Source organism: Clostridium sp. AF17-21AC (assembly GCF_003461365.1).
GTDB classification, from domain to species: domain Bacteria; phylum Bacillota; class Clostridia; order Lachnospirales; family Lachnospiraceae; genus Coprococcus; species Coprococcus ammoniilyticus.
The window spans coordinates 346028-403698 of the sequence record NZ_QTWY01000002.1 but is presented as its reverse complement, the minus strand read 5'-3'; the positions used below and the strand labels follow the sequence as shown (position 1 = coordinate 403698).

Annotated in this window: 54 protein-coding genes (1 of these 54 cut by a window edge); 52 read left to right on the top strand and 2 right to left on the bottom strand. The window is 39.8% G+C overall.

Features of this window, described 5'->3' with window-relative positions; translation table 11 throughout:
• On the top strand, positions 1–623 hold the 3' portion of the coding sequence (locus DWW85_RS04780) for a leucine-rich repeat protein (protein ID WP_117807692.1). 517 nt of this gene lie to the left of the window's left edge; 623 of the gene's 1140 nt are visible here — the last part of the coding sequence; its start codon lies beyond the left edge, outside the window; the stop codon is at positions 621–623.
• A gap of 37 nt (positions 624–660) precedes the next feature.
• Here the strand turns inward: DWW85_RS04780 and DWW85_RS04775 are convergent, their stop codons facing one another.
• The gene (locus DWW85_RS04775; RefSeq protein WP_117807691.1) at positions 661–1185 is read right to left on the bottom strand and encodes a hypothetical protein; all 525 of its coding nucleotides are present in this window, start codon (positions 1183–1185) and stop codon (positions 661–663) included.
• 153 nt (positions 1186–1338) lie between these two features.
• Here DWW85_RS04775 and DWW85_RS04770 point away from each other — a divergent pair, with 153 nt between their 5' ends.
• From DWW85_RS04770 to DWW85_RS04520, 49 genes are all read left to right on the top strand, one after another.
• The gene (locus tag DWW85_RS04770; RefSeq protein WP_117807690.1) at positions 1339–1524 is read left to right on the top strand and encodes a hypothetical protein; all 186 of its coding nucleotides are present in this window, start codon (positions 1339–1341) and stop codon (positions 1522–1524) included.
• Between the two features lie 153 nt (positions 1525–1677).
• Entirely contained in the window at positions 1678–2070 is a 393-nt protein-coding gene (locus DWW85_RS04765; protein WP_242996033.1) for a hypothetical protein, read from the top strand.
• 23 nt (positions 2071–2093) lie between these two features.
• The gene (locus tag DWW85_RS04760) at positions 2094–2966 is read left to right on the top strand and encodes an acyl-CoA thioester hydrolase/BAAT C-terminal domain-containing protein (RefSeq protein ID WP_117807689.1); all 873 of its coding nucleotides are present in this window, start codon (positions 2094–2096) and stop codon (positions 2964–2966) included.
• A 312-nt stretch (positions 2967–3278) separates the two neighbouring features.
• A complete protein-coding gene (locus DWW85_RS04755) occupies positions 3279–4280 on the top strand; it encodes a calcium/sodium antiporter (protein WP_008402794.1) in 1002 nt (333 codons plus the stop codon).
• A gap of 15 nt (positions 4281–4295) precedes the next feature.
• Positions 4296–4988: a TMEM165/GDT1 family protein gene (locus DWW85_RS04750; protein WP_117807688.1), complete on the top strand. Its 693-nt coding sequence runs from the start codon at positions 4296–4298 to the stop codon at positions 4986–4988.
• Between the two features lie 194 nt (positions 4989–5182).
• A complete protein-coding gene (locus DWW85_RS04745; protein WP_117807687.1) occupies positions 5183–6505 on the top strand; it encodes an MATE family efflux transporter in 1323 nt (440 codons plus the stop codon).
• 8 nt (positions 6506–6513) lie between these two features.
• Positions 6514–7383: an AraC family transcriptional regulator gene (locus tag DWW85_RS04740; RefSeq protein ID WP_117807686.1), complete on the top strand. Its 870-nt coding sequence runs from the start codon at positions 6514–6516 to the stop codon at positions 7381–7383.
• A 6-nt stretch (positions 7384–7389) separates the two neighbouring features.
• A complete protein-coding gene (locus tag DWW85_RS04735) occupies positions 7390–8790 on the top strand; it encodes an MATE family efflux transporter (RefSeq protein WP_330584409.1) in 1401 nt (466 codons plus the stop codon).
• Between the two features lie 137 nt (positions 8791–8927).
• A complete protein-coding gene (locus DWW85_RS04730; RefSeq protein WP_117807684.1) occupies positions 8928–9392 on the top strand; it encodes a GNAT family N-acetyltransferase in 465 nt (154 codons plus the stop codon).
• A 199-nt stretch (positions 9393–9591) separates the two neighbouring features.
• On the top strand, positions 9592–10008 hold the full coding sequence (locus tag DWW85_RS04720; protein ID WP_117807683.1) for a GNAT family N-acetyltransferase: 417 nt from the start codon (positions 9592–9594) through the stop codon (positions 10006–10008).
• 100 nt (positions 10009–10108) lie between these two features.
• On the top strand, positions 10109–10531 hold the full coding sequence (locus DWW85_RS04710; RefSeq protein WP_117807682.1) for a PPC domain-containing DNA-binding protein: 423 nt from the start codon (positions 10109–10111) through the stop codon (positions 10529–10531).
• Positions 10532–10600: 69 nt separating this feature from the next.
• The gene (locus tag DWW85_RS04705) at positions 10601–10840 is read left to right on the top strand and encodes a hypothetical protein (protein ID WP_242996032.1); all 240 of its coding nucleotides are present in this window, start codon (positions 10601–10603) and stop codon (positions 10838–10840) included.
• Between the two features lie 83 nt (positions 10841–10923).
• Positions 10924–11721 carry a PfkB family carbohydrate kinase gene (locus DWW85_RS04700; RefSeq protein ID WP_117807681.1) on the top strand — a complete coding sequence of 266 codons (798 nt, stop codon included), beginning with the start codon at positions 10924–10926 and terminating at the stop codon, positions 11719–11721.
• A gap of 198 nt (positions 11722–11919) precedes the next feature.
• Positions 11920–12225 (top strand): hypothetical protein, encoded by a 306-nt coding sequence (locus DWW85_RS04695; protein ID WP_117807680.1) that lies wholly within the window; start codon positions 11920–11922, stop codon positions 12223–12225.
• A 46-nt stretch (positions 12226–12271) separates the two neighbouring features.
• The gene (locus DWW85_RS04690) at positions 12272–12496 is read left to right on the top strand and encodes a DUF3791 domain-containing protein (protein WP_117807679.1); all 225 of its coding nucleotides are present in this window, start codon (positions 12272–12274) and stop codon (positions 12494–12496) included.
• Positions 12489–13055, top strand: coding sequence for a DUF3990 domain-containing protein (locus DWW85_RS04685; RefSeq protein WP_117807678.1), 567 nt, complete (start codon positions 12489–12491; stop codon positions 13053–13055). Before DWW85_RS04690 ends, DWW85_RS04685 begins: the two co-directional genes overlap by 8 nt.
• Positions 13043–13279 (top strand): hypothetical protein, encoded by a 237-nt coding sequence (locus DWW85_RS04680; protein WP_117807677.1) that lies wholly within the window; start codon positions 13043–13045, stop codon positions 13277–13279. Before DWW85_RS04685 ends, DWW85_RS04680 begins: the two co-directional genes overlap by 13 nt.
• 36 nt (positions 13280–13315) lie before the next feature.
• On the top strand, positions 13316–14140 hold the full coding sequence (locus tag DWW85_RS04675) for a YwqG family protein (RefSeq protein WP_117807676.1): 825 nt from the start codon (positions 13316–13318) through the stop codon (positions 14138–14140).
• A gap of 74 nt (positions 14141–14214) precedes the next feature.
• Positions 14215–14430, top strand: a complete 216-nt coding sequence (locus DWW85_RS12880; RefSeq protein WP_181986498.1) for a DUF4143 domain-containing protein — start codon at positions 14215–14217, stop codon at positions 14428–14430.
• Between the two features lie 19 nt (positions 14431–14449).
• On the top strand, positions 14450–14770 hold the full coding sequence (locus tag DWW85_RS12875; RefSeq protein ID WP_242996030.1) for a DUF4143 domain-containing protein: 321 nt from the start codon (positions 14450–14452) through the stop codon (positions 14768–14770).
• A gap of 29 nt (positions 14771–14799) precedes the next feature.
• Complete coding sequence (locus DWW85_RS04660; RefSeq protein WP_117807673.1) at positions 14800–15252, top strand: GNAT family N-acetyltransferase; 453 nt, start codon at positions 14800–14802, stop codon at positions 15250–15252.
• 56 nt (positions 15253–15308) lie between these two features.
• Positions 15309–15746 (top strand): GNAT family N-acetyltransferase, encoded by a 438-nt coding sequence (locus DWW85_RS04655; protein WP_117807672.1) that lies wholly within the window; start codon positions 15309–15311, stop codon positions 15744–15746.
• An 80-nt stretch (positions 15747–15826) separates the two neighbouring features.
• A complete protein-coding gene (locus DWW85_RS04650) occupies positions 15827–16336 on the top strand; it encodes a hypothetical protein (RefSeq protein ID WP_117807671.1) in 510 nt (169 codons plus the stop codon).
• A 74-nt stretch (positions 16337–16410) separates the two neighbouring features.
• Positions 16411–17169: an EFR1 family ferrodoxin gene (locus DWW85_RS04645; protein WP_117807670.1), complete on the top strand. Its 759-nt coding sequence runs from the start codon at positions 16411–16413 to the stop codon at positions 17167–17169.
• A gap of 71 nt (positions 17170–17240) precedes the next feature.
• On the top strand, positions 17241–17903 hold the full coding sequence (locus DWW85_RS04640) for an alpha/beta hydrolase (RefSeq protein ID WP_117807669.1): 663 nt from the start codon (positions 17241–17243) through the stop codon (positions 17901–17903).
• Between the two features lie 20 nt (positions 17904–17923).
• Positions 17924–18334, top strand: coding sequence for a peptide deformylase (locus DWW85_RS04635; RefSeq protein WP_117807668.1), 411 nt, complete (start codon positions 17924–17926; stop codon positions 18332–18334).
• Positions 18335–18409: 75 nt separating this feature from the next.
• Entirely contained in the window at positions 18410–19633 is a 1224-nt protein-coding gene (locus DWW85_RS04630) for an ATP-binding protein (RefSeq protein WP_173783587.1), read from the top strand.
• A 144-nt stretch (positions 19634–19777) separates the two neighbouring features.
• Positions 19778–20509, top strand: coding sequence for a hypothetical protein (locus DWW85_RS04625; protein ID WP_117807666.1), 732 nt, complete (start codon positions 19778–19780; stop codon positions 20507–20509).
• Positions 20510–20689: 180 nt separating this feature from the next.
• A complete protein-coding gene (locus DWW85_RS04620) occupies positions 20690–21439 on the top strand; it encodes a helix-turn-helix transcriptional regulator (protein WP_117807665.1) in 750 nt (249 codons plus the stop codon).
• 157 nt (positions 21440–21596) lie between these two features.
• Complete coding sequence (locus DWW85_RS04615; protein ID WP_008402823.1) at positions 21597–21944, top strand: P-II family nitrogen regulator; 348 nt, start codon at positions 21597–21599, stop codon at positions 21942–21944.
• A 27-nt stretch (positions 21945–21971) separates the two neighbouring features.
• Positions 21972–23108: an ABC transporter ATP-binding protein gene (locus DWW85_RS04610; RefSeq protein WP_117807664.1), complete on the top strand. Its 1137-nt coding sequence runs from the start codon at positions 21972–21974 to the stop codon at positions 23106–23108.
• Between the two features lie 13 nt (positions 23109–23121).
• Positions 23122–23988 carry an ABC transporter permease gene (locus DWW85_RS04605; RefSeq protein ID WP_117784924.1) on the top strand — a complete coding sequence of 289 codons (867 nt, stop codon included), beginning with the start codon at positions 23122–23124 and terminating at the stop codon, positions 23986–23988.
• A 3-nt stretch (positions 23989–23991) separates the two neighbouring features.
• Complete coding sequence (locus DWW85_RS04600) at positions 23992–24792, top strand: ABC transporter permease (protein WP_117807663.1); 801 nt, start codon at positions 23992–23994, stop codon at positions 24790–24792.
• A gap of 74 nt (positions 24793–24866) precedes the next feature.
• The gene (locus tag DWW85_RS04595) at positions 24867–25931 is read left to right on the top strand and encodes a spermidine/putrescine ABC transporter substrate-binding protein (protein ID WP_117807662.1); all 1065 of its coding nucleotides are present in this window, start codon (positions 24867–24869) and stop codon (positions 25929–25931) included.
• 51 nt (positions 25932–25982) lie between these two features.
• Positions 25983–27461 (top strand): aldehyde dehydrogenase family protein, encoded by a 1479-nt coding sequence (locus DWW85_RS04590; protein ID WP_117807661.1) that lies wholly within the window; start codon positions 25983–25985, stop codon positions 27459–27461.
• A gap of 435 nt (positions 27462–27896) precedes the next feature.
• Positions 27897–29249 carry a putrescine aminotransferase gene (locus tag DWW85_RS04585; RefSeq protein WP_008402829.1) on the top strand — a complete coding sequence of 451 codons (1353 nt, stop codon included), beginning with the start codon at positions 27897–27899 and terminating at the stop codon, positions 29247–29249.
• 295 nt (positions 29250–29544) lie between these two features.
• On the top strand, positions 29545–30108 hold the full coding sequence (locus DWW85_RS04580; protein WP_117807660.1) for a rhomboid family intramembrane serine protease: 564 nt from the start codon (positions 29545–29547) through the stop codon (positions 30106–30108).
• A gap of 33 nt (positions 30109–30141) precedes the next feature.
• Entirely contained in the window at positions 30142–31407 is a 1266-nt protein-coding gene (locus DWW85_RS04575) for a glycerate kinase (protein ID WP_226801000.1), read from the top strand.
• Positions 31408–31514: 107 nt separating this feature from the next.
• On the top strand, positions 31515–32219 hold the full coding sequence (locus tag DWW85_RS04570; protein WP_117807659.1) for a response regulator transcription factor: 705 nt from the start codon (positions 31515–31517) through the stop codon (positions 32217–32219).
• The gene (locus DWW85_RS04565) at positions 32197–33756 is read left to right on the top strand and encodes a HAMP domain-containing sensor histidine kinase (RefSeq protein WP_181986497.1); all 1560 of its coding nucleotides are present in this window, start codon (positions 32197–32199) and stop codon (positions 33754–33756) included. Before DWW85_RS04570 ends, DWW85_RS04565 begins: the two co-directional genes overlap by 23 nt.
• A gap of 340 nt (positions 33757–34096) precedes the next feature.
• Positions 34097–34513 carry a cytidine deaminase gene (locus DWW85_RS04560; protein ID WP_021943733.1) on the top strand — a complete coding sequence of 139 codons (417 nt, stop codon included), beginning with the start codon at positions 34097–34099 and terminating at the stop codon, positions 34511–34513.
• 13 nt (positions 34514–34526) lie between these two features.
• On the top strand, positions 34527–37457 hold the full coding sequence (locus tag DWW85_RS04555; protein WP_117807657.1) for an insulinase family protein: 2931 nt from the start codon (positions 34527–34529) through the stop codon (positions 37455–37457).
• A gap of 121 nt (positions 37458–37578) precedes the next feature.
• Entirely contained in the window at positions 37579–38484 is a 906-nt protein-coding gene (gene era, locus DWW85_RS04550; RefSeq protein ID WP_008402838.1) for a GTPase Era, read from the top strand.
• Entirely contained in the window at positions 38481–39224 is a 744-nt protein-coding gene (recO, locus tag DWW85_RS04545) for a DNA repair protein RecO (protein WP_117807656.1), read from the top strand. The genes era and recO overlap by 4 nt, the downstream gene beginning before the upstream one ends.
• A 65-nt stretch (positions 39225–39289) precedes the next feature.
• Positions 39290–40687, top strand: coding sequence for a glycine--tRNA ligase (locus DWW85_RS04540; RefSeq protein WP_021943736.1), 1398 nt, complete (start codon positions 39290–39292; stop codon positions 40685–40687).
• Between the two features lie 279 nt (positions 40688–40966).
• Positions 40967–43603 (top strand): pyruvate, phosphate dikinase, encoded by a 2637-nt coding sequence (gene ppdK, locus DWW85_RS04535; RefSeq protein ID WP_021943737.1) that lies wholly within the window; start codon positions 40967–40969, stop codon positions 43601–43603.
• A gap of 207 nt (positions 43604–43810) precedes the next feature.
• Positions 43811–44779 (top strand): cation diffusion facilitator family transporter, encoded by a 969-nt coding sequence (locus DWW85_RS04530; RefSeq protein WP_242996028.1) that lies wholly within the window; start codon positions 43811–43813, stop codon positions 44777–44779.
• Positions 44780–44785: 6 nt separating this feature from the next.
• The gene (locus DWW85_RS04525) at positions 44786–45730 is read left to right on the top strand and encodes an SGNH/GDSL hydrolase family protein (protein ID WP_117807655.1); all 945 of its coding nucleotides are present in this window, start codon (positions 44786–44788) and stop codon (positions 45728–45730) included.
• A 510-nt stretch (positions 45731–46240) separates the two neighbouring features.
• A complete protein-coding gene (locus tag DWW85_RS04520; RefSeq protein ID WP_117807654.1) occupies positions 46241–53881 on the top strand; it encodes a fibronectin type III domain-containing protein in 7641 nt (2546 codons plus the stop codon).
• A gap of 113 nt (positions 53882–53994) precedes the next feature.
• Here DWW85_RS04520 and DWW85_RS04515 read toward each other — a convergent pair whose 3' ends face one another.
• A complete protein-coding gene (locus DWW85_RS04515; protein ID WP_242996026.1) occupies positions 53995–54696 on the bottom strand; it encodes a DUF6198 family protein in 702 nt (233 codons plus the stop codon).
• Between the two features lie 282 nt (positions 54697–54978).
• On the opposite strand from DWW85_RS04515, the gene DWW85_RS04510 reads away from it, so the two are divergent.
• Positions 54979–55887, top strand: coding sequence for a LysR family transcriptional regulator (locus DWW85_RS04510; protein WP_117807653.1), 909 nt, complete (start codon positions 54979–54981; stop codon positions 55885–55887).
• Between the two features lie 120 nt (positions 55888–56007).
• On the top strand, positions 56008–57660 hold the full coding sequence (locus DWW85_RS04505) for an alpha-amylase family glycosyl hydrolase (RefSeq protein ID WP_117807652.1): 1653 nt from the start codon (positions 56008–56010) through the stop codon (positions 57658–57660).
• The last annotated feature ends 11 nt before the right edge of the window (positions 57661–57671 follow it).

Below are 57671 nucleotides of genomic sequence, written 5' to 3'. Positions count from 1 at the left end.
CAACAAAATATGCTTATAACGGAAAGGCGAAGAAGCCTTTGGTAAAATCTGTAACTTTTGCTGGAAAGAAATTGAAGGCAGGAACTGATTATACAGTTACCTATAAGAAGAATAAGAATATTGGAAAAGCATCCGTGATCATCAAGGGAAAAGGCAAATATACCGGAGGCATAACCAAGAACTTTATAATATATGCAAAGAAAGGAACAACAGTAACATCTGGTGCATATAAGTATAAGTTTACCAGTGGTTCTGAAGTTGCCTTTGCAGGTATAAAGAGTACAAAAACCACAAAAGTAGTGATTCCAAAGACTGTGAAGCTTGGTGGAAAGACCTTTAAGGTAACTTCGATCGCAAAGAAAGCGCTGTACAATAAGACTAAAGTAAAGAGCGTAACGATGGGAGGAAATGTAAAGACGATCGGAGCATCTGCATTCCAGAAATGTAATAAGTTATCTACGATAACTGTAAAGACAACAAAATTAAAGAGTGTCGGCAAGAATGCATTTAAGGGAATAAAAGCAAATGCAAAGATCAAAGTGCCATCTAAGAAATTAAAAGCATATAAGAAGATCCATAAAAATAAAGGACAGGGAAACAAGGTTAAAATTGTAAAGAAATAAAAACGGGAGCTTTTTAATGGAATATAAAGTGCGTAGGTTATAAGCAACAATTTACACACTTTATATTCCACTTTTTTACGGATTCGCCATTTCGGGTGAGCGGAAGCCTGGATACAGTAGTGTCAAACCAGCTCTGCTCACCGATCACATCTACAGGCATATAACCCTGTCCGGTTACGATCTTGAGCCGTGCTTCCTGTATTGTATCGGCAAAGAGAAATTCTCCATGCAGTCCGATGATTGTTTCATAGTATTCCTGTTCTTCCTTTTGACTGGTCTGATTCATGACGAGGATGCATGGAGTTTTTTTCAGATCGATGATTTCCAGGCCAGGCAATTTGCTGAGTGGATTTTTCGTGGATATTTCAATGTAGAGTGTGCTCTCAGCAAGAACCATATTGTTATATGCATCGGAGAATGCACGACGCCTGTCATTTAAAGAAAGATCGATTACGCCATTTTCCATAGCGTGATATAATTCTTCATGACTTCCGACAGAGATCTGAACATCAACAGCCGGGATATTTTTCTGAAAATAAAGAAATTGCTTCAGATAATTCATTTCCGTTATATCCCTTATAATAGCCGATTCTTAATAGTTTATTGTCGTTAGCAGCAATACGTTTTGTTTCTCTGAGCATCTGGACTATGTCACTGGTAATGACAAGACTTTTTTCGATAGAAATGTTCCCCGGCAGGTGTGAGAGAAAAGGTAATGGCACTTATGACACATGAGGGCAGCGGACTTGGGAACAGTGAACGTGATCTCAGAAAGATCTGTCAAGGTGCAGAGATCATAAAGCCAATGGAGATCAAATTTGACTCACAAGGCGGTCCGGTACTGCAAACAGCAGAGAACAAAATTAATGATTGGATCGCAGAGGTGAAAAGAAGCCTATAGAGAGAGTTAATATTTATTTTCCACTTTTATGAGCAGTGTGCTATAATGACATGGATTAGAAATGACTAACTTGATGTTTTCAATTCTTGTGTTCTGGCGAAATTGTGCGCCATATGAATGTGAAAAATACAAAGTCGTCAGCTTCCATGGATCGTGACACGTTTTATTGCATTGAAAGATTATCTTATGATGATGATCGGAAGAGCAGGCGGAGTGGGTTTATTGAAAAAGGCATTTGCAACAGATGATTATACGAAGGAAGATCTGCAGTATGTGCCAGATGTTTTAAGGCATTGCAGCAGAAAGACATTATGGCGGACATTTGATTCCTGCAATAATTATAAAGTTCCCGAACCAGTTCCTCAAATAGATACGAAGCTTCACTACTGGTACACAAAGGATGAGGAAAAAGAGAGAAAAAAGGATATTGAATATGTGAAACGTCAATTTCCACAGACAGAATTTGAAGTACTGCCTGAATTAGGTCATGTAGGACTGGTTCTGCTGAAACCGGAATTGTTTGAGATAATGATACAGGTGCTTTGATAAAGGAGAGGAGTTAGACAGCTATGAAAAAACAGAGATATACATATCTGAACGATGGATTTGAGGGAGTTTTATATGAGGCAGAAAACAAGGATGACAGGCTACTGATCGTCATTCAGGGACTTAAGGGATTGGAACTGCCTGAGAAGTACGCGGAGTTATTTTCAGGGAAAGGGTATTCAGTTCTTGCCATGACTTATTATGGCGCACCCGGACAGCCGGATCAGATGCGGGCAATTCCTTTGGAGATGTTTCAGACTGCGGTTGACCGTATGAAAGAGTATGGAGATGGCAGATTTAGGCATTTTGGTATGTATGGTAATTCCAAAGGCGCAGGAATGGCGTTGCTTGCTGCATCAGTTGTTCCGGATATCAGTCTTGTTATAGCTGCATCTTCCTTTGGACATATTATGCAGGGCAGTGGTAAGTCAGATGCAGATCCATGTAAGGCTATGGTTTCATATCGTGGAAATGATTTCCCTTATGTTTCAAATAAGCATATGTTCTCCAACTTCCTGAAAAAATGTATAAAGGAACATCATGTGCGGCTGTTGTACTTTTTTGAGGAATGGGAGAAAGAGGGAACGATTGAGAATGAGATACCGGTAGAAAAGATCTGTGGAGATATTCTTTTTCTTACCTCTACACATGATGAATCTGTTCCGGCAAAGCATGATGCAGAATTATTGACAGCACGGTTAAAGCGGGAGAACTTCAGCTACGGCTTCAAACACATCAATTCAGAGACTGGCAGTCATAATCTCGGATATTTTCCGGTAAATAATGGTGCGCTCCCAAGAGAGAAGAAATATCCACAGGAATGTCAGAAAGCAAGAGAAGATACACTTGAAATCATTTTAAAGACATTAAATGCGTGGAGCGTAGCTGATTTGTAAAGAAAAAATATTTCTAGAATAAGATGTTGACACACATGGTTACATTTGATAATATTTATCGAGTAACTTAATATTCCATGAGGGAGTAGTTAGCGCGAAAGTGTGATTTGTCAACATTCTGATTATAATAAGAGAGTATAATCTGGCAAATCTTAAATAATGAGACTCATGTATATCGATTAATAGCTCGTGTAATACACACTGGCAGATAATTGATATACATGAGTCTTTTTTAATCTGTTGGACATACTTTATAGTGGCAGACAGTTCGGCTGACGGCACTGGTATGGATCGAGAAAAAAGGAGAAAAACATGGAAAAATTCATTAACAACGCCCCGTTTGCTCTTGTAATTGTAATTCTTGTGATCGGTTTTGTACTGCTGATCAAAGGAGCGGATTTTTTTGTCGAGGGAAGCTCGAGTGTAGCAAAGAGACTGCATGTTCCATCTATAATTATTGGACTTACAATCGTTGCGATGGGAACATCACTTCCGGAGACAGCGGTCAGTGTATCAGCATCAATAGCAGGTAATAATGAACTTGCAGTTAGTAATGTAGTTGGTTCTAATATTTTTAATCTGATGGTTGTTATCGGAGTATGTGCAATATTAGCCACAGTAAATGTTGCAGGAGAAACGATAAAGAGAGATATTCCGCTTTCACTTATATGTGCCGGACTCTTAATGCTTTTAGGAATAATCGGCCTTGGAGACAAAACAGGCATGACGTTGGGACATATGGATGGTGCTATATTTATTGGTTTATTTGCAGGATACATTTTTTACATGATCAGGATTGCATTAAAGGCCAACAAAGAAGGAAAGAAAGTTGAGATTGAAGGTGGCTCGGATGAGGAAATTAAGCTTGTATCCGTTCCGGTCAGTATTCTGTTTATCGTTGGCGGAGCAATAGCGATTGCAGTCGGAGGGGATGTGACCGTTGATGCGGCATCAAGAATTGCAAGTGATCTCGGAATGAGTCAGACACTGATCGGACTTACAATCGTTTCGATAGGCACGTCACTTCCGGAGCTTGTGACCTCAATTGTTGCAGCCAGAAAGAATGAAGTTGATATGGCGCTTGGTAACGCGATCGGTTCAAATATATTTAACATACTTATGGTACTTGGTATTGCATCAGTGATCAGTCCGATCAGTATAATCAGAGAGAATATTATTGATCTGTGTGTACTGGTTGCATTTACTGTGTGTGTATGGATATTCGCAGGGACAAAGAAGAAAATCGGAAGAATCGAAGGTTTGTGTATGGTTGCTCTCTATGCAGTATATGCAGTTTATATTGTAATAAGATAAATGAGGGTATAACAAATGATATTATTTTTAAAGGTATTTTTTACGGAATTCATAGCGGAGATGGGAGATAAGACACAGCTTATGTTGATTGCTCTTACATCTAAGTACAAATTAAAAGATATCATATTAGGAACTGCTGCCGCAATTCTTGTACTGAATGGTCTGGCGGTTTTTGTAGGCGGACTTGTCAGCAAATTTGTTCCGGAATGGCTCATTAAGAATATTGCAGCACTTGCATTTCTTTACTTCGCAGCATCAACGATTTCCGATGGCGACGAAGAGGAAGAAGAAAACGGAAGATCAAAGATCAAGTTTGCGCCATTGGCTGTTTTCTGTACTTTTTTTGTAGCTGAGCTTGGAGATAAGACTCAGCTTACCGCTATAACATTTGGCGCGAATGAAGGTATGGGGGCAGCACTTATTGTATGGATCGGTTGTTCCCTCGGACTATTTGCAGCGGACATTCTTGGTATGCTGGTCGGTTATCTCTTAAAGAGCAAAACTCCGGATGGACTACTTAATACACTGGCATTTGTGATATTCTCGACATTTGGTGTGTATACACTTTATCAGGGACTTAAGCTTATCTCTTCGAGCGTCTGCCGGATTCCGGTATTGCTGATACTTATAGCTGTAGTCGTTATATTTGCAGGCTTATGCGCATTCCTTTTCGTAAGGCAAAAAAAGAAAAAAGAGGAAAAAATATAGGAAACGAATAGAATACAAATCTCGTTTCGTTAAAATAAATAGTCTTAATGTCAACGATTCGATTAACAATTTTGATAGATTATTGCGTGAAATAGTAGAAATAGTGCCATTTTTGTTTGATATTATACAAGAAACACAGAAAGATATATCGTATTATTGATAATATATGTTATATTTGTATGTAAGGAGAAAACATGATGGTTGAAAGGAAAACATTATCGCAATTATCTGTGCCAATATGCCTGGAAACTTTATTCTATATGCTTTCAGGGATGGTTGATACACTTATGTTATCATCTGTAAGTGATCAGGCTGTGGGAGCAGTGGGAACAGCAAATACTTATATAGGTGTTTTCATTGTTATGTTTGGAGTGATATCATCGGGTATGATAGCTGTTATGTCACAAAATATCGGAGCGGGAAGACCCGGGATAGCATATCAGGCCAGACAGCTTGGACTTATGTTTAATGCGTTCATAGGTATTCTGATGTCTGTTGTTCTTGCCTTTTTTTCCGGCAGAATACTTAAAATAGTAAGTATTGCTCCTGCTTTGTTTGAACCGGCTGAAACATACCTCAAAATTGTTGGTGGAACATGTTTTTTAAATGCGCTTATTCCTATTTTTTCCAGCTATTTGAGAGTATTTGGATATACAAAGCATTCCCTGATAGGAACTATTGTTGGAAATGTTCTTAATATAATACTAAATTCGGTATTCTTATTTGTATTTAACTGGGGAGTAATGGGAGTTGCCATTGCCACGGTTATTTCAAGGGTTGTAAATCTTGTTATTGTAGCGGTGATGGGCGCTGTACTTATAAAAGCAAAACAAAGTCCTGATCGTATTTTGCCGCGAAAGATACTTGCGCAGATTGTTAAAATAGGTTTTCCTTCTGCATTTGAAACAACACTTTATAATATAGCAATGACATTTATAGTGCGTTTTATGAATCAGATGGATGCGAACGGAATGAATGTCACAGCTCGTTCGTATGCTATGCAGATAGCAAATTTCTCATATTGTGCAGGAGCTGCACTGGCACAGGCTAATGCTATTATGACAGGCTGGAGAATCGGAGCAAAGGAGTTTGAAGAATGTGACAGGGGTATAAAAAAAGCAGAGATATATGGCCTTGTAATAGCTACATGCTTCTCTGTGACATTTGCACTGTCCGGACACATTATAGTGCATATATTTACGGATGATGCACAGATGATAAGTCTTGTGGTAAAATTGTTAATAATAGATATATTCCTTGAACTTGGAAGGGTGACAAATCTTGTGTATAGTCAGGCGTTAAAAACCAGTGGAGATGCAGTTTTTCCGGTTATAATGGGTGCAATTTTCATGTATCTGTTTGCGGTTGGCGGTACATATTTTCTTGGAATACATATGGGCTTTCTGGCGGTAGGAGCATATATTGCCATGGCAGGTGATGAATGTGCGAGAGCTGTTGGAATGGTGCTTCGATGGAAAAGCGGAAAATGGAAAAGTAAGAGTCTTATAGAATTATAGGAGCGATTATGTATTTTGAATTAAAGGAAAATAAACCACATGGTACAAAGGATGATCCGTTCAGTACATATCACATAGAGAATGCGGGTCAGTCCTTTCAGATACCGGTACATTGGCATGATGAATTCGAAATTATATATGTAAAAAGTGGCTTTTTGACTGTAAATATATCAGGAGAGAACTATATCGGGAAACCCGGGGATGCCTTCGTTGTATCACCGGGCAATCTGCATTTTATGGGTTCAAAGACCGGTACTGTAGATTATTTTACTTTTCTTTTCCCATTGAAATATATATCTTTTTATACAGATGATATACTAGATGATAGATTACTTGAACCATTAGACAGTGGTCGTCTGATGATAAGTCCCAGTGTAAAAGATACGATAAAAGAATTGTGTGAGCAGTTAATTGAGATATATGAAGCCAAAAAGAGTGAAAGAGAGTTGAACATAACGACGCAGATAAAGACCAAAATAATTCTTTTACAATTTATTCTTGAAATGTGGGAAAAGGGATTTATAGTAGAAAATAACACAAGTGGTAGAAATATTGTAGAAAAAGAAATGGTCTCGTATATACAGCAGAATTTTACAGGAAAAATATCATTAAGGGAATTTGGGGAGCAATTTCATCTTTCTGAAAAATATATATCCAGATATTTTAAGGAGCATTTTCATATTACACTTTCACAATATGTGGTGTATTTACGGTTAGAGTATGCAAAACAGCTGTTGCAAGACACCGATATTTCTGTTACAGAGGCAGCAATGCGGAGCGGTTATCAAAATATAAGCTATTTTATCAGAAGTTTTAAAAAAACATACGGAGTTTCTCCGTTAAAATACAGAAAAAAGCAAGTTGACTGTATGCAATAACATTGTATTGGCCGCGTTAGCTCTGATTTTGTAACGTTTTACGTTTTATGGAGGAAAATGATAATGTCAAAAGATGAATATTTAATTACAGATGCCCCTATTAAAGCACTGACTGTATTTGCAATGCCTATGATTCTGGGCAGCTTCTTTCAACAGGTATACAATATGGCAGATTCAATCATTGTTGGTCAGTATGTCGGTGCTCCTGCACTTGCGGCAGTTGGCGCATGTGCCGCACTGACAAATGTTTTTATCTGTATAGCACTCGGTGCCGGGGTAGGGGCGGGGGTGCTCGTAAGTCGCTATTTTGGTGCCCAAGATTATAGCAAAATGAAAACAATTGTATCAACATCCTTGATCAGCTTTTTGATTTTAAGCGTACTTTTGGGTATCTTCGGTTTTTGTTTTTCTCGCTTTATGATGACTGCATTACAAACACCTGCTGATATACTGGAGGAAGCAGTGTTGTATCTTCGCGTTTATTTTGTGGGATTTCCGTTTCTGTTTATGTATAACATTCTTTCAACGATGTTTAACTCAATCGGTGAATCGAAGATTCCGTTAGGCCTTTTGATAGTTTCTTCTATTTTGAATATTTTTATGGACATTTGGCTGGTGGCCGGTCTTGGTCTGGGTGTGTTCGGGGCCGCTCTCGCAACTCTTATTGCACAGGGAATTTCCGCCGTGTTCTCGCTTTTGATTTTCTTTAGCCGGATGCGTCGATATAAAAGTCCCTTTAACTGGTTTGACAGGCAGGAACTATCTTCTATGCTTCAAATTGCCGTTCCGTCTGTTCTGCAGCAGTCTACAGTGTCAATTGGTATGATGATCGTACAGGCTGTTGTAAATCCATTCGGCACGCAGGCGCTTGCAGGTTATGCAGCAACGATGAGAGTAGAGAATGTTTTTTCATTGATATTCGTATCCATTGGTAATGCAGTTTCACCATACGTTTCCCAGAACTATGGTGCAAAGAAAATTGAACGTATCAAAAAAGGATATCATGCTGCGTTGGTGTTGGATGTATGTTTTGCAGTGCTTGCTTTTGTAGTCATTGAAACACTGCACACACAAATTTCTTCGCTATTTCTTGGTAAAGATGGAACTGCTTTGGCGTATCAGGTGTCTGGTGATTATATGAGATGGCTTGGTTATTTTTTCATTTTTATGGGTATTAAGATGGCAACTGACGGAGTCCTTCGCGGACTTGGAATTATGCGTCCGTTTCTCATTGCAAATATGGTAAACCTTGCGATACGCTTGTCGGTTGCATTGATTTTTGCACCCCGTTTCGGTATTGCGTTTGTCTGGCTTGCTGTACCGGCCGGCTGGCTTGCAAACTTTCTGATTTCGTATGTGGCACTTAGAAAAAGCTGGAGAATTCAACTAAAATTATACAGCAATTAATAAAGGAAAGAAGTTGGAATGATATAAAAGAATTTGAGTGATTAAAATCAATTTACACGTTTGTAAGAGATGAAATTTTAAAATGTTTATAAATAATCGGTAGATGCTGTTGGATAGATTGTTAAGGGAGGTAGGAAATGAACAAGATTATATACAGAAAGACTACAAAAGCTGATATGAAAATTCTGATGAAGCTGAGACTTGAAATGTTTAGAGAAGTGAATGGCTTGTCCGGTGAGTATGAATATGACGAGAATTTTATCTTTGAGAGCAGAAGATATTTTGAGTCAGGGGAACAGACTACGGTTATTGCGTCTGATGGAGAAACTCTTGTAGGATGTGCAAGCTTATCCTATACATGGATTATGCCAACCTTTTCGCATCCAACAGGTAATCGGGCGCATTTAATGAATGTCTATACTCGTGCAGATTATAGAAGAAGAGGAATTTCTAAGAAAATGGTTGAGATTTTGATTGATGAGGCAAAAGAAAATGGTGTGACAGAAATAAGCCTGGATGCAACAGAGATGGGAAGACCGTTGTATGAATCGTTAGGGTTTAAAGCATCTGATTCGTGTATGGTGATGGATTTGGAGGGGTGATATTGATGAAGATCATAGAGTGTGGTTTTGCCTGTTCGCATAGCGTACCACATTTTTTTACAGATAATTACGACCATCCAATATATGAAGATGGCGTACAATTGGTGGATATGATATATTTGCGAAGTGGGAAAAATTAAGATAATTCCCTAGTTGTGAATAACAATAGTTAAAGAACAGTATTGGAGGAAAATATCTTATGTTAAATTTAATAGTGAAATATAATGAATTAACAGCAGAACAATTTATTGAATTGTGGGAAACGGTATGGGGAGATGGACCGTCTCTTGAACAGACAAGGTTAGCAATGAAACATACTTTATTCAGAGTTTCTGTATGGGATGGAGATTTCATTGTTGCTATGGCAAGAATGAATGGTGATATGGGACTTAATTACTATATTAAGGATGTTGTTGTCAGACCTGAATATCAGGGAAAAGGTATCGGAAAGATGTTAATAAATGAATTAAGAAGATTCATAAATGACAATGGAGTTAAAGGTACAGACATTTTTGTGGAATTATGTGCAGTCCCTGATAAGATTCCATTTTATGAAAAGTTTGGATTTGAGGCAAATGAGGCACAAAGATTGAAAATTTATCATCATGTAGAGTAAAGATAAATATGAAAAGAATAATGCATTTAGGAGCATTTGATGATGAACCTGCAATTGTTGTACTTATGGATACATATTTGAAGTAGAATGGAGAAATAAAATGGAATACAAAAAATTTGACAATATAATAATAGCAAGGATTGACAAAGGGGAGGAGATATTAGAACAACTGAAAGCAATTGCCATAAATGAGAATATAAAACTTGCCAGTATTAATGCGATTGGAGCTGTCAATGATTTCACGGTCGGAGTATATAAGACGGATGAGAAGAAATATTGCTCAAACAGCTTTAAAGGATATTATGAAATCACATCGCTGACAGGTACAATCAGTACAATGAATGGCGAATATTATGCACATCTTCATATGAATGCCGGAAATGAGAAAGGCGCAGTGTTTGGAGGACATTTGAACAGGGCTGTTGTCAGTGCAATCTGTGAGCTGGTAATTACGATAATTGATGGAAAAGTTGACAGGGTTTATGATGAAGAAACAGGACTTAATGTATTTAAGTTTGATTGAGCGCATTGAATATGTGTGATAAATTATCATTTCAGTAATAAACCATGGAGTAGTGATAAGGAGATAAAAATGAAAAACAAATCGGTGAATGCGTTCTATACGGCTGAGATTTTAGCACTTGTAGTTGCTTTGATTTTCTTTGCGGCCGGTATGCCGAAGAATGATAATTCTATGTCGGTCTTATCACAGTTTGAACTGGTAATGACGATCATAAGCGGTGCATTTTTATTATTACATGCAGTTTCAGCATGGTTGCTCAGTAAGAAAAATCCATATAGGGGGAAGCTTTTCTGGTTTTTTAAATTTTGACCAACCCTGCCGGAAGTCATTTTATATTATGACAGAATTAAGTTGATAAAACAGAAAAATTAGAAATTTTAGAGGTATAAAGAATGATAAATTTAGTAGCACTTCCGTGTTTATGTGTAGATGTTTTTGATGGAACTGATGAACTATATGCTGGCGGTGAAGCCCTTAATTTTGCAGCCCATGCATCAAAATTTGAGGAGTTCAATGTTTCGATATTGGGTGCGGTTGGACAGGATTCTTACGCAAAATTTATTATGGATTCTATTTCTGATAAGAGAATAGATGTAAGCCACGTAAGAGTAGAAAAGGATAAAGTAACAGCGAATAATCGTACATATCTTACCGCCGGCGGTGACAGATATTACAAAGATGATTCATGGACGGGTGATATTGTTGATAAAATGATATTGAACCATGATGAATTGGAGTTTATCAAAAAATCAGATGTTGTATTTGTACATTTTTGGGCAGGCTGTTTTGGACAAATTATAGATTTAAAAAAGAATAACAATTTCAGATTGGCAGTGGATTTTGTAGAATATCGTAATTTTAAAGAAATGGAAAAATATGCACCATATATAGATTATTTCATGATTAGTGGAGAGAAATCAATTCTCCCAATATTTGAAGCGTTTTCAGAGAAGTATAAAGGGCTATTTAATGTGTCTTTAGCTGATAAAGGAAGTGTTACATATCATAATGGTGAAAAGTATTTTGTTCAAGCTAATAAAGTTAAAGAAGTAATTGATACTACAGGTTGTGGAGATAGTTACCATGCAGGCTTTGTATGTTCACATTTGATAAATGGGAATATTTATGAGGCTATGAGAGTTGGGACAGAATTGGCAACAGAGACGCTGTCTCATTATGGTGGATTTTAAGAGAAAGAGAGTTTTTGGAGTTCCTGAATTTCAATGATGGTTGGAACAGTATTGGATAATCTGTTACGGTGAAAAGAATTGTTATGAGAAAACAGCGAGGTTGGGCTTAGCACCATAGGAGTAGGATAATATGATGGAAACCAGAAGTCGAAGAGGAATATTTATAATTGTTTCAATTGCAAAAGAGGAAAAAGCAATTTGACGATTGATGCGATCATAGGCGAAGAGGACGAGCAGCAGTATTTTGATGAATGTAAATATATTTGGAAAAATTATGTTCCGCAAGCTGGACAAGCAGATAAGCTGCAGGTAGAATTATTAAGAGAAATAGAAAAAAAACGATGTGAAGCTCAGGACAATGAAAATATAAAATGGGATATTTGCAATAAAGATTGTTTCAGAAATTCTGTTTTCATATACAATTGTGTGATTCGAAACCGAATCTGTTATAGTCTTATATTTATGAATGATATGGAAAACCTCTATATGGGTATGATATACTAGGGAAAAGAAAAAGGATACTATATTCGTAAGTTAGGAGGCGGCCGTAATGAGCGAGAAAGCAGAAATTACCTTTATGCAGACAAGATTAATTAGACTTGCTTCAGAAGAATGGCATTTATCAATTGAGCAAATTATTGACTTATTTAAAAAAGTAGATGTTCTTGGATATATAGAAAAAGGCTATGGTATTTTCCATTGTGAAGGTGATGAGGCTGTACTTGAAGATATCGTAGAATTTCTTGATAGGAAGGGGATAAAAATTAATGCTTGAGTTGAAAGACGGATTTATTTTTTATCATGGAAGCTATTGTGAGGTAAAAGAACCAGATCTTACCCAATGTGCTAAAAGAAAAGATTTTGGTCAGGGATTCTATTTAACTACATCAAAGGAACAGGCAGCAAATTTTTTAAAAACTGCAATCGTTAAGGCGGTGGCAGCAGGTAAAATTCAGGAAAATCAGAATTATGGGTATATTTCAACTTTTGAGTTACAACTTTCCAGAAAACTTGAAATACATATTTTTGAAAAAGCGGATGTTGATTGGTTGCATTGTATTGCTGCCCATCGAAAGAAAAAGTTATTTGTTGAAGTTGAACATGACATGGAAAAATATGATGTTATTGCAGGTAAGATTGCGGATGATGCAACCAATGCTACACTTACTGCCTATCTTGCTGGTGCTTTTGGAACCATAGGGGGTAAGGAAGCAGATGCTTTTTGTATCAAGCAATTATTGCCTAATAAATTAAAAGATCAGTATTGTTTCAAAACAAAAGCGGCTATTGAATGTCTGAAATTTGTGGAAGGTGAGAAGGTATGGCTGAAGTAACAATTTCAAAAGAAAAAATGGATTATACAATAGATCTTCTTATTACTATGGTAACAGATGAAATTGCTGAGGAAACAGGCAAGGATAGAAAAGAAGTGTTAACAGATTTTTTATGTTCCAAGACAGGGAAAGCATTATATGATGAGGAAACAAGGCTATGGTGCAATGGACCATCATATATAGCTGAATTATATATGGAAGAACGAAAGAATGTTAGAGCATGAAAAAGCGCAGAACAAATCGGAATTTGGAGGTATGAGATGAAAATGCACGAAATTGATTTGATTGAATTCCTTATTAAAGAAGGACACACAGATATTGCAGAAGACATTAAAGACTACCGAAAAAATACTATTAAAATGTGTGAGAAGAACGGGGAAAATGTAATTGCAAAAGGCACAAGTAAAATCGGTGGCTTTCCCGATCTCCCGCCTGAAATTCCATATCCCACAATGTCGGGCTATTCTTGCAAGCGTGGAAATGACACTGAGCGGTACGAAAAATCAGCAATGCAGCTTGTTGCTCAAATCAATCTTGCGGACATTGCTGACTTGGATATTGAAAACAGGCTTCCGCACACGGGTATTTTGTATTTTTTCTGGAGCGGAGAAATCGACTCAATTCACCAAACCAACAAATGGGTTGAAAGCGTTGCTGACGACCTCGAAAATTCAGATTATCATAAGGTAATTTGGTACAACGGCGACCTGTCGAATTTAAAGAGAACTGTGCCGCCTGTTCCATATTATTCAAAGTATTTTACAGAAGCTTTCGAGGAAAAAGCTGTTGAGTTTGAACTCACCACAGATTATCAGTCCCTTGGATATGTGCTTGACGATAACCAATTTGACCGTCTTGCAGAAGCCGCTCCAGATTATGATATTGAATACCTTTCGAATAACGGAAACAAATTATTCGGTTATCCTACGGGGGGCAATATTCCGAATGTAGACGAAAAAACACATCTATTGCTTCAATACGATTACAATGTTGGCTGTCTGTGGAATATCTTTTGGATTATTTCAGATGAAGATTTAAAGAACCGCAATTTCGACAAAGCGGTTTTTGCTTACGATTTGGACTGATTGCTATTTATCAGTTTAATTTCAATTTGTCGAACTTCCGAGATTAAAAATAATAAAGAAATAAAGCAATGCAGTTGGCAAAAGAAAATAAAAAATTCTTTTTTGCTCAAATAAAAAAGGGGGCTCGTAGCAGCGAGTTTGAAATAGCAATTCAATGGCTGATTGATTGTGGACTGATTTATAAAGTTAATCGTGTAAATGAACCACATATGCCTCTGAAAGCATATCAAAGTATGAATGCGTATAAAGTGTTTATGCTGGATGTCGGATTGCTGGGGGGCATTAAGTGAGTTGCCGGCGAAATCTATATTGGAAGGAAATGATATTTTTATAGAATTCAAGGGTGCTCTCACAGAGCAATATGTATTGCAGCAGCTGATTTCAGATACGCCGTACACACCATATTATTATGGAACTGAGAAAGCTACGTTTGAACAGGATTTTTTGATCCAGAAAGAAGATGCAATTATACCTATTGAAGTAAAAGCAGAAACGAATATAAGGTCGCAGAGTTTAAAAGCGTATTATGATAAATTCCATCCCGAGAAAGCTGTACGTTTTTCGACTCTAAAGTATATGGATCAGGAATGGATGGTAAATATACCATTGTATGCGGTATGTAATTTATAAATATCAGTTTGTATAAGGGGATCGTGAAAATGGATATTAGATATAAAAGACTTACAGAAAAAGAACTGAATACGTTTATTCACATGAGGATAAACCAGCTTAGAGAAGAAGGGGCTAAAGAAGAGATGGATTTGGTTCCTGCATTGAAGGAATATTATACTCGACATATGGCGGACGGAACATTTGTATCTTGGCTTGCCATTGATGAGGAAAATATTATTGGAACAAGCGGGATGTCATTTGTGGAGAAGCCTCCCTATTTTGGATGCCCAAGTGGAAAGATAGGATTGTTATCCAGTATGTTTACTGATCCGGAATATAGAAGAAGAGGTATTGCAAAGGAGCTGCTATCCCGTGTTATAGATGATGCCAGGGAATATGGTTGTGGAACAATACAGATTACAGCGTCTGATATGGGAGTTAAATTATATACAGATTTTGGATTTGTACATAATGGTAACTTCATGCAATATAAACTTTAACGGTTATAGTATTTTTGATTAAAACGGGCAGAAAACAGAGAGGTTGGGATAAAATTATGGTTAGGGAAATAAATAAGACAGAACTTAATGAATTATTAGAGTTATATTTGTATCTTCATGAAGATTCGATTCCGGAAATGACAGAAAGCTTGAAAGAGACTTGGAATATTATTATGAATGACATGAATCATCATATAATAGTTTTTGAGATAGATGATAAAATAGTGTCTTCTTGTGTTTGTGTAATCATTCCAAACCTTACAAGAGGGGTAAGACCATATGCGTTTATTGAAAATGTTGTGACACATTCAGATTATAGAGGACACGGTTATGCTACGGAATGCTTGGAATATGCAAAGTACATAGCGGAGCAGAATAACTGCTATAAGATGATGCTTCTGACAGGATCAAAAAAGGAAAGTACATTAAGATTTTATGAGAATGCAGGATATAATAGTTCTGATAAAACTGCTTTTATCCAGTGGCTTGAATAATAACAGTTAAAGAACACTATGAGATAGTTGGAACAATTTTACGAGAGAAATATTTCCAGAAAGAGATATTAAGGTGAATTATGGGATTGTTTGATAAATTAAAAAGAGGAAAAAGCAATTTGACGATTGATGCGATCATAGGCGAAGAGTACGAGCAGCAGTATTTTGATGAATGTAAATATATTTGGAAAAATTATGTTCCGCAAGCTGGACAAGCACATAATCTGCAGGGAGAATTATTAAGAGAAATAGAAAAGATCCGATGTGAAGCCCAGGACAATGGAAATATTAACTGGGATGATGACTATTCCTATTTTTGTGATTTTATCAGTGGAAAATTAACGGAACAACCTATTTTTTCAGAAGTCGAGAAACAAGAAATTAATTTAATAATGGCTTACATAAAAGAATGTGGAACATACGCCCAAAAATTCTACAGCGGAAAAAAATCAGAGAACAATGTGGATATGGAGAAGATTGCATATGTGAATGATAATTTGTACGATAGGATCTGCGATAAAATAGGACACCTACATAAAGAAAATGGGGAGCCGATGCCATACGAGAAAAATGACGATATTGTGAGATGATTTCAAAAAGAGTGTTGGAGAAAAAGCTTTTATGAAAAGCTTGGCTTTGAGGCAAATACGGAGGTAATGTTATTATGATCTTGTGCTTTTCCGGAACTGGTAATAGTCGTTATATAGCAAAGAAAATTGCAGATGAATTGCAGGACGAGATTGTAGATATGAATGCAAAAATCAAGGCAACAGATTATTCGCCAATGAAAACAGGCAGAAATATAATCGTAGTGGTTCCAACTTATGCGTGGCGTATTCCACAAATTGTATCGGAGTGGCTTTGTAAAACGGAACTGCTTTCTGCAGAACGCATTTGGTTCGTGATGGACTGTGGAGGCGAGATTGGGAATGCAGCGAAATATAATCGGCACCTTGCGGAGCAAAAACATTTATGGTATATGGGTACAGCTCAGGTTATTATGCCGGAAAATTATATTGCTATGTTTGGTGCACCGAAAGCAGAAGAAGCAAGAAAGATTGTTAGAAATGCGGAACCTGCTATTATGGATATAATTGCGCACATTAAGGCAGAGCAGCCGTTCGCTGTACCAAGAAACAATCTTTATGACCGGTTAATGAGTGGTCCGGTAAATCCGATTTTTTATCATTTCTTTGTGAAATCTGATGCATTTCGTACGGATGCTACCTGTGTCGGTTGTGGTCAATGTGTTAAGAACTGTCCATTGAACAACATTACGCTTAAGGACAGAAAGCCTGTATGGGGAAAGCAATGCACTCATTGTATGGCTTGTATTTGTTATTGCCCTACAGAAGCTATTGAGTATGGAAAAAAGAGTGTTGGAAAACCGCGTTATCATTTCGAACAATTAGAGAGCAGATGATTTATAAATCTCTGTACGGAAATTAGGAATTGATAATTTGAATAATTTCCAGTTTGAAGGAGCGACAATATATGAAGTATTTATATTTGCATGGACTAGGACAAAAACCGGACAGTTGGAATAAAGTAATAAAAGAAACGAAGGTATCGGAAAGTAGTGTTAAATTGAGTTTGGCAGAGATGTTAGAAGGAAAATCTGCTACATATAAGGAATTATATTCGGCATTCTCATCAGAATGTGACAAGGTGAACGATGAAATTGTCTTATGTGGGCTTTCTCTAGGCGCTGTTTTGGCACTTAATTATGCGATAGACCACCCAGATAAAGTAAAGGCGCTCGTATTAATTGCAGCACAATATAAAATGCCAAAAAACTTATTGAAAGTTCAGAATATATTGTTTCATCTTATGCCGAATTCGGCATTCAGTAAAATGGGTTTCAAAAAAGCGGATGTTATCAGCCTGTGCGGGACGATGGCTGAATTGGATTTCAGTGACTCCCTGCATAAGGTGTCTTGCCCAGTATTGCTCATTTGTGGAGAGAAGGACACTGCAAACAAAAAAACTTCAAAAGAACTTTGCCAATATTTGAACAACGCCTGTTTCCATGAACTTGTGAAAACAGGTCATGAAGCAAACATAGAAGCTCCGGAAGAGTTGGCGATCGTGTTGCAGAAATTTTATGATAATTTGCAAATCAGTGACAAATCTTTACGATATAGAAGAAATAAATGAGACCTTATGGAGGATAGAAAATGGTTAAACCTATTGTAAAAGATATTCTTTTTCTGGGGCAGAAATCCGTTCTGGCAACACCACTTGATATGAATGTGGTAAATGATCTTTGGGATACATTAGCTGCGAATCGTGAGCGCTGTGTCGGAATGGCAGCAAATATGATCGGGTATAAGAAAAATATGATTATTGTAAGTGCCGGACCTGTAGATATGATTATGATCAATCCGGTGATCTGTTCAAAGAGCGGACGTTACGAAACAGAAGAAGGCTGTCTGTCATTAGAGGGAAAACGAAAAACAACAAGGTATAAGAAGATAGAGGTAGAGTTTCAGGATGCTGGTTTCGTAAAACGAAAGATGGCATTTGAAGGATTTGTGGCACAGATTATTCAGCATGAGGTAGATCACTGTAATGGGGTAGTGATTTAATATATGTGCCACAAATCTTGAAAATTTTTAAATTTGTGGCATAATAATAGTGATCTTTTTTAGGAGTAAATGTGTATGTATATTAAACGTGAAAGATATTTACAAAAAATTCGTCCATATTATAATGTTGATCTGATAAAAGTTTTAACTGGTGTAAGACGTTGTGGAAAATCTATTCTGCTTGAACAGATTGAAGAAGAGTTTGTTTCAAATGGTTTTGATAAGACACATATTATAAGGATTAATTTTGAAGATTTACAGTTTGAAAAAATTCGTACAGCTGAAAAGCTGAATAGTTATATAACAAAACAAATCAAAGATATGGATAAATATCTGATATTTCTTGATGAAATTCAGCATGTGAGAAGTTTTGAAAAAGTATTGGCTTCTCTGAGAGCTACAATTAATTGTGATATTTTCATTACAGGCAGTAATTCCAAACTGTTGTCAGGCAAGATGGCAACACTTTTGGTGGGGCGATGTATTGAATTTAGGATAATGCCGTTTTCTTTTGCTGAAAGTTATGAATATATTAAAGTAATAGGAAAAAATCAGCCCCCTGATGAATTTATTATTGATTATATCAATTGGGGTGGATTTCCATTGAGATTTTCATTTTCCAAAGAAAGCGATATTAAAAGATATTTGGAACAAACATATTTGGGCATCCTTGATAGAGATATAATAACTGATAAATCAAAAATAAATAGACAGAATTTTGAAAAGATAGCAGGGTATATTATGGCAAATGCTGGAAAAGAATTTTCCAGTAAAAATATACAAAGCTATTTCGAGAATCAAAATGAAGAAGGTCTCGACCGTAAAACAATATACAGATATCTTGACAAGATGGACAAAGCATGCCTCATAGATCGGGTGAAAAGATTCAATATTGTTGGAAAGCAAGCAATGTCATATATTGAAAAACAGTATGCTGTTGATACGGGTTTTCGTATGATAAATACGAATTTGGTAAATTTTGAAGATACATTTTTCTTAGAAAATATCATTTATAATGAACTGGTTTCAAGGGATTATGAGGTGTTTACAGGAAAAACATATAAGGGTGAAATAGATTTTGTTGCAATTTATGGTCGTAAAAAATGTTTCATACAAGTAGCATATTATCTTGGAAGCAGGGAAACGATTGAACGGGAGTTTGGAGCATTTAAGCCTATAAGCGATGCGTCACCTAAATATGTATTTTCATTAGATAGATTCGATTATTCCAGAGATGGTATTTCACATATAAATATTGTTGATTTTCTATTAGGAAAAGTAAATATTAATTTAAGTTAGTGCCACAAATCAATAAAAAAAATTAAATTGTGGCACTAAAATAAAAAGCTATTATCAATTATTGTCAAAGTAATTTTTGCCTTTTACTTGACATAAGTAGAGGTAGATCACTGTAATGGGGTAGTGATATAACAGGAGATAAACATGGAAAAAGAATCAGGCAAATGGATCATGTATGGTGTAGCCTGGGATGATCCGGAATGTATTCACACAATAGATGAGGCAATAGAGTATATAAATGAGATTGGCTTCCTGCCGCTTTTTAGAAACGATATACCGGGATTTTCGCTGGAAGAGCGAACCGTGCCGGAGTACTGGTGGTGTGAGAATGTTGACAGAGATCCATGGATGTGGCGGGCGGTTATCGCCAGAAGACATGATATCGTATATGGCAAGTTTTTTAATAAAAAGGCAGGTTTTATATCGAGAAAATGGCTTCCGGTATTTGCTAATTACCGGCGGGATGGATATGATTTTGAAGCACTGTATGAAGATGGAAAAGCTCCGAATAAGAATAAAAAGATCATGGATCATTTCATGGAAGAACATGTGGATGCAGAACTGTATTCCAACGAACTGAAGAAAATGGCAGGATATGGAAAAGACGGCGAAAAGGGATTTGATGGAGCTGTCACAAATCTTATGATGCAGATGTACCTTTGTAATTGCGACTTCAGAAAACGTGTAAATAAAAAAGGACTGGAGTATGGCTGGGATGTAGCGGTTTACTCGTCCTTGGAACATATCTATGGGTATGATTATGTAACATCCTGTTACAAGGATGATCCGCAGGAGTCCTGGAATATGATCATCCGGCATATGCATGATATTTATCCGATCGCAACAGATATGCAGATAAAAAAGCTTTTGAAATAGATTCAAGGTTAATAATCTGATGATATTTCAGTAAATAGCCTGATGAATTTTCTTGCTTGACAAATCATCTTTTTGTGCTATACTTCATACCAACAGAATAGTAAAAAATAAGTACGCAAGGGTGTGTTACATCGGTTGCGTACTTTTTTTGTTTTATGAAATACAAGGGAGGTGAAACTGGTGAAGACCCTTGAAACAAATGACTGGCTGGTCATGAACAGTATCATATACAAGATCTACACAATCGGTGATTTTGATGCCATGCGGACACAGTTTCTGGAACAGATCAAGACCGTCATAGATTTTGACAGTGCAGATTTTTATCTGGCATCATCAAATGAAAAAGAAAATCTGGAACGTCCGGTATTCCTCAACTGTGATGAAGACTTGTCAGATATTTATGAGAATATGGATTACAGCCGTGGTATTATGTTCAGCGGCAGGAGTATGGTATATCGGGAAACTGATATTATATCGGATGAGAAAAGAGTTCAAACTGAATATTATCAAAGAGTATATAAGCCAAATAACTGGCATTACGCGTTACAAATGATATTTGGAAGAAACAAACATTTTCTGGGCGTGGTGACATTATATAGGACGATTGGTAAAGAGGACTTTACATATGAAGATGTATTCCTGATGGATATGCTTAAGGATCATATGGCATACCGGTTGTCACAGGACAGAAACAATCAGATGACCAGTCAGGAGAAACTGACGCTGACACAGGCAGTAAAGACCTATGATCTGACGAAGCGGGAGCAGACCATATTGCAGCTTTTGCTGCAGGGAATGGAGAATACGGAGATCTGTGACCGTTTATCCATAACGGTAAATACACTAAAGAAGCATATTTTAAATATTTACAGGAAACTGGGAATCCGAAACCGTGTTCAGATGTTTAAACTGATTAAAGAAAAAGAGTAGTTAATACCATAAAAGTAGTAAAAAAATGGTAATCCTGTTCTATTGAAGAATTAATTTGAAAGTAGTATATTTTCGTTAACAAGCAAAGAAGCTGTTCAGAGATGAACGGCTCTTTTTTGTTATATTAGTTGTATGTTGCAGATTGGAGGAAGAAAGAATGAAAGAAATCATATTAATAATCAGACCGGAAAAGCTGGAAGTATTAAAAAGCATATTGGATGAGAAGAATTGTGGTGGTATGACGATCTCAACCGTTATGGGATGCGGAACACAGAAAGGAACTGTTGAGGGCGTAAATGAGATTAAAGGCTTTAAAACTACGATCAACCTTCTTCCAAAAGTAAGAGTTGAAGTAGTAGTTGAAGATTCCAAGGTAGAACAGATTATTCTGGATGTCAGAGAAAAGGTAGCTACCGGACATGTCGGAGATGGTAAGATCTTCATTCGAAATATCGAAGAGGCTATACGAATCCGTACCGGTGAACGAGGAGAAAAAGCATTATAGAGAAATTTGAAAAAGAGGTGATATGATTTGGCAAATGTTATAGTTGATATCAAAGACGTAAATAAAATATACGGAACAAATCATGTTGTAAAAGATCTGAATCTGCAGGTAGAGGAAGGCGAGTTCCTGACATTGCTTGGATCATCCGGATGCGGCAAGACGACAACGCTTCGTATGATCGCAGGATTTGAAGAACCGACGACAGGCTCCATTCAGGTAGAAGGGAAGCCGATTGAAGATAAAGAGCCATTTGAGAGAAATGTAAACACTGTCTTTCAGAGTTACGCTTTATTTCCACATAAGACCATATATGACAACGTAGCATATGGTCTTAAGATGAAAAAGGTTCCAAAGAAAGAGATCAAAGAACGGGTAACGGAGATGTTAGAGATGGTTCAGTTATCCGGATTTGAGAAGCGGTATCCAAGTCAGTTGTCCGGTGGACAGAAGCAGCGAGTTGCGATTGCAAGAGCGTTGATCAATCGTCCGAAGGTTCTGCTGTTGGATGAGCCGCTTGGTGCATTGGATCTGAAGCTTAGAAAACAGATGCAGCTGGAACTGAAACGGCTGCAGAAGAAATTACATATCACATTTATCTATGTTACACATGATCAGGAAGAAGCGCTTACGATGAGCGATAGGATAGCCATTATGCATGATGGTGTCATGGATCAGATCGGATCACCGACAGACATCTATGAAAGACCGGCAACCAAGTTCGTAGCAACCTTCATCGGAGAGACAAATGTATTTGACGGAACGATCAAATTGATCGCAAACGGAAAAGCGGTTATTGGAATTGAAAATGGAGATGTAACAACCTCCGGCTCCGTGACCGAGACAGAGGAAAAGAACACCGGATTTTCAGTTGGTGAATTTGTAACCGTTTCTGTTCGACCGGAAAAGCTTCATTTTTCGGCAGAACCGGTAGAGGGCTTCAGCGTACCGGCACTGGTCAAGGATTATATTTATGTTGGCTCAGTCGTCAAGTGTCTGGCGGTTCTTCCAAATGGAAATGAAGTAAAGATGGAACGTCTGGCAGGCGAAGAACTTCCAAAATCCGGTGACAAAGTATTTATCTGCTGGAATCCGGAGGATGCGGTATTGATCCACAGTCTGGATAACAGCTTCTATCAGAGTATGGAAAATATAACACTGGCATAAGGAGGTGTTTGATATGAATAAAAAGAGATTCAGAGAAAAGACACTTCCGGCAACGATCATGGTAGGGCCGGTGACCTTATGGCTGATCCTGTTGGTAGCAGTTCCACTCATCTATATACTGGTCATGAGTTTTTGCAGTATTGATCAGTATTACAATGTAACATTTCAGTTCACATTCGATAATTACAAACATCTGGTGGACAGTTCTTATATTAAGATCTATGTTCAGTCACTTGTGATTGCATTGCTTACAACCGTGATCTGTATCGTGCTTGCATATCCGTTTACCTATATTATTGCAAGGACAAAGAGCAGATCAAAGAACCTGTTATATATGCTGGTTATTATTCCATTCTGGACGAATTCACTGATCCGTATCTATGGATGGAAGACATTCCTTGGTTCGTCCGGTTGGTTGAATACCGTGCTTATGAAGCTGCATCTGATATCAGAGCCATTGAACCTCTTATATAACCAGGGAACTACTGTATTTGGTATGGTGTACTGCCTGTTCCCATTTATGGTACTTCCGCTTTATACTGCGATCGGTAAGCTAGATCATACTTTATTGGAGGCTTCCTCTGATCTTGGAGCTAAGGGCTGGCGGACTTTCTTTGAAGTGATCCTGCCGCTGACAGCCAGCGGAATTTTCTCCGGCTGTATCATGGTATTTATCCCATGTCTTGGATATTTCTTTGTATCGAATATCTTAGGTGGTGGAAATGCAGATGTTATTGGTAACCTGATCGAGCGCCAGTTCAAGAGTGGAAATAACTGGCCTCTTGGTGCAGCCTTATCCATCATATTAATTGTTGTCACATTGATCCTCGTCAAACTGTACCAGAAGACAGGCGGCGATATGGATAGTCTGGGGGTGTAAACGATGAGCAGAAAAGCAAAAGTAAGAACAAAGAGTATTCTTTCAAAGATCTTTTGTTCTCTGATTTATATTGTATTGTTTATGCCGATTGCAGTTGTTGTAGTGAATTCCTTTAATGCAACGACATCAAAACCATATCTGACCTGGAAGGGGTTTACATTTGACTGGTATGTGAAATTGTTTGAAAATCAGTCGCTTCTTACATCCTTTGGCAATACGATGATCATAGCATTGGTCACAACTGTACTTTCAACGATTATAGGTACGCTCGGTGCGATCGGAATGTACAAATATAAATTCAAAGGAAAAGGGATCATAGACGGACTTTTATATATCCCGGTCGTTATTCCTGAGATTGTAATGGGTATATCCTTACTTACGGTATTCGCAAAGGTCTCGATCCCAAGAGGTATGCTTACATTGATCATTGCACATATCACCTTCTGTGTGCCATATGTTATCTTCAATGTCAGGGCAAGATTATCCGGCTATGATATTTCGATTGAAGAAGCAAGTATGGATCTGGGAGCTAACCGCATCCGTACATTCTGGGAGATCACACTTCCGGTTTTAAGACCCGGCATTACAGCCGGTGCATTACTGGCATTTACGTTATCGCTTGATGACGTTATCATAAGCTACTTTGTAAATGGTAATACGATGACTTATCCGTTACAGGTTATGGCAAGTATTAAGAGTGGAGTAGCACCTGATGTAAATGCATTATCAGCACTGATCTTAGCAGGCACGATCATCTTTGTTGTCCTGACTCAGGGCAATCTGTTTAAGAAGAAAAAACAGTAGCTGTATAGAATGAAACAGTAAACAATTTATAGAAGTAACCGAACAAGGTTCAAGAGTAGAAGGGAGACATAATTATGAAGAAAAACAGAAAAAGAGCAGTAAGTATTGCATTATCACTTGTTCTTGCAATGACAGCAGTAAATATCACAGGCTGTGGTAAGAAAGCAGACAGTACAAACGGAGAGTTAAACCTGTTCATCTGGACAGAGTATGTACCGGATGAAGTAATTAAGGATTTTGAAAAAGAATATGGAATTAAAGTAAATGTATCAACATTCTCATCCAATGAGGATATGCTTGCAAAGGTAAAATCAGAGGATGAAGGAACTTATGATATCGTACAGCCGAGTGACTATATGGTAGAATCCATGATCGCTCAGGGAATGCTTGAGAAGTTGGATCAGGATGCACTTACCAATCTGTCAAATATTGGTAGTCAGTATCTGGATCCTACATATGATCCGGGCAATGTCTACTCCGTTCCTTATCAGGGTGGTGTGGCAGCGATCGCAGTCAACACCGACAAGGTATCAACAGATATTAAGGGATACGCAGATCTCTTTGATCCTTCATTAAAAGGACAGATCGTAGCACTGGATGACTATAGAGCAGTTATCGGTATGACGGAGAGAAGCATGGGACTCAGCATGAATGAAACAGATACAGCAAAGCTTGCCGAGGTTGAAACGAAGCTTCTGACATTAAAGGATAATATCGCAGTATATGACAGTGACAGTCCAAAGTCATCTCTGATCAGCGGAGATTGTAATGTTGGTTACTGCTGGGCTGCTGAAGTAGCGCTTGCTATGGATGAGAACCCATCAATCAAGATTGTATTCCCTGAAGAGGGCGCATATAAATTCATTGATAACTGGGCAATCGCAAAGGGTGCCAAGAACTATGATAATGCAATGAAATTCATCAACTATATGTGTGATCCGGATGTTGCTACAAAGGTTATGGCGGAATACCCATATCTGAATGCGAATGCAACTGCAGTGGAGGCAAATGAAGATTACAGGAACAATGAAGCAAAGAATATACCGGCTGAGGTATTTGAAAAAGGTGAATTTGTTGGAAATCTTGATACAGATACATTGACTGTTTACAACGATATATGGAACAAATTAAAGCAGTAATACAAAACGGAAAAAGGCAGACAAAAAAGTTGATCAGGAGGAGTAAGATATATGGAACCAAAAAAGATGTATATTGATGGTGAGTGGGTAACAGGAAGTATGGAAAAGCCGTTTGACGTTATCAATCCGGCGACCGGAGAAGTGCTCGCGCAGGTCTATGAAAGCAGTGTAGAAGATGCCAGACGTGCGATCGCTGCGGCAAAGAAATCATTTTACCAGACAAGAGAGTGGCGTGATATGGATTCCCAGACCAGAAGTGATATGATTCTAAAGATCGCAGATCTGATCGACAAATATGCCGATGAACTGGCAATGCTGGATACTCTGGATAATGGTAAGCCGCTTCGTGAAGCAGAAGGAGATATCAGTGATGGTATTCATTGCTTCCGTTATTACGCAGGTCTTTGCAAGACTCCGCATGGTGGTGTATATGAGGTAAATGATGGATTTGGCAAGATGCATTCATATGAGACCAGAGAGCCGGTCGGTGTCTGTGTGCAGATCACTCCATGGAATTATCCGTTTTTGATGTCTGTCTGGAAGCTGGCGCCTGCACTTGCAGCAGGAAACAGTATCGTGTTTAAACCAAGTCCAAAGGCTCCGCTTTCAACAATCCGGTTATTCGAGATCTTTGAAGAAGCAGGACTTCCGAAGGGCTGCGTCAATCTGTTACAGGGTGATGCTGAGGTCGGAACGGAAATGGGCGAGAATACCGATGTTGATATGATCACATTTACAGGAAGTACCAGAGTCGGTCAGAGCCTGATGAAAGCAGCCGCTACAAATGTGAAGAAGATCGGACTGGAGCTTGGTGGTAAATCACCAAATGTCATTTTCACAGATGCAGATCTGGATGGCGCTGTAGAGTGGGCAATGATCGGTATTTTCTTCAATCAGGGCGAGGTATGCGCCGCAGGATCCAGAATCATCATAGAAGAAAGCATCCATGATGAATTTGTTGCCAGATTAAAGAAAAAGGCGGAAGCCATGACGATCGGCAATCCGGTGAACAATCCGGATATCGGACCAGTCATTACGGAAAAGGATATGGAGAAAGTTCTGTCTTACATAAAGAGTGGTATCGAGGAAGGCGCAACACTTGTAACAGGTGGTGAGCGCTATACAGAAGGAGAATGTGCAAAGGGCTACTTTGTACGTCCAACGATCTTTGATAATTGTACTTCGGATATGAAGATCGTCCGTGAGGAGATCTTTGGTCCGGTTGTCAGTATCCAGACCTTTAAGACAGAGGAAGAAGCGATTGCGATGGCCAATGATACCGTATATGGTCTTGCCGGAGCTGTATTTACTTCCGATATAACCAGAGCACATCGTGTGATCAGTGAGCTTCGCGCAGGTATCACATGGATCAACTGCTACAACCCAACCTTTAATGAAGCACCTTGGGGCGGCTATAAGATGAGCGGTATCGGCAGAGAGCTTGGCGTTCATGGTATCGAGGAATATCAGGAGGTTAAGCAGATCAATATCAATTTGAACCCGGGTATTGTAGGCTGGTATGAACACTAGATAAAACAGACCGTTCACTTTCTGAAAAATGAAGGTGGGCGGTTTTTTATTGCTTTTTAATGCGTTTCAAATACCGACTGATTTGGCGAATAACAGAAATAGGGTAGAAAATGATACTTCGATAGAGGTATGACGATGGAATTACAAGTCAGTTATATGAGCTAAATATACTTATATTTAATTATATATAATAGATAAATGGTAGATAAATGGTATAAATTAGTAATTGAAAAAGAGCATGAGATACGATAATATACAGACATAGAAGCAAAGGAGCTTGTGAACAGGTCACAGGCTCCTTTTTTTCAGTTTAATGGCCGTAAAATTTATACTTCAATCAATGATTGTAAATGTTCATGGAAAGGTTGTGTTAGGTAACATACAGGATCAGACAGACACATTATAACACGAATATATTTTAAGGAGGATTTTAATATGAGTTATGAACAGGTAAGTAAGGATTTGGAAAAGGTAATTGGTTATATCCATTCAGATGAATTAACAGATGATGAAAAGAAATTAATGACAGAACAGACATTAGATTATTTTGATAATTATGTAAGCCCGGGCTGGTTAAAATACAGAAAGTCAGTATCTACCAACTCAGCAGTGCTTGAGTGGAAAGATCATGACGGCGTATGTGATGGTTTATATGGTGAAGAATTCATTGACTGTCTTGGTGGTTTCGGTATTTATACATGTGGTCATAGAAATCCGGAGATCCTTGATACCGTAAAGGCACAGCTTGATCATCAGGCGCTTCATTCACAGGAGCTGTTGGATCCGCTTCGTGGATATCTTGCAAAGGCAGTTGCAGATATCACACCGGGTGATCTTCAGTATTGTTTCTTTACAAATGGTGGTGCAGAGGCAGTCGAAATGGCATTGAAGCTTGCCAGAATCGCAACAGGCGGAAGATGGTATATCTCAACCGTTGGTGCATTCCATGGTAAATCAATGGGTGCAATCTCAATGGGTGGTAAGAATACATACAGAGTTCCATATACACCTATGGTACAGCAGGTACAGCATGTAGAATATGGTAATGCAGAGGATGCAAGAAAGGCAATCCGTAACCTGATCGCTGTTGGTGAAAAGGTTGCAGCCATGATCGTTGAACCAATTCAGGGCGAGGCTGGTGTTATCGTTCCACCGGAAGGATATCTGACAGAGTTAAGACAGATCTGTGATGAGTATGGTGTAGCGTTGATCTTTGATGAGATCCAGACAGGTATGGGTCGTACCGGTACAATGTGGAGATGCGAAGCAGAAGGCGTAACACCGGATATCATGACATTCGGTAAAGCATTTGGTGGTGGTATCATGCCAATCACAGGTATTATCTGTAAGCCATCCATGTGGGTACAGCAGTTGATCGACAACCCATGGTTACTTGGTTCTCCTACATTTGGTGGTAACCCTGTATGTTGTTCGGCAGCGATCGCAACGATCAAATACATGATTGATAATGATATTCCAGGACAGTGTGCAAGCAAAGGTAAGATCTTAAAGGCAGGACTTGAAAGTCTGAAGGCAAAATATCCTGAGATCATCGATGATGTCAGAGGCGTAGGTCTGATGCTTGCTGTTGAGTTTGTTACATCTGATATCGGTTACAGCATCGCAAAGGGCTTGTTCTCAAGAGGTGTTATGACAGCCGGAACACTTGTAAACTCCAAGTGTATCCGTTTCGAGCCGACAGCGGTTATTACTGAGGAACAGATCGCAGCCGTTATCGAGCGTATGGATGCAGCACTTGCTGATACAAAGAAAGAATATAATCTGTAAATTCATCGGTATATCGTGATGGAAAATCATCTGACCATAGTATAGGCAATGATTTTTCGGATGAATAGAATGGGCAAAGTACATATAAGACTACCGTTTATTCGGATACAGATTTGATCGTCAGTTGAAACTGTTATGATCAGACTGCCGGATGGACGGTAGTTTTGTTTTATAGAAATATTTATCCTGTAAAGCAATTTTGTTCTGGGGGTAAAAGAGTCGAAGCGGCTCTTTGTATTTATACATAAATAGGGTATAATAAAGCTATTCATTCTATATGGGGAGGTATATACAGATGAGAAAATTAAAGATCACATTTAACGCGCCGGTGACGCTGGGCTTTGTATTTATTTGTTTTGTTGTAACTCTGCTTGGGGTTCTGACCGGTGGCGGAAGTACCCGGTTATTATTTATGACGTATCATTCATCGCTTACAAATCCACTCACATATCTGCGATTCTTTACACATGTATTCGGGCATGCAGGATGGAGTCATTTTATCGGAAATGCCTCCTATCTGTTATTGCTTGGACCGATGTTAGAAGAAAAATATGGTTCGAAAGAAATGTTGGAAGTGATCGGTGTAACAGCACTTGCGACCGGTATTGTGAATTACATCTTTTTCTGGAATGTAGCACTTTGTGGAGCGAGTGGTGTCGTATTTGCATTTATCGTGCTGGCGTCCTTTACCGGATTCCGAGCAGGCGAAATTCCGTTATCCTTTATTCTGGTTGCGATCATCTTTATCGGACAGCAGGTATATGAAGGTATCGCAGTACAGGACAATATCTCGAATATGGCACATATCGTTGGCGGTATTGTGGGTGCAGTTGTCGGATATAATCTGAACCGGAAATAAACGGTGTGATATTTGCAAGGGAGGACTTCTCAAATGAATCGAACATGTGAAATACATGACACCATATTGCAGGATGATCTGAAATTGAGAGAAAGACCGCTTAAGGTTCTGGCGGCTGTTGATTCTTTTAAGGGCAGTATGACATCTGTTCAGGCAGGCATGGCAGTTAAAAAAGGTCTGGAGAAAAATTATAAGAATCGTGAGATCGAAGTGGTTCCGGTTGCAGATGGCGGAGAGGGAACCATGGATGCGATCGCCTATGGAAAATCGAACATGAAACGTCATACAGTTAATGTAACAGGACCGCTTGGACAGGTCGTAAAGGCTTCTTATATCAGTTATGATGAAGCAGGAGAAAAAGTAGCATTGATCGAGATGGCAGAGGCAGCAGGACTTCCGCTTGTACCGGAGTCTGCCAGAAATCCGCTGCATACAACTACATATGGAGTAGGCGAGATGATAAAGGATGCCATGCTGCATGGATGCCGGAGCTTTATTATAGGGATTGGCGGAAGTGCAACAAATGATGCCGGGATCGGAATGCTGCAGGCACTTGGATGCCATTTCCTTGACGAACATGGGAATGAAGTTTGCTTTGGAGCAGAAGGACTTTCCAAAGTATGCGGGATTCACATAGAAGATATGTTACCGGAGCTTTCAGTATGTTCATTTCAGATTGCCTGTGACGTTACAAATCCGCTGGTTGGAGAGAATGGATGCAGCCATATCTTTGCACCGCAAAAGGGAGCAGATGCTCAGATGGTAGAGAACATGGAGAAATCCATGGTGCGTTATGCAGATCTGGTAGAACAGCAGAACTGGTCAGGCTGTAAGCAGGATAAAGTGCAAAAGAATACAGACCCGGAGAAGTGTCAGATGGACAGCATAATAAATCGTATGACACCGGGAGCAGGTGCAGCAGGCGGTCTTGGATATGCATTTCTAATGTTCCTGCATGCAAGATTACGACCGGGAATTGATATAGTATTTGATGAGATCCATTTAAAAGAAAAAATAAAAAATGTCGATCTGGTTATTACCGGAGAGGGCAGGATGGATGCGCAGACGTTAATGGGAAAAACCCCGGCAGGCGTAGCAAAACTTGCAAAAGCACAGAAGAAAAAAGTGGTTGCATTTGCAGGCTGCTTCGGGGAAGGCATCGAACAATGTATGGAGAGCGGCTTGTTTGATGCATGTTATTCCATAACCGACGGACTTTCCGAAGAGGAACGAGGGAGAGCCATGCAGACAGAATGTGCCATGCAGAATATGGAACGAGCTGTGGAGGAGAAACTATAGCAAATAAGAAAGCCTGAATAGAGCAGTAAACTCTATTTAGGCTTTTTATGTAAGAACATTTAAAAGTCATATGACACTGTTAAGATAGGCGCAAGGAGGTAAGAAATATGACATATCAGATACTGATGATTGAAGATGATGAACAGATCTGCGAAGTAGTGAAAGATTATTTTACCAGAGAAAGCGAAAATGAGATTGTAGTACGGACGGCACAGAACGGACAGGATGGGCTGGATTTATTTGAGACGGAACGGGTGGATCTTGTATTGTTAGACATCATGCTTCCGGGAATGGATGGCTTTGCGATCTGCCGGGAGATGCGCAGGACGAGCATGGTTCCGATCCTGTTTTTAACAGCCAGAAGTTCCGAACGGGATATCCTGCTTGGCTATGATCTCGGCTGTGACGATTATATCATCAAACCATTTTCTCTTGTGACCTTATATGCGAAATGCAAGGCACTGATCAGACGGTCAAAGGATCTTAGCAGAACCGGAGAGCTGGTCTGTGGCAGGATACATATGAAGCCATCGGAGTATAGGGTTCTTGTGGATTCTCAGGAAATAGAACTTGCGCCAAAAGAGTTTGCATTGTTGCGGATGTTGCTTGAGAACAAAAATAAGACTGTGGCAAGAGAACGGCTGCTGATCGGTGTATGGGGTTATGATTATGAAGGCAGTGATCGTTGTGTGGATAATCACATTCGAAAGATTCGAAAACATCTTGGAAGTGCAGGAAAGCAGATTAAAACAGTGATAGGAAATGGATATCAGATACGGGGTGACGACGATGAAAAAGAACAAAAAGAATGATAAAAAAAGAAATGCATTATTGTCGGAGCGGCAGAAAAGAAAAAGACAAAAGATAAAAAGAAAATGGATATGGATTTCATCTGGCATTATAGCAGTCAGCATAATATTGTATCTGCTGGTGATCGGTTATTACAGAAATCAGGTCAATCTGGAATTAAAAGAATATTTTCAGGTATCAACAAATAGTGTCAGTGCAAGTTTGGCTGAATGTCAGGAAGATATTGCAGGTATGACAGATATAGAGGAAGTCCGTAATAGAATACAGGAGATCTTTGCGGAGGAAAATACACCATATTTTTTGACAGCAGTTTACAGGCGGCATTTGGAAAGCTCAGATGCAGTAGACAATATAGAAGAAAAAGACGATGTAAATGCTGCAGATGAAAATCAAGAAACAGAAACTACGAAGCATACAGACGAAAATGATACAGAAAAATTAGAACAACAGGTACAGGATATAGAGGATGATATGGAGCAGATGCAGTCCGAAGTACAGATGTATTCACCGATTATGCCTTCTTTCCGGCAGGTGGTTCAAAATGCTGATGCAGGGGAATTTGCATGGAGTCTTCATGGCAGAGTAGATGATGCCAATCAGTATAGTAAGACGAGCAGGTATTTGCTGGCTAAGATGGAGACTTATGGAGCACATCCCGCAGATATAACAGAGAGTATAAGTGGTTGTTTGGGTGGAAACTATTATTTTAAAAGCCAGTATGTTGTTTTTGACAATGATATATATTATATCGTATCCGCTATGTATGCAGATCCATTTGGCTGGCATACAGAAGGTATCTGGTTATTTTATGGAGGGCTTGCAGTTGTATTTCTCATTATAATTGCAACGATCTTGACTGCGTTTATATCCTGTAGACGGACATTTTCACAGATGGAAGATGCAGAGAGAAAAGAAACGGTTATTACAGCACTTGCACATGATGTAAAAAGTCCATTGATGGCAATTTCCGGGTATGCAGAGAATCTGAAACAGTTAAACCAGACAGGAGAGTGCCGGCATTACATAGATGTTATTTTGGAAAATACATCTTACATGAATGAACTTTTATGTCAGTTAAGCGAGTATATCAAGCTTGGTAAAATGGAAGCGTTACAGACAGAGTCTGTAAGCATCGAACAGATATGGGAGCCGTTACAGGAACGGTATCAGAATCTTCTGGATGAAAAAGGTCTGGAGGTAAGAATGTCAGGAAACTGTACGGTAAAAGGTGATCCGCTGATGCTTTCCCATATGTTAGAGAATCTGTTTGTAAATGCAATTAAGTATTCACTGAAAGGAAGTGTGATCCGGCTGGTATTAAAGGAAGATCATCTGATCCTTAGCAATCCGATGGAACAGTCGATTACAACCGATCCGGAGGAGTTATGGAAGCCATTTGTAAAGGGAGACGAAGCAAGAACCGGCAGAAACGGAAGCGGAATCGGATTGAGCATCGTGCAGGAGATCATGCAGATATTTGGCTACCACGGAAGTTTAAAAACAGAAGACGGTGAATTTGAAATAATGATTTATTTTTAAATAGAGAGTAGAAATTTTAAATAGTAGATTGACAGTGGTCTTACTATTATGTAACAAGCCTATCCACTCTGTGTAACTTCGAACTAACCTCGATTAAGTCGAGCTAAGGTCTCAGTTACGAATGTCGGTACTTGGGCAGCGTATTTTGCTGCCTTATGTACCGCTACATGAGGATAGAATGAGAATGTCTTGTGTAATAATAGGTAAGACCACTGTCAATCTGTTTTGTATAGTTTGCAGTTAGAATACGCCAGAATCGCATTGCAAACACATGGAAAATAGGCTATATTTATGGGTGGTACTGTTAGTTCCATGTAACAGGAAGTAAGAGGAAATTTGTATGAATGAAAACGAGATTTCAGAGATGATCGAGCTTGCGATGCAGGCAAGAACAAAGGCATATGCGCCATATTCGAATTTTCAGGTGGGAGCCTGTGTAAAGATGGAGAATGGAAGTTATTATACAGGATGCAACATAGAGAATGCTTCCTATGGGGCAACAAACTGTGCGGAACGGACGGCTGTTTTTAAGGCAGTCAGTGAAGGGTGCAGAAAGCTGTCTGCGATCGCGATCGTTGGCGGACTAAAGAACGGAGAATGTGACTATACTTATCCATGTGGGATATGCAGACAGGTCATTGCCGAATTTGCCGAACAAGGCTGCGTGATCGTTGTAGCAAAGAACAAACAGGAATATAGGATGTATTCGGTAGAAGAGCTGCTTCCGGAGACATTTCATTTGAATAAAGAAGAATAAAGGAGACATCAGATTGAGAGACTTAAAAGAATTAACAGGGTATGACATCATAACAGAAGAAAAGATCCCTGAAGTAAATGGAACAGGTTATATCTTAAGCCACAAGAAGACAAAGGCCAGAGTGCTTGTAATTGCTAATGATGATGAGAACAAGGTGTTTAATATCGGATTCCGGACACCGCCGTATGATGATTCCGGTATTCCGCATATTCTGGAACATTCGGTATTATGCGGTTCCAGAAAATATCCGGTAAAAGACCCGTTTGTAGAACTGGCAAAGGGTTCATTAAATACATTCTTAAATGCAATGACATATTCTGATAAGACGGTATATCCGATTGCAAGCTGTAACGAAAAGGATTTTGAAAATCTTATGGATGTCTATCTGGATGCGGTATTCTATCCGAATATTTATGAACATACAGAGATCATGCGTCAGGAAGGCTGGCATTATGAACTTGAAACTGTAGAAGGGGAACTGATCTATAATGGTGTTGTGTTTAATGAGATGAAGGGTGCATTTTCATCTCCGGAACAGCAGATGTATTCAAAGATTGAAAAACTTCTTCTTGCTGACACACCATACAAGAATGAATCCGGTGGTGATCCTGCAGCGATTCCAACATTAAGTCAGGAACGTTTTCTTGATTTTCACAGAAAGTATTATCATCCGTCAAACAGTTATATTTATCTGTATGGTGATCTTGATATGTATAAGGAATTGGACTATATCGATAAGGAGTATCTCTCGAGCTTTGATTATAGAGAGATTGATTCTACGATCGCTGTGCAGACAGCCTATGAACAGATGAAGGATGAGAGCTGCTTTTATTCAATCGCAGAAAATGAGAGCGAAGAAAATCAGACATTTTTAACCTATAATATGGTAGTTGGCAGCAGCCTTGATAAGAAGCAGTCCGTTGCCATGAATATACTGGAATACGCAATTATGGACGCTCCGGGCGCACCTTTGAAGAAAGCATTAGTAGATGCAGGAATCGGAGAGGATGTCTTTGCTTCCTTTGATGATGGGATCCGGCAGACAATCTTTTCAATCGTAGCAAGAAATGCAAATATGTCCGATAAGGAACGTTTTGTGTCTGTGATCAGGGATACACTGACTGATCTTTCCGGGCATGGAGAAGAAGGAAAGGCGATCGATCGGACTTCAATTGAGGCTGCGATCAATAATTTTGAGTTCAAACATAAGGAAGCAAACTTCGGCAGATTTCCGAAGGGGCTTATGATGGGTTTGGATGCATTTAATACATGGCTGTATGATGATGCATCTGCACTTGAAATGTTTAAGTTAAATGAAGTATATGATGAATTGAAAGAAAGTCTGAAAACCGGATATTTTGAAGAACTGATCTGGGAAAAGCTGGTTCAGAATACCTTTGGTATGATTTTTGTTATGAAGCCGAAGAAGGGGCTTGATAAGGAGAATGATGCAGCAGAGAAGCAGAAGCTTGCAGACTATAAGGCCTCTCTTACGGAAAATGAGCTTGAACAGGTTGTATCAGATACAAAGGAATTAAAATTATATCAGGAGACACCATCTCCGGCAGAGGATATGGAGAAGGTTCCGTTGCTTAATATTTCTGATATCAGAAAAGAGATCCATACGTTAAAGAACCGTGAGGACAGCATTTATGGTATGCCATTAATAAGTCATGATATCTTTACTAACGGAATCGGTTATCTGGAGTTTATATTTGATATCAATGATCTGGATGCAGAGTTTGTTCCATATGCAGAGCTGCTCACCAATATTTTCAAATACGTGGATACAGAGCATTACACATATGGTGAACTGTCCAATCAGATCAATTTCCATACCGGTGGTATCGGATTTTCTACAGGAGCCATGTATAAGGATGGCGGGAAGGATCATCTTTCATTCTTCTCCGTTAAGACAAAGGCCATGTATGACAAGCTTGGAGAAGGTCTGAAGCTGATCGAGGAGATCCTGTTCACATCGAAGCTTTCGGATAAGAAGAGATTGAAAGAGATTATATCGGAAGAAAAGGCCGGACTTAAGACTGATCTGATATCCTCAGGGCATATCACATCTGCAACACGCGCGATGTCTTATGTCTCAGATGTGATGGCATTTAAGGATATGACAGAGGGAATCGGATATTATGATTTCTTACAGGAGCTGGATCAGGATTTTGAGCAGAATGCAGATGCGATTATTGAGAAGCTGCAGACAACGCTTGCCGAGATCCTCAGAAAAGGAGCGGTAACAATCTCTTATACAGGTGACAATGATATCAAGAAATTATTGGGCGCAGATATTGAAGCGTTTGCAAGAAAGTTGTCGACCAGACCTGCTTTTGCAGAAAAACGTGTGATGAAAAAAGCTGTTAAGAACGAAGCCTTTAAGACAGCAAGCCAGGTACAGTATGCGGCTCTCGCAGGAAATTATAAAGAAAAAGGATTTGAATATACCGGAGCACTGGAAGTCCTACAGGTGATCTTCTCCTATGGATATCTCTGGGAGAATATCCGTGTAAAGGGTGGGGCATATGGAGCTATGTGTTCATTTGCCAGATCAGGAATGGGATATTTTACATCCTACAGAGATCCGAATCTGATGGAGACATATGATATCTATAAGAAGGCATCAGACTATGTGGCAGGCTTTGATGCAAGCGACAGAGATATGACCAAATATCTGATCGGTGCGATCGCGAAGTTAGATTCTCCAATGACACCATCAGCAGAAGGAGCATTCAGCCAGACCTGTTACTTTGCAGGTATTACAGATGAGCAGCTTCAGAAAGAACGTGATCAGGTGCTTACTGCAAATGTAGAAACGATCCGTTCACTGGCACCTGTGATCCGGGCGATCACAGATGGCGGGGTTATCTGTGCGATCGGTGGGGAAGATAAGATCGAACAGAATCGGGCAAAGTTTAAAGAAGTAAAAGATCTATAGTTTTTACAGAAGTAACGAAAGAAGATATAAGTATATAGATTTGTAAATAGTTCTCCGGCAGGTTACAGAATTCTGTGCCGAATGGAGAACATGAATACATACAGAGTATGGAAGGAGAAGTATGAACGATACATACAAATCAGGATTTGTTGCGATCATAGGAAGACCAAATGTAGGTAAATCCACACTGATGAATCAGTTGATCGGACAGAAGATCGCGATAACGAGCAGTAAGGCGCAGACAACAAGAAACCGTATTCAGACCGTGTATACCTCGGATGAAGGACAGATTGTTTTCCTTGATACACCTGGAATCAACAGGGCCAAGAACAAGCTTGGTGAATATATGTTAAAGGTGGCAGAGGGAACATTAAATGAAGTAGATGTCGTTATGTGGATTGTTGAAGCAACGACATTTATCGGAGCAGGAGAACGGTATATCATTGAACAGTTAGAACGTGTTAAGACCCCGATCATCATTGTGGTAAATAAGATCGATGCGGTAAGTGAAGAAGAAGTATTCAAGGCGATCTCGACCTATAAGGATGCCTGCAGTCATGCGGAGATCGTTCCGGTATCGGCATTAAAGGGAAAGAACAAAGATGAACTGATAAAGACGCTGTTCAAATACCTTCCATACGGACCACAGTTCTATGATGAAGACACGATCACCGATCAGCCGGAGCGACAGATCGTATCCGAACTGATCCGGGAGCAGGCTTTAAGACTTCTGGATAAAGAGATTCCACACGGAATCGCGGTTGTTATTGATTCGATGAAGGAACGTCCGAATGGACGGCTTATGGATATAGATGCAACAATCATCTGTGAGCGGGATTCCCATAAGGGTATTATTATCGGAAAACAGGGCGCAATGCTGAAAAAGATCGGCAGCAATGCAAGGTATGGCATTGAACAGCTATTAGATACACATGTGAATCTGAAGCTTTGGGTAAAGGTGAAGAAGGATTGGCGGGATACCGATACCCTTCTTCGAAATTATGGTTATAAGATGGATGAATCATGAAGGATGAGATAGTATTAAACGGAATCGTGCTTTCCTCCGGCCTTCAGGGAGAATATGACAGACGGCTTGTTATACTGACCAGAGAGCAGGGGAAGATTACAGCATTTGCAAAGGGAGTCCGACGACCAAGCAGCCAGTTGATCTCAAAGACGCAGCTGTTTGTCATGGGAGCATTTACTGTATATCCGGGAAGAAATGCATATACACTTATCAACGTAGAGGCAAAGGAATATTTTCATGAACTGACCTTTGATATGAACAAATATTGTTACGGATCTTACTTTTGTGAGATGATGTCATATTTTACAAGAGAAGGTGATCGGTCAGCAGATTATCTGAATCTGCTGTTTGTCAGCCTGAATGCATTAAAAAAAGGACTGCTGCCGGTGAAACTGATCCGTTGTGTATATGAACTGAAGATCATGGATATCTTTGGACAGGGACTGCAGAGCTTTCATTGTCCAATCTGTGGAAGCGACAGGCTGACACGGATATTTGATCCCTTATCCGGTGGAATCCTGTGTGAGAACTGCCGGAGCAAGGCTAAGAAAAGTATCCATATATCAGAGGACGCCAGATATGTGCTTCAGTATATTAATGGAGCAACGCTTGGAAATCTGTATAATTTCACGGTTTCAGACAGCGTGCTAGAAGAACTTATGATGATCACAAAGGAATTTCTGGCGGTATATGTAGACCGGAAATTCAATTCTGTAGAAATAATTGAATCCCTGTCTTGAAAAAAACAGGGAGAGAAGGTACAATAACGTACAAATATAAAGATGAAATATAAATGGAGGACATTATGGAAAAGACATTAGACAAGATCGTTGCTTTAGCAAAGAACAGAGGTTTTGTATATCCGGGTTCAGAGATTTATGGTGGACTTGCAAATACATGGGATTACGGTAACCTTGGTGTTGAGTTAAAGAACAATGTAAAAAAGGCTTGGTGGAAAAAGTTCATACAGGAGAATCCATATAATGTAGGTGTTGACTGTGCGATCCTGATGAACCCACAGACATGGGTAGCATCCGGACATCTTGGCGGTTTTGCAGATCCTTTGATGGACTGTAAAGAGTGCCATGAAAGATTCCGTGCAGACAAACTGATCGAAGACTACATGGCAGAGAATAACATGGAGATCGAAGGTTCCGTTGATGGCTGGTCAAATGAAGAAATGGAGAGCTTTATCGAAGAAAAGAATATCTGCTGTCCTTCATGCGGAAAACATAATTTTACAGGTATCAGACAGTTCAACCTGATGTTCAAGACATTCCAGGGTGTAACAGAGGATGCAAAGAACACAGTATATTTAAGACCTGAGACAGCACAGGGTATCTTTGTAAACTTCAAGAATGTACAGAGAACATCCAGAAAGAAGATCCCGTTTGGTATCGGACAGATCGGTAAGTCATTCCGTAATGAGATCACACCGGGTAACTTTACGTTCCGTACCAGAGAGTTTGAGCAGATGGAGCTGGAATTCTTCTGTGAACCGGGAACAGACCTTGAATGGTTTGATTACTGGAGAAGCTTCTGTATCAACTGGCTAAAAGACCTTGGTATCAAGGATGAAGAGATGCGTGCCCGTGATCATTCACCGGAAGAGCTTTGCTTCTACAGCAAGGGAACAACAGATATAGAGTTCTTATTCCCATTTGGATGGGGTGAACTTTGGGGTATCGCAGACAGAACGGATTATGATCTGACTCAGCATCAGACTGTATCCGGCGAACCAATGGATTACTTTGATGATGAGAAGAAAGAGAAATACATTCCATATGTTATCGAACCATCACTTGGCGCTGATCGTGTAACACTTGCATTCCTTTGTGCTGCATATGATGAAGAAAATATCGGAACAGAGGAGAAGCCGGATGTAAGAACTGTATTACATTTCCATCCTGCACTTGCACCTGTTAAGATCGGTGTCCTTCCACTGAGCAAGAAACTCGGCGAGGGAGCAGAAAAGGTATATGCTGAATTATGCAAATACTACAACTGTGAATACGACGACAGAGGAAATATCGGTAAGCGTTACAGAAGACAGGATGAGATCGGAACTCCGTTCTGTGTAACTTATGATTTTGATTCAGAAGAAGATGGTGCTGTAACTGTCCGTGACAGAGATACCATGGAGCAGGAAAGAGTAAAGATCGAAGATCTGAAGGCATATTTTGAGAAGAAATTCGAATATTAATCAGACGAAATGAATCAATATCTCAGATAGAGTATCCGGTTGATCGAATCTGTAAAATAAAAGGGACATTTGTCGGAAAAGAACATTATCTGGCGGATGTCTCTTTCTTTTTGAAAAAGATTCCGGAATATGCGGTTAAAAAGAGAAAAAAATTGAAAAAAGTGGTTTAATATTATTAGGTCATATGATATAATCACGTCAGAGTGGTGGGAAAATTCTGCCCTAAAGCAGGCTTTTTTCAGCATATATTTAATTAGATACGTAGGAGGTAATAAACAAATGGCAAACAAGTGGGTTTATATGTTTAGCGAAGGCGACATGACCATGCGTAATCTTCTCGGTGGTAAGGGTGCAAACCTTGCAGAGATGACAACAATTGGTCTTCCAGTTCCACAGGGTTTCACAATCACAACAGAGGCTTGTACTCAGTACTATGAAGATGGTCGTAAGATCAACGACGAGATCATGGCACAGGCTATGGAAGGTGTTAAGAAGATGGAGGAGATCAACGGCAAGAAGTTCGGAGATCTTGAGAATCCATTATTAGTATCAGTTCGTTCAGGTGCTAGAGCATCTATGCCGGGTATGATGGATACAATCCTTAACCTTGGTTTAAATGACGAAGTTGTTGCTGCAATGATCGCACACAACCCAGATCCAGCATTCGAGCGTTTCGTATATGATTCTTACAGACGTTTCATTCAGATGTTCTCAGACGTTGTTATGGAAGTTGGTAAGAAGTACTTTGAGCAGCTTATCGATAAGATGAAAGAAGAGAAGGGTGTTAAGTTCGACGTAGAACTTACAGCAGCTGATCTTAAGACTCTTGCAGAGCAGTTCAAGGCTGAATACAAGAACCAGTTAGGAACAGATTTCCCTTCAGACCCAGTTGAGCAGTTAAAGTTAGCTATCGAAGCTGTATTCCGTTCATGGGACAACCCACGTGCAAACGTATACAGAAGAGATAACGATATCCCTTATTCATGGGGTACAGCAGTTAACGTAATGCCTATGGTATTCGGTAACTTAAATAATGAATCTGGTACAGGTGTTGCATTTACTCGTGACCCTGCAACAGGTGAGAAGAAGCTTATGGGTGAGTTCCTTATCAATGCACAGGGCGAAGACGTAGTTGCCGGTGTTCGTACACCAATGCCAATCGCTCAGATGGAGCAGGAATTCCCAGAAGCATATGCAGAATTCCTTAAGGTATGTGAGACTCTTGAGAATCACTACCATGATATGCAGGATATGGAGTTCACAGTTGAGAACAAGAAACTTTACATGCTTCAGTGTAGAAATGGTAAGAGAACAGCTCAGGCAGCTCTTCAGATCGCTTGTGACCTTGTTGATGAAGGACATAAGACAGAGGAAGAAGCAGTTGCAATGATCGATCCTCGTAACCTTGATACACTTCTTCACCCACAGTTTGATGCAGCAGCTCTTAAGGCAGCTACACCAATGGGCAAGGGACTTGGTGCTTCACCGGGTGCTGCTTGTGGTAAGATCGTATTTACAGCTGACGATGCAGAAACATGGGCAGCTAAGGGCGAGAAGGTTGTTCTTGTACGTCTTGAGACATCACCAGAAGATATCACAGGTATGAAGTCAGCACAGGGTATCTTAACAGTTCGTGGTGGTATGACATCACATGCTGCTGTAGTTGCTCGTGGTATGGGTACTTGTTGTGTATCAGGTTGTGGCGATATCATCATGGATGAAGAGAACAAGAAGTTCACACTTGCAGGCAAAGAGTTCCATGAGGGAGATTTTATCTCAATCGATGGTACAACAGGTAACATTTACGATGGAGTTATTAAGACAGTTGATGCTTCAATCGCAGGTACATTCGGTCGTGTTATGGCATGGGCTGATAAGTACAGAACACTTAAGGTTAGAACAAATGCTGATACACCAGCAGATGCTAAGAAGGCTCGTGAGCTTGGTGCAGAAGGTATCGGTCTTTGCCGTACAGAGCATATGTTCTTTGATCCAGAAAGAATCGCAGCATTCCGTGAGATGATCTGCTCAGATACAGTAGAAGAAAGAGAAGAAGCTCTTAATAAGATCCTTCCATATCAGCAGGGAGATTTCAAGGCTCTTTACGAAGCACTTGAAGGTAACCCGGTTACTATCAGATTCCTGGATCCACCTCTTCATGAGTTCGTTCCTACAGAGGAAGCAGATATTGAGAAGCTTGCAAAGGCTAAGAATAAGTCAGTAGAAGAGATCAAGGCACTTTGCAACTCACTTCATGAGTTCAACCCTATGATGGGTCACAGAGGATGTCGTCTTGCTGTAACATATCCAGAAATTGCTAAGATGCAGACAAAGGCTGTTATCCGTGCAGCTATCGAAGTTCAGAAAGAGCATCCAGATTGGAATGTTGAGCCAGAAATCATGATCCCACTTGTATGTGAAGTTAAAGAGCTTAAGTATGTTAAGAAGGTAGTAGTTGAGACAGCTGATGCTGAGATCGCTGCTGCTGGTGTTGAGCTTAAGTACGAAGTTGGTACAATGATCGAGATCCCTAGAGCAGCTCTTACAGCTGATGAGATTGCTAAGGAAGCTGACTTCTTCTGTTTCGGTACTAACGACCTTACACAGATGACATTTGGTTTCTCAAGAGATGATGCCGGTAAGTTCTTAAATGCTTACTATGATGCTAAGATCTTCGAGAATGATCCATTTGCTAAGCTTGATCAGACTGGTGTTGGTAAGCTCATGGATATGGCTGTTAAACTTGGCAAGCCAGTTAATCCAAAGCTTCATATCGGTATCTGTGGTGAGCACGGTGGAGATCCTTCATCTGTTGAATTCTGCCACAAGATTGGTCTTGATTATGTATCATGTTCACCATTCCGTGTACCTATCGCTAGACTTGCTGCTGCTCAGGCTGCAATCGCTAACAAATAATAGACTGCACGAAAACGTGAATTATAATAGTCAATAATAAAAAGTCTCTGTTACTGTTATATTGCAGTAACAGGGGCTTTTGTCAGTTAATAATTAAAATTATATGTTTGCATATAATTGTGAACGGTACAAAGAATCCCATTTGGTGTATGCCGGGCGGGATTTTTGTGTTATAGTGGTAGTTGTGAGATTGAAGAATAGAAAAAGATGAAAGTAAGAAAGAGAAAACAGATGAAGACAGATAATAGTGCGAAAAAAGTGAACAGTGTAAAGAAAGAACGTAAGGAAAAGAAAGAGAAACTGACGATTGAAAAGAGAATATTACAACTATCATTTCTTGGAAGTGTATTGTTTATAGTAGCGGAAGGTGTGATGGCATGGTTTACCCATTCCCATTCTTTGTGGACTGACTGTTTGTTTGATGCAGCGGATTTAGTGATGATCGGACCGTTTCTGGTGCTTGTGCCCCTGCTTTATAAACCGGTGACAGAGAAGCATCCATATGGATATGCGCAGGTAGAATCGTTGTTTTTACTGGTAAAGTACAGTGTATTATTAGCACTTACCTGCAATCTAATGGTTGAAAATATAAAGCTGTTATTACATGGTGGACATGAAGTTGATGCCGGCAGTATTGCTATATTTGAATTGCTTGTATGTCTTGGCTGTGCAGGCATGTATCTGTTGCTTGGTCATTACAGTAAAAAGTATGAGTCTACGACGATCAAAGCTGAGCTTTATATGTGGAAGCTTGATGTTATAAGCAGTATGGGAGTAGCCGTAGCATTTGCAGTTCAGATGATATTGTTTACAACGAGATTTCGGTTTCTGACGCCGTATATTGATCCTGCAGTAGCTGTAATTATGGCACTGCTCCTTATAAAAGAACCGGTAAAGGAGATTTTCCAGAGCATTAAAAATCTGATTTTATTTGCACCGGAGGAAGATGTCTTAAATCAGATACGTGGAATCGTGGATAAACATATGAATGATTATCCCTATGAGGTTACATTCTTAGATGTTATCCAGACCGGACGGAAGCTTTGGGTTGAAGTATATATTGGAAATAAAACAGACGTTATACATATCAGCATTCTGCATCGTGTCCGGGATGAGATTAAGCAGGAATTGAAATACAAATACGATCAGGTATATATAGAGATTATACCGGATTAGGATAAAATGAAAGATTTCAAGTTATTATATAAGACAGAGGTGATCGATATGAAGAAATGGAAGGCTGCCGGACTGATCACAGTAGCCGGGGCATGTGTTATTGCAATCGTCTGGGGATTGCATGGTCGTACAAAGAATAATGCAAAATTGTTGCAGTTAGATGAGCAGGTATCGGATGATTCTGTTATATATGTAGCATTGGGAGATTCGATTACATATGGATATTCATTAGAACACGCAGAGAATGAACGATTTTCTGCAAGGATTGCTGCTTATATGAAACAACAGGGGGTGCAGGTTGTCGAATGTAATCAAGGTGTAAATGGTCAGCTCAGTGGAGACATGTGGCAAAATATCAAGAAAGGCAAGATAAATCTGTTAGACCATGCTGATTATGTAACATTTTGCATTGGTACGAATGATGCACTTCTTCCGTTTGAATTCTTTGTTATGCAGTATGAAGATTATTTTTATGGATATTCCGGTGCAGGAGATGATTCTCTGCTTTGGAAAAAAATTAATAAAAAGACATTTATCCGAGACTTTGAGGAGGCAGACCGGTCTGCGGAAGATAATCTGAATCGGTTTTATAATAATCTTTCAGATAGTATAGATTTGATTCGTAAGGATTCACCGGATTGCCGGATTGCAATCATGACATTATATAATCCATATCGTAATATGGATTATGAAATATCGGCAGGAGGGATTACGGTCAATATCGGCCAGTATGCAGAAGAAAAGATCAGTCAGGCAAATACAATTATTCGTACAGTATGTAAAGAAAAGAATATTGTACTGGCAGATTGCTATGAAGCCTTTGCTTCATCAAATGATATTGTGCTGAATAATCAGAATGCAGAAAATTATATAGATCCAGATGATCATCCAACAGCAGTTGGACAGCAGTTGATCGCAGATGTATTTATAGAAGCATTGTTTACAAAATAAGATGTAATCAGGCACAGTATTTACTTACAAAGTAAGATGTGATCAGAAGGCAGCATTTATTTACCAGGTAAAATGGAAATAGAATAGCATTCATTCATAATAGAACAGCAGTTTAATGAATAAAAAAAGAATAGTTGGAGCACATAATAAGACATTTTCGTATGATGTTACAGTTTAAGATATGTCCGAAATTTGGAATATATTTTTATAAGGATATCATATGAAAATGTCTTTTTTTGAAGCAAGAGGGGTATAATTTATGATTTGATCCGACAATATTTGCATAACATTATGCGTTTTAAATTGTATCTGCTTCTAACAAACTAACGCAAATTGTCAGAATAAACACACATATTGTGTTTGTAAGATGAATATATTTATAAAATGCATCTATTTTTCTTTCTTTTTGGCAAATATTTCGATATAATTATTATGTAACTGGAGGTTTGGATGCAGAGACAGCATTCAGAAACAAGAATAACGTTTATGTAAGAAAGGGATGATGAGAACATGAACAGAAAATGGGGAAAGAAATGGATGGCAGCAATGCTTTCGATTTCGATGGTGATCGGTATGTTTCCTGGGGTTGGAAATCCGGTCAGAGTTCTTGCGGATGAGCCGCCGGGGCAGGCGGTCACGCAGGCAGATACCTCAAATGCAGATAACAGCGGAAAGGATAAATATGGATTTAATCTGACGACACCAAGTTCATTTAATGCAAATGACGGTGAAAATCCATACGGTTCCGGCTATTCTGCATTTAATGAAAAGATGGAAGCATTTTTATGGTATCGATCCAGTGGAAAGAACCGAAATGCTGAGACGTATAACTATACGAAAAGCTCGGATATCAAGGGCTATTATGTTGGACCGGATTCGAAACGGAACAACAATGGATTTATGCAGAGCCGTACAGCATCCGGCGCAGCTGATGTCAAGTATGTAAATGTAGACGGTTATGATCCGTATGGAACCGGCCGTGATAATATGGTTGCACTTGTTGGCGCATCACTGGGAAAAGATCCGCAGCTTGTTGTAGCAAGATACAGTGCATCCGGTAAAGGTCAGGAATTAAGAAAGACCTTCAGCCTTGGATCGGGTGATGATAATGACTGGCTTCGGGATAATCAGTTGGAAAAATACAGTGCCTATAAGAATTATTTTACATTAAAGGCAGGAGATTTTGATGGTGATGGAGATGAAGATATCGCAGTCTATGTTCCAAAACGTGGAGATCCGTATATTATGATCCTGGACGGAATCACCTTATCGCCGATCAGTGATAATATTCCGGTTCGTAGTTTTATGGGAAATACCGGAGCGGATATGGCAGGTAAATTTACCAATAATGGTAAGACAGCAAGAGCAACAATCAACATGTCGATAGAAACTTCGGATATCAATCGGGATGGTAAAGATGAGATCCTTCTGGTTGGTTCCTATTCGAATATCCACGATGACAGTGATGGAAAGAAGCTGCAGCAGAGAAGCTCTGTATTTGCCTGTTATAAGGTAGAGAACAAGAAACCACAGCAGATGAATAAGTATGTAATGGATAAGGATACATGCAGTGTATATATGCGTTACGCATCTGTAGCAGCAGGTGATATTGATTTTGATGGCTTCCCGGAAGTTGTAGTTGCCGGTGTATACAGTGATAATGATGGCCCGGATGGAGATAAATCCGGTTCAAATAAAAAGTATATGCTGGTAACATTGAAATACGATCCAAATGAAGAGGTGGAGACATTAATTCCATCCGGCGGAAACGTAATGGATATGTGTAATTTTGTAAATGCAGGCTTTGATAAAGATGATAATGTGCATCCGCTTCCTGCATTGACCTGTGCGGCAGTAAACGGAAGAAATGATGCGGAGCAGGTTTTCTTAGATGGTGTTTTCTGGAAGTTTGAAAATGAATCATGGAAAAAGGACTATACAGCCAAGGTATGTCAGAGCAGTGATAAAGGAATCGGCGGTTATATCATATCCGATACCTGGGTAGACGGATGTGTGGCAGGAAACTTTGATGAAAATGATCTGGGAATTGAGCAGGTTTTATATACGACCGGATATAAGCAACAGAGCTTTAACCGGTACTTTTACCGGGTGAACATGTCCGGTAAGGAACAGAACAAGGATTCATCGACCGGTATCTGTACACCGGGCAGTTATTTTGATTCGACTTCAAACGAGCTGGTGCGGCATGTCGGCATGAGTGATTTCCCATGTCTGGCGATCGCAGCAGTTGATGCGGATAAAGATACGGATGTATTTACCTTTAAGAGCAAGAAATATACATACAGTAATGTAGATATTCTGGCTGTATTACAGGCTGCTCCATATTTTGGCGAGCTTCAGGATAATTATTATAATGGAAATATCGGAGAAACCTTATACGGTAAAGTATCTGGAAAAGGAACGGTAACCAGTAAAACGAAGATGGCATCCATTGGAGCATATGCATCATTTTCCATCGGTTCTTCAGCATTGCAGTTCCATACGGAGGCGTCCTATACCCATGACTGGGAGTGGTCATACGAGGATGAGCTTTCCCATGAGTATTCGATCAGTTTTGAAAATGATGGTACGAAGAATCAGGTAGTGCTTTATCGAACACCGGTTATTTTGTATGAATACGTCATCACGCCGGCCGACGGAAGTGCGTCGTATACCATGGAGGTCGGAGTGCAGCAGCAGCCGGTCTATTCGACCATGGATGTAGATTCCTTTAATCGGTTTGCAGCAAGCGATGAAACTCTGCAGAATAAGGTGATCACGAAGGATATTCTGTCCAGTACGCCGGGATGTCCGGATACCTATGCGACCAGTTCACTTGGAATGAAGGGGTTTGTTGGCTATCCGAACTGGGTAGAGATCAATAATAAGGTCAATGACCAGACAACGGTAGCGATGAATATCACGGATAGTACACAGAGCAGTAAGACAATGACCCAGACGAACAGCTTCGAACTGACACTTGGTGTAGAAGGTGAGATAGATGCCAAAGTGGTGAAGATGAATTATGGCGGTGGTGTCAAGCTTGGCGGTGGCTGGGGCTCCGGTAAGACAACATTTGATTATTCATCAGTATCGAAGGAAGGCGTGGTAGCTTACCCGCCGGCGACGGATTCCCAGTACAGCTTCAGTACAAAATTTGGTATCTGGCAGGCAAAACTTGGCGACAGCAATGTTCCAATCCTTGGCTTTGTTGTAAAAAATGTCGAACAGCCGCCATCTCCACCGGAAGATATCAGTGTGGATACCGTGACTGCAGATTCCGTAACGCTTGCATGGGAAAGTGGTTATAAGAAGGCAGAGAAATATGAGATCTATCAGGTATTTAATGATGGTATCACAACCAATAAATACAGTCTGTTAGATACGATCAGCGGTGACAGTGCTTCTTACACCTATGATGGATTGAAACCATCGACGGAATATGAATTTGCACTTCGTTCAGTTGGAACAAACAGCGGAGGTGAGACTGTATACTCCGAATACACACCGGAGGTATCCGTTCATACACTGGCTGACAGTGAGAAACCGGATATCTTAAGCATGACAAGTGTACAGAGAGTTGTTGTCGGCGGTAATGCAAGCTTTGTGATCGATGCACTTCCATCTGCAAATGCAAAAGGCGGTCTGTCCTATGCATGGCAGGTTCGAAAAGCAGGTTCGGTCAATTGGGTAAACCTGACGGACAAAGAAGCTTCCGGTATAAATGGAAGTACATTGAAGTTAAATGGTATCACAGAGGATATGGATGGCAATTCTTATCGATGCGTTCTTTCTGAGCTGATAAAGGGAGTCCGTCTGTATGCATATGGAACACCTGGAGTCCTGCATGTCGGAAGAGCTGACAGTATCATGACAGCATCAATCAGTAATACACAGGCTGACAGTACAAATAAAGGAACCAATACAGCATTTGGACAGTACACACAGAGCCGGACAGTTACAAATGAACGTATGGTATCGAAGACTGTAGCCGTTACGATCGGAACGCAGAAGGAGACATTTGTCCAGTATAAGAATGGTGCAGTGGTATCCGCTGTATATCCGGATGCAGTAATACCGGAATTTATCTATTTTGACAGCCAGACAAATGAATGGTATGTACTGGAAGGATATAATGAGACAGCAGGAACAGCAACTGCAAAGGTGAAATTAAATGAAGTAATACCAAATGTATTCCAGAGTGGAACAACCGGTGATGCAGCCGCTCTCTGGAATGGAGTTGATGCAGATACAATAAAGCCTGTGACAGAACAGGTGACAGAGACTGCAGCGGGCAAGACTTATTATGCATATACAGCAGTAACAGCCGATGGTGAGATATTGTTGTACAGCACAGATGCTATGTCAGAAGCAGTTACACAGTGGTATCAGTTGGAACAGGGTACAGATGGAGCAATTACAGCAAAAGCGTATGCCGGTACTGTTCAGTCCTATGTGCCTGCTTATGCCGGATATAAAGAAGAATCTGCTGGCACTACAAATCAGCAGTATATCGAGGTTGATGGAACAACCTGGTATCTGTACTGGCCGGAGGCATACGAAGGAAATAATGCTTATATCATGTATTCAAAATCCGCCGAAGCAGATCGGACTGCGGATGAGACCTATTATTACAAGACTGAGCAGACGGTAACAGATGAGAACCAGCAGGAGCAGATCATTACAACATTTAATGAATTAAAGATCGCTACGGATGATGCCTTTTCTCTTATGGGAAGTGGAGCATCTAAGCAGTATGGTGTTACCCCTGGTGAGGTTGTTACCGTAAATGAAACATATGATACACAGGTTGAAGATATCATAAAGGGAGATCAGACAACGGTTCAGATCCATGTTGCAGAGGCAGTTACATCTTCTGTCAATATCGATAAAACAGGAATTGTAAATGTAAACTTCTTCAATAACCGGACCGGTTCTATTCGTGATATATCAACCGATGTAGATAAGAATGGTAATGCTTCTGTTGTATGGAATCCGGAAGAAGCCGGAGATTATACGGTGACTGTATCTTATGGCGGAAATACATCATTATATCCTACTGATACACAGACTGTTTATTATGTAGTAGATCGTACGGATAATACGGTATACGTTCTTTCCGGAAACAATGCGGAATATGGCAATACCATTAAGTTAGAAGTCAGACAGGGAAAACGGGAAAACGATACATCCGGCAATATAACGACAGAACCGCTTGCAGCAGATGCTTCTGTATCTTATCAGGTATCCTATGTGGATGGAGATGATAAGGTTGTAACGGAAAATATAGCCAGCAATACATTTACTCCAAAATGGCCGGGACAGCATACATTTGTTGCGACGATAACCAGACAGAACGGTACCAGTCAGGCCAAATCATATGCGATGAAGATGCTTACCGTAAGCAAACGGCCGATCGTTATTACTGCTCCATCAAAGGATGGTATATCAGAGGATGACACGGCAGATAAAGTATTAAGCCTGTCAGATGTTGTTGTAAAATATTCGGGTGATGACACAGAATCCGGTATCCTGGATTCAGATGCAGCTAAATATAAACTGTCGGATTTGATGACAATAGAGGCTGAGCCGAAGTTAGATGAAAATTCGACAGCAGGTGTTTACCAGACCGGAATCGCATGGCTTACAGTTGGAACCGAAGAAGACAGTGAGTATATAGATTTGGTAAAAGAATTCCTGAAGAAATATAACGTCACTCTGAACAGAGGAAAATATCAGATCGTATCGAACCAGTATACAGTCCGATATGAGTCTGATGGCAAGGGAACGATAAAAGGATATTGTGGAGACTCCAAAGAGCCATTTGCATCCGGAGCCGGATTAGCAGATCAGAGCAAGGTATCCTTTAAAGCAATTCCAAAGGATAATTATAAGGTCAAAGCATGGAAGGTAACAGGAAGTGATGGAAATGATCTGGTTCTCGGAACTGATTATATGGTAAATGGAGATACATTGATTATTTCAGCATTGAGCAGCAGTGTTCATGTCAGTGTATCCTTTGCAGCAAAGACCTACCAGTTGAATTACGATCAGCCGGAAAACGGAAGTCTTCAGGCATATTATGTAAAGGCCGGAAGCTATGGAAGCAAGATCGATACAGGTGAGACCGTCCTTACGGGAAAGAGTATCCTGCTTCAGGCGGTTCCAGATGAGAATTATGTCGTAAAACAGTGGACGGTTTCTCATGGTGGTTCAGCAAAGATCCAGAAAAATACTGACGGAAGTATCTTTGCCGGAACAGAGATCACACTCGATAATGTGGAGACAGATACTGTTGTGGCCGTTGAATTTGAACCGGTAGAGACATATTTATTTGAGACAGAAGTGATCGCAGAAGATCCAGATACATCGGTTGCAGGCTGTAAGATCAATGTCTCAGAACAGGTTCAGGATGGCAAGGCAGCAAAGGGATCAACGGTGGCACTTACAGCAGATCTTCCGGAATCCGTTACTGTATCAGAATGGAGAATCTATACCGATGATACACATTATACTGTAGCAGCAACGGGTGGAGACCGGTATGTAGTATCCAATGTGCAGAAAGACATGAAGATCAAGTTGGTTGTCAATATGTTCCAGATGGAAACACTTCATTTTGAAGCGGTAAATGAACAGGGACAGCAGATAGATGATGTTGTTACGGCATGGAGCGATTCAGTGCAGATCAGCAATGATACAAAGATCGTAAAGAATCTGCCGGTTGTTATGAAAGCAGATGTACCGGAGCAGTATCAGATCTCTGCGTGGAAGCTGTTTATCGGTTCAGAAGAACAGACGATCGCAACCGGAAAGGATGCGAAGGAAAGTTCATTTAACAGTGTAAACAAATCCATGCGTGTTGTACTCGTTCTGCTTGATCGGCCAACTGTCACATATAGCTGTGACAGCAAGGGAACAGTGGGATGTAATGATGTTATATCCGGCGGTTATATCGACAGATACCGTATAGAAGATATTGTTATGACAGCAGTACCGAAGACCGGATATGAAGTGGATCAGATCACAGTAATGATGGATGGTGCAGCTTACAGTGATATGACGGTTTCTGATATAGAAAATACAGACAATAAGCAGATCAGGATTCAGGCACCAGATACAGGCTTTGAGAAGAATGTAGAGGTGACAGTTACTTATAAGGAGATTCCAAAAGCTGAGTTTCAGTATGAGCTGGTATCGGCAGATGGAGCAAAGGCAGGAACAATAGCTGTTCATGTGGATCGTAAAAAACAGAATGATCTTGTGCAGAATGTATCCTCCGGATCAGGCAGCCTTGAAGTATACCGGGACAGCACGGTTACAATGACAGCATCGGTGATCGCTGGCTATGAGATCAATGCATGGAGTATGAATGGTACAGATATCACAGCAGATGTCCGGACGAACAATACAGATCTGAGCAAACTGGTATGTACCGTTGATGAGAAGCTGTTGCAGAATGTACCGATTAAGATCACTGTAACGGTTGTTAAGACGCCGGAGCCTCCGTTAGAACCGGAAAAACAGGTTGTAGAGAAACTGACTAAGAAGCAGATTGAGAAGAATTCACAGACACTTTCCAGCAAACAGAAGGTTGTATGGACACAGAAGGGAATCCAACTGACCTGGAAAGCTGTTAAGGGGGCACAGGGATATGATGTCTATGCAGCTCCATGTAACAGAAAGAAGCTGACTGTTGTTAAGACGATTTCAGGTGCAAAGAAGAACGCAACAGTACTGAGGAAGTATAAAGGCAAGAGTCTGAACCGGAAGCAGTCATACAGAGTCCGTGTCAAGGCATATCGTATTGTGAATGGGAAGAAGCAGTATATTGCTACAGGACTGACCCTCCATATCGCAGGGCCGAAGAACAAGATATATACAAATGTAAAGAAGATTCAGTGCAAGAAGACAGAGTATACCTTAAAGAAAGGTAAAACAGCAAAGATAACAACTAAGCTTATCTTACAGGATAACAAGAAGAAACTGTTATCCAAAGGGCATGGTGCTAAGCTTCGCTACAGCAGTACCAATAAAGCGGTTGCTGTTGTAACGGCAAAGGGTACGATCCGTGCAAAGAAAAAAGGAACCTGTTATATCTATGTTACTGCATTAAATGGAGTAAATAAACGGGTGAAGGTCACAGTAAAATAAAACTGCAAATTTAAGTTAAAAAAATTCCATGGCGGGGTAACACAGGAGCTTTCCGGCTCCCTGTTATCCCATTCATGGAATTTTATTTTTGTTCAAAATATTTATATAAAAATCTATTTCTTTCTGGACAGATAGGTGACAAAGATCATATATTTATCAATGATCTGTCCGGCGATAGCAATACCTTTTCCCATTGTAAAAGCTGCCAATATAGTTCCGATCCCAAGACCTTTGATATGACCGAGAAAGAAGCCTGTCATACAGGCAGTTGTAAGCAGACAGATAACGTCAAAAGAAATCTTAACGATTGAATATTTCTTCTTTATGATCTGCGACAGCTCGCGTGGAAAAAGGTCGGTAGGAACGATTGGCAGACCGCAACGGTTGGAAAGTGCGATACCGATACAGATCAGCACATAACTAATTATAAAATAAAGAATCCGGTATTCGATAGCGGTTGGAAGAATGTTGATCCACATTTCATGGACATCAAGCAGTTTCCCGAAGAAAAAACCAACGATAAAACTGCACAGATATTGAGGGACAAATTTCTTCCGTAAAATCATCAGGGTGAGAACCAGAAGTCCCTGAAAGATGTAGGTCCAAGTACCTAAGCTGAGCTTTGGGAGCACCTCGGAAAAGGCGTAAGGAACACTGGAAATCGCAGAAATTCCTGCACCGGAATATAACATCAGAACGACTGCAAAGCTGTTTATGCATACGGCAACGATCAGGGCGACCTCTCCATACATGATCCGTTGTGTCATATGAGCATCCGTTTCAGGAATGATCTGTTTTTGTGCATATGTATTCATTTTAAAGTGACATCCTTTCATTTGCGCTTATCATAGATATCTGTAATAGAAGATTTTGATATCATATGTAAGTGTATTTACTTCATTTTATTTATCTTTCACGGTTCCGTATTGTAGCACTCCATGCAAATGATAACAAATAAATAGTTTTTATAATTCTATAGATATTGTCTATATATGATTTGCGAGTATAATAGAGAGAAATGAGAGATATAAATAATTTTGTACGAGAACAGGGAAAATGGATCGAACATCAAAAGTCAGATAGAAAGAGGTAAACGAATGAATTTATTTTACATACGGTATTTCGTGGAACTGGCAAAGGAACAGCAGTACACGAAGGCAGCAAAGAATCTGAACATCACACAGCCGAGCTTAAGCCATGCGATTCACCAGTTAGAAGAAGAACTTGGGGTATTATTATTTGAAAAGACAGGACGTAACACTGTACTTACGAGGTATGGAGAAGAATTTCTGGTCTATGCGGAGAATACGATCCGGACGCTCGATCAGGGCATCCGTCTGATGCAGAAGGCAGCACATGGAGAAGGTGTCGTAAGATTAGGGTTTGTCCGACCGCTTGGTATGGACTTTGTTCCGGGACTGGTTGATGATTATAGGAAAAGGTTACAGGATGAAACGGTTCAGTTTTCATTCCATACAGGAACAACACATGAGTTAGTAAATGGACTGAAAGAGAAACAGTACGATATTATATTCTGTTCCAGACCGGTGGATGAAAGCGGTCTGTCTGTTCTTCCGGTTGGCAGACAGGATCTTGTCGTGATCACTCCGGAGGGGCACCCGCTCGCAGAAGAGAAAAATGTAGATCTTGCGGACACATTAAAATATCCGCAGATTTATTTTGCGGAAGGTTCTGGTATGCGGGATGTGATAAACGAATTATATAGCTTGATAGGTGAGACACCGCAGATTGCTTATGAGACAGAAGAAGATGAAGTAATTGCCGGCCTTGTAGCGCATAACTTTGGAATTGCTGTTGTTCCTTATATGAAGCTCTTAGAACGGCTTACGGTAAAAATCCTGAAGCTAAGAAAGCCCCGGGCAGACCGGATGTATTATATGGTCTGTGACGCGACTGCTTATAAGCCTCCCTGTGTACAGCGTTTTTATGATTATGTGTCGGAAAAAAATGAAATGCAGGAAGATAAATTTATATGGAATATATAGAAAATCGGAATTTGCATAAAAGTTTCGCGTATACGACAGGTTTGTGGTATAATTTTACATGAGTGATATGTATGGCTTTTTGCAATATGTATACAAAAATGATAAAAGGAGATAAAGACTATGGCATGGTATGACAGCGCAGTATTTTATCATATTTACCCACTTGGATTGTGTGGATGTCCACATGATAACAATGGAGAGACAGGAGCGCATTTTGACAAGTTAAATGAATGGGCGGAGCATGCGAAGCGGATCGGATGCAATGCGATTTATATAGGACCGTTATTTGAATCCGGTTCTCATGGATATGATACAACCGATTATCGGCTGGTAGACAGACGACTTGGAACAAATGATGACTTCAAGCAGTTCGTAAAGAACTGTCATGCAAATGATGTAAAGGTCATCGTAGATGGTGTATTTAATCATACAGGCAGAGATTTCTTTGCATTTCAGGATATAAAGCAGAACCGGGAGAATTCCAGATACAAGGATTGGTACTGCAATGTGAATTTCTGGGGTAACAACGAATATAACGATGGATTTTCCTATGATAACTGGGGCGGATATAATCTGCTTGCGAAATTAAACCTCTGGAATCCGGAAGTGAAGAATTATCATCTTGAAACCGTAAAGTTCTGGGTCGATGAATTTGATATTGATGGAATCCGTCTGGATGCTGCGGACGTACTTGATTTTGGCTTTATGAAAGAATTACGTTCCTTCTGCAATGGATTAAAGCCGGATTTCTGGCTGATGGGCGAGGTTATTCATGGAGATTATTCGAGATGGGCAAATAACGATATGCTCCATTCCGTAACAAATTATGAACTGCATAAGGGCTTGTATTCCGGACATAACGACCATAACTATTTTGAGATTGCACATACGATCAAGCGTTTAAATGGCATTGTAGGTGATAAGAAGTTATATACCTTCTGTGATAACCACGATGTAGCAAGAATCTACAGTAAATTAAATAACAAGGCGCATATGTACAATGTAGCGATCCTCGTATATACCGTACCGGGAATTCCATCAATCTATTACGGTTCTGAATTCGGTATACCGGGCAATAAGGAGAATGGTTCAGACTGGAATCTGCGTCCGGATCTGAATCTGGCTGATTTTGATGAAAAAGATGAGCTTCCTGCATTGTATACAACACTTGGACATCTAAAACAGAGATTTCCGGAACTGACCTATGGAGACTACCGGGAATTGTATCTAACGACCGGACAGTTTGCATTTGCAAGATGTCTGGATGGACGTGCAGTTGTAACGGCATTGAATAATGCAGATAACGGTGCACACATGGAGATTAATCTGCCGATTGGTGCAAATAAAGCAGTCAACCTCCTGACGATTGATCAGACAGCAGAAGCGCAGGAGGATACCTGTACCGATGATGCAACAGCAAAGGCATGGGGAAATGCACGAAATGAGTTGCTTGATAAAGCCGGTCAGTTGGTCGGAGCCTCCGGTGAAATCCGCTATAAGGCAGAAGATATCCGTAAGGCATTAGAAGCACTGGAAACAGGCGCAGACTTCGGCCAGGCAGTATGGAATCTGTTTGGAAATCTGAATGATACCATGAATAACATGCATCGTGTGATCGGTGAATTTGAACAGACAATGCATAAGCAGGAGAGAAACTCTGTAGCCGCAGGCGGTGACTGTACAGGCGGAGAAAGCCTTGAGATCCGCGATGGGAAGCTGATCGTAGACCTTCCGGCAAACAAGGGTGTTGTCGTATATTTAACCAATGAATAATATATAATTTG

What these genes read in the sequence shown, in the direction of transcription:
- DWW85_RS04775 (WP_117807691.1), bottom strand. Translation starts at nt 1,185, where the DNA reads ATGAATTATCTGAAGCAATTTCTTTATTTTCAGAAAAATATCCCGGCT.
- DWW85_RS04770 (WP_117807690.1), top strand. Translation starts at nt 1,339, where the DNA reads ATGGCACTTATGACACATGAGGGCAGCGGACTTGGGAACAGTGAACGT.
- DWW85_RS04760 (WP_117807689.1), top strand. Translation starts at nt 2,094, where the DNA reads ATGAAAAAACAGAGATATACATATCTGAACGATGGATTTGAGGGAGTT.
- DWW85_RS04755 (WP_008402794.1), top strand. Translation starts at nt 3,279, where the DNA reads ATGGAAAAATTCATTAACAACGCCCCGTTTGCTCTTGTAATTGTAATT.
- DWW85_RS04750 (WP_117807688.1), top strand. Translation starts at nt 4,296, where the DNA reads ATGATATTATTTTTAAAGGTATTTTTTACGGAATTCATAGCGGAGATG.
- DWW85_RS04745 (WP_117807687.1), top strand. Translation starts at nt 5,183, where the DNA reads ATGATGGTTGAAAGGAAAACATTATCGCAATTATCTGTGCCAATATGC.
- DWW85_RS04740 (WP_117807686.1), top strand. Translation starts at nt 6,514, where the DNA reads ATGTATTTTGAATTAAAGGAAAATAAACCACATGGTACAAAGGATGAT.
- DWW85_RS04730 (WP_117807684.1), top strand. Translation starts at nt 8,928, where the DNA reads ATGAACAAGATTATATACAGAAAGACTACAAAAGCTGATATGAAAATT.
- DWW85_RS04720 (WP_117807683.1), top strand. Translation starts at nt 9,592, where the DNA reads ATGTTAAATTTAATAGTGAAATATAATGAATTAACAGCAGAACAATTT.
- DWW85_RS04710 (WP_117807682.1), top strand. Translation starts at nt 10,109, where the DNA reads ATGGAATACAAAAAATTTGACAATATAATAATAGCAAGGATTGACAAA.
- DWW85_RS04705 (WP_242996032.1), top strand. Translation starts at nt 10,601, where the DNA reads ATGAAAAACAAATCGGTGAATGCGTTCTATACGGCTGAGATTTTAGCA.
- DWW85_RS04700 (WP_117807681.1), top strand. Translation starts at nt 10,924, where the DNA reads ATGATAAATTTAGTAGCACTTCCGTGTTTATGTGTAGATGTTTTTGAT.
- DWW85_RS04690 (WP_117807679.1), top strand. Translation starts at nt 12,272, where the DNA reads ATGAGCGAGAAAGCAGAAATTACCTTTATGCAGACAAGATTAATTAGA.
- DWW85_RS04685 (WP_117807678.1), top strand. Translation starts at nt 12,489, where the DNA reads ATGCTTGAGTTGAAAGACGGATTTATTTTTTATCATGGAAGCTATTGT.
- DWW85_RS04680 (WP_117807677.1), top strand. Translation starts at nt 13,043, where the DNA reads ATGGCTGAAGTAACAATTTCAAAAGAAAAAATGGATTATACAATAGAT.
- DWW85_RS04675 (WP_117807676.1), top strand. Translation starts at nt 13,316, where the DNA reads ATGAAAATGCACGAAATTGATTTGATTGAATTCCTTATTAAAGAAGGA.
- DWW85_RS04660 (WP_117807673.1), top strand. Translation starts at nt 14,800, where the DNA reads ATGGATATTAGATATAAAAGACTTACAGAAAAAGAACTGAATACGTTT.
- DWW85_RS04655 (WP_117807672.1), top strand. Translation starts at nt 15,309, where the DNA reads ATGGTTAGGGAAATAAATAAGACAGAACTTAATGAATTATTAGAGTTA.
- DWW85_RS04650 (WP_117807671.1), top strand. Translation starts at nt 15,827, where the DNA reads ATGGGATTGTTTGATAAATTAAAAAGAGGAAAAAGCAATTTGACGATT.
- DWW85_RS04645 (WP_117807670.1), top strand. Translation starts at nt 16,411, where the DNA reads ATGATCTTGTGCTTTTCCGGAACTGGTAATAGTCGTTATATAGCAAAG.
- DWW85_RS04640 (WP_117807669.1), top strand. Translation starts at nt 17,241, where the DNA reads ATGAAGTATTTATATTTGCATGGACTAGGACAAAAACCGGACAGTTGG.
- DWW85_RS04635 (WP_117807668.1), top strand. Translation starts at nt 17,924, where the DNA reads ATGGTTAAACCTATTGTAAAAGATATTCTTTTTCTGGGGCAGAAATCC.
- DWW85_RS04630 (WP_173783587.1), top strand. Translation starts at nt 18,410, where the DNA reads ATGTATATTAAACGTGAAAGATATTTACAAAAAATTCGTCCATATTAT.
- DWW85_RS04625 (WP_117807666.1), top strand. Translation starts at nt 19,778, where the DNA reads ATGGAAAAAGAATCAGGCAAATGGATCATGTATGGTGTAGCCTGGGAT.
- DWW85_RS04615 (WP_008402823.1), top strand. Translation starts at nt 21,597, where the DNA reads ATGAAAGAAATCATATTAATAATCAGACCGGAAAAGCTGGAAGTATTA.
- DWW85_RS04605 (WP_117784924.1), top strand. Translation starts at nt 23,122, where the DNA reads ATGAATAAAAAGAGATTCAGAGAAAAGACACTTCCGGCAACGATCATG.
- DWW85_RS04600 (WP_117807663.1), top strand. Translation starts at nt 23,992, where the DNA reads ATGAGCAGAAAAGCAAAAGTAAGAACAAAGAGTATTCTTTCAAAGATC.
- DWW85_RS04595 (WP_117807662.1), top strand. Translation starts at nt 24,867, where the DNA reads ATGAAGAAAAACAGAAAAAGAGCAGTAAGTATTGCATTATCACTTGTT.
- DWW85_RS04590 (WP_117807661.1), top strand. Translation starts at nt 25,983, where the DNA reads ATGGAACCAAAAAAGATGTATATTGATGGTGAGTGGGTAACAGGAAGT.
- DWW85_RS04585 (WP_008402829.1), top strand. Translation starts at nt 27,897, where the DNA reads ATGAGTTATGAACAGGTAAGTAAGGATTTGGAAAAGGTAATTGGTTAT.
- DWW85_RS04580 (WP_117807660.1), top strand. Translation starts at nt 29,545, where the DNA reads ATGAGAAAATTAAAGATCACATTTAACGCGCCGGTGACGCTGGGCTTT.
- DWW85_RS04575 (WP_226801000.1), top strand. Translation starts at nt 30,142, where the DNA reads ATGAATCGAACATGTGAAATACATGACACCATATTGCAGGATGATCTG.
- DWW85_RS04570 (WP_117807659.1), top strand. Translation starts at nt 31,515, where the DNA reads ATGACATATCAGATACTGATGATTGAAGATGATGAACAGATCTGCGAA.
- DWW85_RS04565 (WP_181986497.1), top strand. Translation starts at nt 32,197, where the DNA reads ATGAAAAAGAACAAAAAGAATGATAAAAAAAGAAATGCATTATTGTCG.
- DWW85_RS04560 (WP_021943733.1), top strand. Translation starts at nt 34,097, where the DNA reads ATGAATGAAAACGAGATTTCAGAGATGATCGAGCTTGCGATGCAGGCA.
- era (WP_008402838.1), top strand. Translation starts at nt 37,579, where the DNA reads ATGAACGATACATACAAATCAGGATTTGTTGCGATCATAGGAAGACCA.
- recO (WP_117807656.1), top strand. Translation starts at nt 38,481, where the DNA reads ATGAAGGATGAGATAGTATTAAACGGAATCGTGCTTTCCTCCGGCCTT.
- DWW85_RS04540 (WP_021943736.1), top strand. Translation starts at nt 39,290, where the DNA reads ATGGAAAAGACATTAGACAAGATCGTTGCTTTAGCAAAGAACAGAGGT.
- ppdK (WP_021943737.1), top strand. Translation starts at nt 40,967, where the DNA reads ATGGCAAACAAGTGGGTTTATATGTTTAGCGAAGGCGACATGACCATG.
- DWW85_RS04530 (WP_242996028.1), top strand. Translation starts at nt 43,811, where the DNA reads ATGAAAGTAAGAAAGAGAAAACAGATGAAGACAGATAATAGTGCGAAA.
- DWW85_RS04525 (WP_117807655.1), top strand. Translation starts at nt 44,786, where the DNA reads ATGAAAGATTTCAAGTTATTATATAAGACAGAGGTGATCGATATGAAG.
- DWW85_RS04520 (WP_117807654.1), top strand. Translation starts at nt 46,241, where the DNA reads ATGAACAGAAAATGGGGAAAGAAATGGATGGCAGCAATGCTTTCGATT.
- DWW85_RS04515 (WP_242996026.1), bottom strand. Translation starts at nt 54,696, where the DNA reads ATGAATACATATGCACAAAAACAGATCATTCCTGAAACGGATGCTCAT.
- DWW85_RS04510 (WP_117807653.1), top strand. Translation starts at nt 54,979, where the DNA reads ATGAATTTATTTTACATACGGTATTTCGTGGAACTGGCAAAGGAACAG.
- DWW85_RS04505 (WP_117807652.1), top strand. Translation starts at nt 56,008, where the DNA reads ATGGCATGGTATGACAGCGCAGTATTTTATCATATTTACCCACTTGGA.